This is a genomic window from Mycobacterium sp. NGS35 (genome assembly GCF_059812855.1).
On record NZ_JCALDL010000006.1, the window covers coordinates 55,392 to 110,978 of the forward strand.

60 protein-coding genes (2 of these 60 running past the window's edge) are annotated in these 55,587 nt (G+C 67.2%); 24 read left to right on the top strand and 36 right to left on the bottom strand.

The window, feature by feature from the left end:
* The 4 genes in view from AC5Y4C_RS11940 to AC5Y4C_RS11955 are tightly spaced (at most 31 nt apart) and all read left to right on the top strand, a layout consistent with a single transcriptional unit that may run on beyond the window.
* Window positions 1-381, top strand: the 3' portion of a protein-coding gene (locus AC5Y4C_RS11940) for an acyl-CoA dehydrogenase family protein (protein ID WP_499961524.1). Its footprint begins 753 nt before the window's first position; the window shows 381 of its 1,134 coding nt (coding positions 754-1,134); the start codon falls outside the window, past its left edge; its stop codon occupies window positions 379-381.
* A complete protein-coding gene (locus AC5Y4C_RS11945; RefSeq protein WP_499961522.1) occupies window positions 378-1,331 on the top strand; it encodes an acyl-CoA dehydrogenase family protein in 954 nt (317 codons plus the stop codon). Before AC5Y4C_RS11940 ends, AC5Y4C_RS11945 begins: the two co-directional genes overlap by 4 nt.
* A 31-nt stretch (window positions 1,332-1,362) precedes the next feature.
* Window positions 1,363-2,316, top strand: coding sequence for an acyl-CoA dehydrogenase IpdE2 (ipdE2, locus tag AC5Y4C_RS11950; protein ID WP_499907143.1), 954 nt, complete (start codon window positions 1,363-1,365; stop codon window positions 2,314-2,316).
* On the top strand, window positions 2,313-3,482 hold the full coding sequence (locus AC5Y4C_RS11955; protein ID WP_499961521.1) for a pyridoxal phosphate-dependent aminotransferase: 1,170 nt from the start codon (window positions 2,313-2,315) through the stop codon (window positions 3,480-3,482). Before ipdE2 ends, AC5Y4C_RS11955 begins: the two co-directional genes overlap by 4 nt.
* Before the next feature lie 21 nt (window positions 3,483-3,503).
* Here the strand turns inward: AC5Y4C_RS11955 and AC5Y4C_RS11960 are convergent, their stop codons facing one another.
* From AC5Y4C_RS11960 to hsaA, 7 genes are all read right to left on the bottom strand, one after another.
* Complete coding sequence (locus AC5Y4C_RS11960; protein ID WP_499961519.1) at window positions 3,504-4,361, bottom strand: DUF4344 domain-containing metallopeptidase; 858 nt, start codon at window positions 4,359-4,361, stop codon at window positions 3,504-3,506.
* A gap of 70 nt (window positions 4,362-4,431) precedes the next feature.
* Window positions 4,432-4,860, bottom strand: a complete 429-nt coding sequence (locus AC5Y4C_RS11965) for a hypothetical protein (RefSeq protein ID WP_499961518.1) — start codon at window positions 4,858-4,860, stop codon at window positions 4,432-4,434.
* A 27-nt stretch (window positions 4,861-4,887) separates the two neighbouring features.
* A complete protein-coding gene (locus AC5Y4C_RS11970) occupies window positions 4,888-5,679 on the bottom strand; it encodes a PPOX class F420-dependent oxidoreductase (RefSeq protein ID WP_499961516.1) in 792 nt (263 codons plus the stop codon).
* Between the two features lie 154 nt (window positions 5,680-5,833).
* Window positions 5,834-6,397: a 3-hydroxy-9,10-secoandrosta-1,3,5(10)-triene-9,17-dione monooxygenase reductase subunit gene (gene hsaB, locus AC5Y4C_RS11975; protein WP_499961515.1), complete on the bottom strand. Its 564-nt coding sequence runs from the start codon at window positions 6,395-6,397 to the stop codon at window positions 5,834-5,836.
* Window positions 6,398-6,399: 2 nt separating this feature from the next.
* Window positions 6,400-7,302, bottom strand: a complete 903-nt coding sequence (gene hsaC, locus AC5Y4C_RS11980) for an iron-dependent extradiol dioxygenase HsaC (RefSeq protein WP_499961514.1) — start codon at window positions 7,300-7,302, stop codon at window positions 6,400-6,402.
* 7 nt (window positions 7,303-7,309) lie between these two features.
* Window positions 7,310-8,203 carry a 4,5:9,10-diseco-3-hydroxy-5,9,17-trioxoandrosta-1(10),2-diene-4-oate hydrolase gene (gene hsaD, locus AC5Y4C_RS11985; RefSeq protein ID WP_499907157.1) on the bottom strand — a complete coding sequence of 298 codons (894 nt, stop codon included), beginning with the start codon at window positions 8,201-8,203 and terminating at the stop codon, window positions 7,310-7,312.
* Window positions 8,203-9,399 (bottom strand): 3-hydroxy-9,10-secoandrosta-1,3,5(10)-triene-9,17-dione monooxygenase oxygenase subunit, encoded by a 1,197-nt coding sequence (hsaA, locus tag AC5Y4C_RS11990; protein WP_499907159.1) that lies wholly within the window; start codon window positions 9,397-9,399, stop codon window positions 8,203-8,205. The genes hsaD and hsaA overlap by 1 nt, the downstream gene beginning before the upstream one ends.
* Window positions 9,400-9,536: 137 nt before the next feature.
* Between hsaA and AC5Y4C_RS11995 the strand changes: the two genes are divergently transcribed.
* Entirely contained in the window at window positions 9,537-10,601 is a 1,065-nt protein-coding gene (locus tag AC5Y4C_RS11995) for a 2Fe-2S iron-sulfur cluster-binding protein (protein WP_499961512.1), read from the top strand.
* A 37-nt stretch (window positions 10,602-10,638) separates the two neighbouring features.
* Window positions 10,639-11,172 carry a hypothetical protein gene (locus AC5Y4C_RS12000; protein ID WP_499961511.1) on the top strand — a complete coding sequence of 178 codons (534 nt, stop codon included), beginning with the start codon at window positions 10,639-10,641 and terminating at the stop codon, window positions 11,170-11,172.
* 13 nt (window positions 11,173-11,185) lie between these two features.
* Here the strand turns inward: AC5Y4C_RS12000 and AC5Y4C_RS12005 are convergent, their stop codons facing one another.
* Window positions 11,186-13,309, bottom strand: coding sequence for an acyl-CoA dehydrogenase family protein (locus AC5Y4C_RS12005; protein ID WP_499961509.1), 2,124 nt, complete (start codon window positions 13,307-13,309; stop codon window positions 11,186-11,188).
* 262 nt (window positions 13,310-13,571) lie between these two features.
* Between AC5Y4C_RS12005 and kstR the strand changes: the two genes are divergently transcribed.
* Entirely contained in the window at window positions 13,572-14,177 is a 606-nt protein-coding gene (gene kstR, locus AC5Y4C_RS12010; protein WP_499907489.1) for a cholesterol catabolism transcriptional regulator KstR, read from the top strand.
* Between the two features lie 12 nt (window positions 14,178-14,189).
* Here kstR and AC5Y4C_RS12015 read toward each other — a convergent pair whose 3' ends face one another.
* Window positions 14,190-15,284, bottom strand: coding sequence for an Rv3575c family transcriptional regulator (locus tag AC5Y4C_RS12015; RefSeq protein ID WP_499961507.1), 1,095 nt, complete (start codon window positions 15,282-15,284; stop codon window positions 14,190-14,192).
* A gap of 78 nt (window positions 15,285-15,362) precedes the next feature.
* Between AC5Y4C_RS12015 and AC5Y4C_RS12020 the strand changes: the two genes are divergently transcribed.
* The 7 genes from AC5Y4C_RS12020 to AC5Y4C_RS12050 all read left to right on the top strand — a co-directional run bounded on the left by AC5Y4C_RS12020 (window position 15,363) and on the right by AC5Y4C_RS12050 (window position 22,709).
* Entirely contained in the window at window positions 15,363-16,262 is a 900-nt protein-coding gene (locus tag AC5Y4C_RS12020) for a metal ABC transporter solute-binding protein, Zn/Mn family (RefSeq protein WP_499907170.1), read from the top strand.
* Window positions 16,259-17,047, top strand: a complete 789-nt coding sequence (locus tag AC5Y4C_RS12025; protein WP_499907172.1) for a metal ABC transporter ATP-binding protein — start codon at window positions 16,259-16,261, stop codon at window positions 17,045-17,047. The genes AC5Y4C_RS12020 and AC5Y4C_RS12025 overlap by 4 nt, the downstream gene beginning before the upstream one ends.
* Entirely contained in the window at window positions 17,040-17,906 is an 867-nt protein-coding gene (locus AC5Y4C_RS12030) for a metal ABC transporter permease (RefSeq protein ID WP_499907174.1), read from the top strand. Before AC5Y4C_RS12025 ends, AC5Y4C_RS12030 begins: the two co-directional genes overlap by 8 nt.
* Window positions 17,907-17,916: 10 nt before the next feature.
* Window positions 17,917-18,687, top strand: a complete 771-nt coding sequence (locus AC5Y4C_RS12035) for a LamB/YcsF family protein (RefSeq protein WP_499907176.1) — start codon at window positions 17,917-17,919, stop codon at window positions 18,685-18,687.
* A 186-nt stretch (window positions 18,688-18,873) separates the two neighbouring features.
* Window positions 18,874-20,490, top strand: a complete 1,617-nt coding sequence (locus tag AC5Y4C_RS12040; RefSeq protein ID WP_499907491.1) for an MCE family protein — start codon at window positions 18,874-18,876, stop codon at window positions 20,488-20,490.
* Between the two features lie 46 nt (window positions 20,491-20,536).
* A complete protein-coding gene (locus AC5Y4C_RS12045) occupies window positions 20,537-21,457 on the top strand; it encodes an MBL fold metallo-hydrolase (protein ID WP_499907178.1) in 921 nt (306 codons plus the stop codon).
* Between the two features lie 13 nt (window positions 21,458-21,470).
* Window positions 21,471-22,709 (top strand): SLC13 family permease, encoded by a 1,239-nt coding sequence (locus AC5Y4C_RS12050; protein WP_500008431.1) that lies wholly within the window; start codon window positions 21,471-21,473, stop codon window positions 22,707-22,709.
* A gap of 19 nt (window positions 22,710-22,728) precedes the next feature.
* Here the strand turns inward: AC5Y4C_RS12050 and rlmB are convergent, their stop codons facing one another.
* The 5 genes from rlmB to carD all read right to left on the bottom strand — a co-directional run bounded on the left by rlmB (window position 22,729) and on the right by carD (window position 26,799).
* Window positions 22,729-23,670: a 23S rRNA (guanosine(2251)-2'-O)-methyltransferase RlmB gene (gene rlmB / locus AC5Y4C_RS12055; protein ID WP_499961505.1), complete on the bottom strand. Its 942-nt coding sequence runs from the start codon at window positions 23,668-23,670 to the stop codon at window positions 22,729-22,731.
* The gene (gene cysS / locus AC5Y4C_RS12060) at window positions 23,671-25,068 is read right to left on the bottom strand and encodes a cysteine--tRNA ligase (protein WP_499961751.1); all 1,398 of its coding nucleotides are present in this window, start codon (window positions 25,066-25,068) and stop codon (window positions 23,671-23,673) included.
* A 76-nt stretch (window positions 25,069-25,144) separates the two neighbouring features.
* Window positions 25,145-25,621, bottom strand: a complete 477-nt coding sequence (gene ispF, locus AC5Y4C_RS12065) for a 2-C-methyl-D-erythritol 2,4-cyclodiphosphate synthase (protein ID WP_499961504.1) — start codon at window positions 25,619-25,621, stop codon at window positions 25,145-25,147.
* Window positions 25,618-26,283: a 2-C-methyl-D-erythritol 4-phosphate cytidylyltransferase gene (gene ispD, locus AC5Y4C_RS12070; protein ID WP_499961502.1), complete on the bottom strand. Its 666-nt coding sequence runs from the start codon at window positions 26,281-26,283 to the stop codon at window positions 25,618-25,620. Before ispD ends, ispF begins: the two co-directional genes overlap by 4 nt.
* A gap of 27 nt (window positions 26,284-26,310) precedes the next feature.
* Window positions 26,311-26,799, bottom strand: a complete 489-nt coding sequence (carD, locus tag AC5Y4C_RS12075; RefSeq protein ID WP_011731020.1) for an RNA polymerase-binding transcription factor CarD — start codon at window positions 26,797-26,799, stop codon at window positions 26,311-26,313.
* Window positions 26,800-27,117: 318 nt separating this feature from the next.
* Between carD and AC5Y4C_RS12080 the strand changes: the two genes are divergently transcribed.
* The 3 genes from AC5Y4C_RS12080 to disA are packed head-to-tail and all read left to right on the top strand — an operon-like array spanning window position 27,118 to window position 30,233.
* Window positions 27,118-27,684, top strand: a complete 567-nt coding sequence (locus tag AC5Y4C_RS12080) for a copper chaperone PCu(A)C domain-containing protein (protein WP_499961501.1) — start codon at window positions 27,118-27,120, stop codon at window positions 27,682-27,684.
* A gap of 33 nt (window positions 27,685-27,717) precedes the next feature.
* Window positions 27,718-29,124 carry a DNA repair protein RadA gene (gene radA, locus AC5Y4C_RS12085; RefSeq protein WP_499961499.1) on the top strand — a complete coding sequence of 469 codons (1,407 nt, stop codon included), beginning with the start codon at window positions 27,718-27,720 and terminating at the stop codon, window positions 29,122-29,124.
* Window positions 29,121-30,233, top strand: a complete 1,113-nt coding sequence (disA, locus tag AC5Y4C_RS12090; protein WP_499907193.1) for a DNA integrity scanning diadenylate cyclase DisA — start codon at window positions 29,121-29,123, stop codon at window positions 30,231-30,233. Before radA ends, disA begins: the two co-directional genes overlap by 4 nt.
* Window positions 30,234-30,240: 7 nt before the next feature.
* Here the strand turns inward: disA and AC5Y4C_RS12095 are convergent, their stop codons facing one another.
* Together AC5Y4C_RS12095 and AC5Y4C_RS12100 are read right to left on the bottom strand one after the other, a co-directional pair.
* A complete protein-coding gene (locus tag AC5Y4C_RS12095) occupies window positions 30,241-31,014 on the bottom strand; it encodes a hypothetical protein (RefSeq protein WP_499907195.1) in 774 nt (257 codons plus the stop codon).
* 60 nt (window positions 31,015-31,074) lie between these two features.
* Window positions 31,075-31,707, bottom strand: a complete 633-nt coding sequence (locus AC5Y4C_RS12100; RefSeq protein WP_499907197.1) for a carbonic anhydrase — start codon at window positions 31,705-31,707, stop codon at window positions 31,075-31,077.
* Between the two features lie 37 nt (window positions 31,708-31,744).
* On the opposite strand from AC5Y4C_RS12100, the gene AC5Y4C_RS12105 reads away from it, so the two are divergent.
* Window positions 31,745-32,677, top strand: coding sequence for an iron-sulfur binding domain-containing protein (locus AC5Y4C_RS12105; protein ID WP_499961497.1), 933 nt, complete (start codon window positions 31,745-31,747; stop codon window positions 32,675-32,677).
* Here AC5Y4C_RS12105 and AC5Y4C_RS12110 read toward each other — a convergent pair.
* Window positions 32,626-33,612, bottom strand: a complete 987-nt coding sequence (locus AC5Y4C_RS12110; protein ID WP_499961496.1) for a GlxA family transcriptional regulator — start codon at window positions 33,610-33,612, stop codon at window positions 32,626-32,628. The two genes, AC5Y4C_RS12105 and AC5Y4C_RS12110, sit on opposite strands and share 52 nt — an antisense overlap.
* Before the next feature lie 71 nt (window positions 33,613-33,683).
* Here AC5Y4C_RS12110 and AC5Y4C_RS12115 point away from each other — a divergent pair, with 71 nt between their 5' ends.
* Window positions 33,684-33,938 (top strand): hypothetical protein, encoded by a 255-nt coding sequence (locus AC5Y4C_RS12115; protein ID WP_499961494.1) that lies wholly within the window; start codon window positions 33,684-33,686, stop codon window positions 33,936-33,938.
* Here the strand turns inward: AC5Y4C_RS12115 and AC5Y4C_RS12120 are convergent.
* Window positions 33,912-34,694: an alpha/beta fold hydrolase gene (locus AC5Y4C_RS12120; RefSeq protein WP_499907206.1), complete on the bottom strand. Its 783-nt coding sequence runs from the start codon at window positions 34,692-34,694 to the stop codon at window positions 33,912-33,914. The two genes, AC5Y4C_RS12115 and AC5Y4C_RS12120, sit on opposite strands and share 27 nt — an antisense overlap.
* Here AC5Y4C_RS12120 and mhuD point away from each other — a divergent pair.
* Both mhuD and AC5Y4C_RS12130 read left to right on the top strand, forming a co-directional pair.
* The gene (gene mhuD / locus AC5Y4C_RS12125; RefSeq protein WP_499907209.1) at window positions 34,693-35,010 is read left to right on the top strand and encodes a mycobilin-forming heme oxygenase MhuD; all 318 of its coding nucleotides are present in this window, start codon (window positions 34,693-34,695) and stop codon (window positions 35,008-35,010) included. The genes AC5Y4C_RS12120 and mhuD overlap by 2 nt on opposite strands.
* Window positions 34,994-36,352, top strand: coding sequence for a serine hydrolase (locus tag AC5Y4C_RS12130; protein WP_499907495.1), 1,359 nt, complete (start codon window positions 34,994-34,996; stop codon window positions 36,350-36,352). The genes mhuD and AC5Y4C_RS12130 overlap by 17 nt, the downstream gene beginning before the upstream one ends.
* A gap of 16 nt (window positions 36,353-36,368) precedes the next feature.
* On the opposite strand, the gene AC5Y4C_RS12135 is transcribed toward AC5Y4C_RS12130, so the two are convergent.
* From AC5Y4C_RS12135 to lysS, 7 genes are all read right to left on the bottom strand, one after another.
* Entirely contained in the window at window positions 36,369-36,914 is a 546-nt protein-coding gene (locus tag AC5Y4C_RS12135) for a histidine phosphatase family protein (RefSeq protein WP_499907211.1), read from the bottom strand.
* Window positions 36,911-37,648 carry a CbtA family protein gene (locus AC5Y4C_RS12140; protein ID WP_499961493.1) on the bottom strand — a complete coding sequence of 246 codons (738 nt, stop codon included), beginning with the start codon at window positions 37,646-37,648 and terminating at the stop codon, window positions 36,911-36,913. The genes AC5Y4C_RS12135 and AC5Y4C_RS12140 overlap by 4 nt, the downstream gene beginning before the upstream one ends.
* Before the next feature lie 3 nt (window positions 37,649-37,651).
* Entirely contained in the window at window positions 37,652-37,873 is a 222-nt protein-coding gene (locus AC5Y4C_RS12145) for a CbtB domain-containing protein (RefSeq protein ID WP_499907216.1), read from the bottom strand.
* 163 nt (window positions 37,874-38,036) lie between these two features.
* Window positions 38,037-38,471 carry a YbjQ family protein gene (locus AC5Y4C_RS12150; RefSeq protein ID WP_499961491.1) on the bottom strand — a complete coding sequence of 145 codons (435 nt, stop codon included), beginning with the start codon at window positions 38,469-38,471 and terminating at the stop codon, window positions 38,037-38,039.
* Between the two features lie 75 nt (window positions 38,472-38,546).
* Window positions 38,547-41,069: an ATP-dependent protease ATP-binding subunit ClpC gene (gene clpC1 / locus AC5Y4C_RS12155; protein WP_499907220.1), complete on the bottom strand. Its 2,523-nt coding sequence runs from the start codon at window positions 41,067-41,069 to the stop codon at window positions 38,547-38,549.
* 257 nt (window positions 41,070-41,326) lie between these two features.
* On the bottom strand, window positions 41,327-41,665 hold the full coding sequence (gene lsr2, locus AC5Y4C_RS12160) for a histone-like nucleoid-structuring protein Lsr2 (protein WP_499907222.1): 339 nt from the start codon (window positions 41,663-41,665) through the stop codon (window positions 41,327-41,329).
* 120 nt (window positions 41,666-41,785) lie between these two features.
* Entirely contained in the window at window positions 41,786-43,291 is a 1,506-nt protein-coding gene (gene lysS, locus AC5Y4C_RS12165) for a lysine--tRNA ligase (RefSeq protein ID WP_499907224.1), read from the bottom strand.
* Between the two features lie 155 nt (window positions 43,292-43,446).
* Between lysS and AC5Y4C_RS12170 the strand changes: the two genes are divergently transcribed.
* On the top strand, window positions 43,447-44,682 hold the full coding sequence (locus tag AC5Y4C_RS12170) for an alanine racemase (RefSeq protein ID WP_499961490.1): 1,236 nt from the start codon (window positions 43,447-43,449) through the stop codon (window positions 44,680-44,682).
* Between the two features lie 94 nt (window positions 44,683-44,776).
* Here AC5Y4C_RS12170 and AC5Y4C_RS12175 read toward each other — a convergent pair whose 3' ends face one another.
* The 11 genes from AC5Y4C_RS12175 to ftsH all read right to left on the bottom strand — a co-directional run bounded on the left by AC5Y4C_RS12175 (window position 44,777) and on the right by ftsH (window position 54,209).
* On the bottom strand, window positions 44,777-45,592 hold the full coding sequence (locus AC5Y4C_RS12175; RefSeq protein ID WP_499961489.1) for a type III pantothenate kinase: 816 nt from the start codon (window positions 45,590-45,592) through the stop codon (window positions 44,777-44,779).
* 2 nt (window positions 45,593-45,594) lie between these two features.
* Entirely contained in the window at window positions 45,595-45,999 is a 405-nt protein-coding gene (gene panD, locus AC5Y4C_RS12180; protein ID WP_499907231.1) for an aspartate 1-decarboxylase, read from the bottom strand.
* On the bottom strand, window positions 45,999-46,934 hold the full coding sequence (panC, locus tag AC5Y4C_RS12185; RefSeq protein WP_499961487.1) for a pantoate--beta-alanine ligase: 936 nt from the start codon (window positions 46,932-46,934) through the stop codon (window positions 45,999-46,001). The genes panD and panC overlap by 1 nt, the downstream gene beginning before the upstream one ends.
* A complete protein-coding gene (locus AC5Y4C_RS12190) occupies window positions 46,924-47,886 on the bottom strand; it encodes a Rossmann-like and DUF2520 domain-containing protein (protein ID WP_499961486.1) in 963 nt (320 codons plus the stop codon). The genes panC and AC5Y4C_RS12190 overlap by 11 nt, the downstream gene beginning before the upstream one ends.
* Window positions 47,887-47,964: 78 nt before the next feature.
* Window positions 47,965-49,041, bottom strand: a complete 1,077-nt coding sequence (locus AC5Y4C_RS12195; RefSeq protein WP_499961485.1) for a DUF6779 domain-containing protein — start codon at window positions 49,039-49,041, stop codon at window positions 47,965-47,967.
* A 54-nt stretch (window positions 49,042-49,095) separates the two neighbouring features.
* A complete protein-coding gene (locus AC5Y4C_RS12200) occupies window positions 49,096-49,575 on the bottom strand; it encodes a DUF3180 domain-containing protein (RefSeq protein WP_499907239.1) in 480 nt (159 codons plus the stop codon).
* A gap of 1 nt (window position 49,576) precedes the next feature.
* Window positions 49,577-50,098 (bottom strand): 2-amino-4-hydroxy-6-hydroxymethyldihydropteridine diphosphokinase, encoded by a 522-nt coding sequence (gene folK / locus AC5Y4C_RS12205; protein ID WP_499907241.1) that lies wholly within the window; start codon window positions 50,096-50,098, stop codon window positions 49,577-49,579.
* Window positions 50,095-50,472 carry a dihydroneopterin aldolase gene (folB, locus tag AC5Y4C_RS12210; RefSeq protein WP_499961484.1) on the bottom strand — a complete coding sequence of 126 codons (378 nt, stop codon included), beginning with the start codon at window positions 50,470-50,472 and terminating at the stop codon, window positions 50,095-50,097. The genes folK and folB overlap by 4 nt, the downstream gene beginning before the upstream one ends.
* Complete coding sequence (gene folP, locus AC5Y4C_RS12215; protein ID WP_499961749.1) at window positions 50,465-51,265, bottom strand: dihydropteroate synthase; 801 nt, start codon at window positions 51,263-51,265, stop codon at window positions 50,465-50,467. The genes folB and folP overlap by 8 nt, the downstream gene beginning before the upstream one ends.
* Window positions 51,266-51,285: 20 nt before the next feature.
* Window positions 51,286-51,894 carry a GTP cyclohydrolase I FolE gene (gene folE / locus AC5Y4C_RS12220; protein ID WP_499907243.1) on the bottom strand — a complete coding sequence of 203 codons (609 nt, stop codon included), beginning with the start codon at window positions 51,892-51,894 and terminating at the stop codon, window positions 51,286-51,288.
* 17 nt (window positions 51,895-51,911) lie between these two features.
* Window positions 51,912-54,209 (bottom strand): ATP-dependent zinc metalloprotease FtsH, encoded by a 2,298-nt coding sequence (gene ftsH / locus AC5Y4C_RS12225; protein ID WP_499907246.1) that lies wholly within the window; start codon window positions 54,207-54,209, stop codon window positions 51,912-51,914.
* A gap of 156 nt (window positions 54,210-54,365) precedes the next feature.
* Here ftsH and AC5Y4C_RS12230 point away from each other — a divergent pair, with 156 nt between their 5' ends.
* Window positions 54,366-55,343 carry an alpha/beta fold hydrolase gene (locus tag AC5Y4C_RS12230; protein WP_499961482.1) on the top strand — a complete coding sequence of 326 codons (978 nt, stop codon included), beginning with the start codon at window positions 54,366-54,368 and terminating at the stop codon, window positions 55,341-55,343.
* Window positions 55,343-55,587 carry the 5' portion of an LLM class flavin-dependent oxidoreductase gene (locus tag AC5Y4C_RS12235; RefSeq protein ID WP_499961481.1) on the top strand. Its footprint extends 934 nt past the window's final position, so the window shows 245 of its 1,179 coding nt (coding positions 1-245); the start codon lies at window positions 55,343-55,345; its stop codon lies off the right edge, out of view. Before AC5Y4C_RS12230 ends, AC5Y4C_RS12235 begins: the two co-directional genes overlap by 1 nt.

Sequence of the window (55,587 nt, forward strand, 5' to 3'; positions counted from 1 at the left end):
GCCCGCTTCGTCGCTGCCACCGAACGGCTGGCTCAGCTGTGGAAAGCCCGTGGCGCCAACGAGTTCAGCGAGCGTGTTGCCGACGCGTGGATCAAGGCGCAGGCGTACCGACTGCACACGTTCGGCACCGTGACGCGGCTGGCCGACGGCGGCGAGCTAGGTGCCGAATCCTCGGTGACCAAGGTGTTCTGGAGCGATCTCGACGTCGCGATCCACCAGACCGCGCTCGACATCCGAGGCGCCGACGGCGAGCTCGCCGATCCGTGGAACGAAGGTCTGTTGTTTGCGCTCGGCGGCCCGATCTACGCGGGCACCAACGAGATTCAGCGCAACATCATCGCCGAGCGATTGCTCGGCCTGCCGCGGGAGAAGACCAAGTGAGATTCGCTCTCGACGAACAACAGCGGGACTTCGCCGCAAGCATCGACGCTGCCTTGGGCAGCGCGGACATGCCGTCAGCGGTGCGGGCGTGGGCGGCCGGCGACACCGCGCCCGGCCGGAAGGTGTGGGTCCGGCTCGCCGATCTCGGGGTCACCGCGCTGGCCGTGCCGGAGCGGTTCGGCGGTATCGAGGCACATCCGGTGAACCTCGTCGTCGCGCTCGAAAGGCTGGGCCGTTGGTGCGTACCGGGGCCGGTCACGGAATCCGTTGCGGTGGCGCCGGTTCTGCTGGCCGACGACGACCGCGCCGAACAGCTGGCTGCCGGTGACCTGATCGCGACGGTCGCCTTGCCGCCGCTGGTACCGCGTGCCGTCGACGCCGGGGCGGCCGGTCTGACATTGCTGGCCGCGAACGGCGAGGTGAGCGATGCGTCACCGCAGCAATCGCACGATTCCGTCGACCCGAGCCGCCGGCTCTACGACGTGACGGCAACCGGTGAGCGTCGGCCGGCCGACGTCACCCGGGGGTTCGAGTTCGGTGCGCTGGCCACCGCCGCCCAGCTGGTCGGCGCCGGGCAGGCCATGCTGTCGATGGCGGTGGACTACGCCAAGCAGCGCAGCCAGTTCGGCCGGGTGATCGGCTCGTATCAGGCAATCAAACACAAGCTCGCCGACGTGCACATCGCGCTCGAGATGGCTCGGCCGCTGGTGTACGGCGCCGCACTGTCGGTGGCCGACGGCTCAGCCGAAGCCGGCCGCGACGTCAGCGCCGCGAAGGTCGCGGCCACAGATGCGGCGACGCTGGCGGCGCGCCACGCGCTGCAGACCCACGGGGCGATCGGCTTCACCGCGGAGCACGACCTGTCGCTGTGGTTGTTGAGGGTGCAGGCGCTGCGGTCGGCATGGGGCGACTCGGCATTCCATCGGCGGCGCGTTCTGGAGGCACTGTGACGAGCCGCTTGCGCGCAGAACGGATAGGACTGTGAGCGAAGAACGGGACCTGTTGCGAGAAACGGTGCGTGGGCTCGTCAGCAAGCACGCCTCGCCCGAAGCGGTGCGTGAGGCGATGGCGTCCGAACGCGGATACGACGAGTCACTGTGGAAGCTGTTATGCGAGCAGGTGGGCGCCGCGGCTCTGGTGATTCCCGACGACATCGGCGGCGCTGGTGGGGAACTCGCCGATGCTGCAACGGTTTTGTCCGAGCTGGCCCGCGGACTGGTGCCGACGCCGCTGCTCGGTACCACCCTCGCCGAACTCGCGTTGTTGGCCGCTGACGAGGTCGACGCCGACACCTTGGGCCGTCTGGCCGAGGGCGCTGCGATCGGCGCGGTGGTGTTCGACGCGGACTACGTGATCAACGGCGACATCGCCGACGTTGTGGTGGCCGCGGACGGCGAGCGGCTGGTGCGGTGGACGACGTTCACCGCGGACCCGCTCGACACGATGGATCCCACGCGGCGGCTGGCCCGGCTGACCGCTCAGGACACCGCAGTGTTGGGCACCGATCCGGGTCTCGCGGATACGGCAGCGATCCTGGTGGCGGCCGAGCAGATCGGCGCCGCCGAGCGGTGCCTGGAATTGACGGTCGACTACACCAAGCAGCGGATCCAGTTCGGTCGGCCGATCGGTAGTTTTCAGGCTCTCAAGCACCGGATGGCCGACCTGTACGTCGCCCTGTCGGCCGCGCGAGCCGTCGTGGATGACGCGGTCGCGGACCCGACGCCGACCGCCACCGCACTGGCTCGTGTGGCCGCCACCGAGGCATTCGATGCTGTTGCGGCAGAGGCTATTCAGATGCACGGCGGTATCGCGATCACCTGGGAGCATGACATCCAGCTGTACTTCAAACGGGCGCACGGCAGCAGGCAGTTGCTCGGGCAGCCGCGGGACTACCTGCGGCGGCTGGAGTCCGAGGTGTTGAATAGCCAAGCGTGAGTACTCAGGTCGCGCTGCGCGCCGGTGTGCCGCCGTTCTACGTGATGGACGTCTGGCTGGCCGCCGACGAGCGCCAGCGCACCCACGGTGACCTGGTGAACCTGGCCGCCGGCCAGCCCAGCGCCGGTGCACCCGGCCCAGTGCGCGCGGCCGCCGCGCATGCACTGGAACGCAATCAACTCGGCTATTCCGTCGCATTGGGTATCCCCGAGCTGCGCGCCGCGATTGCCGGCGCGTACCAGACCCGGCACGGCATCTCCGTCGACGCCGACGACGTCGTAGTGACCACTGGGTCGTCGGGAGGCTTTCTGCTGGCGTTCCTGGCTTGCTTCGACGTGGGTGACCGCGTCGTGGTCACCAGCCCAGGCTATCCGTGTTACCGGAATATCTTGTCCGCGTTGGGCTGTGAGGTCGTCGACGTGCCATGTGGCCCGCAGACCCGGTTTCAGCCCACCGCGCAGATGCTCGCCGAGCTGGATCCGCCGGTGCGCGGAGTGGTGGTCGCCAGCCCCGCGAATCCGACCGGCACAGTGATTCCGCCCGGCGAGCTCGCCGCGATCGCAACGTGGTGCGACGAGACCGGGGTGCAGTTGATCAGCGACGAGGTGTACCACGGCTTGGTCTATCCGGGCGCCCCCGAAACCAGCTGCGCATGGCAGACGTCGCGCAACGCTGTTGTGGTGAACAGCTTCTCGAAGTACTTCGCGATGACGGGCTGGCGCATCGGCTGGCTGCTGGTGCCTGCGGCGCTGCGGCGGGCGGTGGACTGCCTGACCGGCAACTTCACGATCTGCCCGCCGGTGCTGTCACAGTTCGGCGCGGCGGCTGCGTTCACGCCGGAATCCGTGGCCGAGGCGGACGCCCGCGTGGACCACTACGCCGTGAACCGGGATCGGCTGCTGAACGGATTGCGGGCGATCGGCCTGGACAAACTGGCGCCCACGGACGGCGCGTTCTACGTGTATGCCGACGTCTCGGACGTGACGACGGACTCGTTGTCGTTCTGCTCGCAGCTGTTGGCGGACACGGGCATTGCGATCGCGCCGGGCATCGACTTCGACACCGTGCGCGGTAACTCGTTCGTGCGCTTGTCCTTCGCCGGTCCAACCGAAGACATCGACGAAGCGCTGCGCCGGATTGCGCCGTGGCTCGCGGCGCAGCGCTGACGCCGGGCGAAACTTGGTGCCCTACTTCATATGTGGGCCGAGCATCTGGTCCCAGGCTGCCGACATCTTGTCGAACTCGTCTTCGCAGCCGTCGGCCCGGTCCTGCGGGAGCAGACCGTCGGTGACGATGTTCTTGTTGTCCGCCGGATCGGATCCGTAGATCCAGCACTCGAAGTTGTACATGCGCGTCATGTCGAACGAATGGGTGTCGTAGAACGGGAAGTCGTTGGCGTCACCGCCGGATTCGTCGTTGTAGCCCTTGAACATTCGCGCGAAATCGGTCGCGATGCGAACACCGTTGGGGTCTGGCTTTCCGTCACTTCCCGGCGCCAGCAGCATGAACGCCGACAGCTGGTCAGCCACATCCTCTTCGCGTCCGGTGAAGGGCAGGTCGTATACGTCGAGGACGGCATGCCCGAGCTCGTGATAGTAGGTGGCCACTTCGGAGTTGACCGCCGATGTCACCGGATCTTGGTCGCCGTCGCCGACGAAGATCCGGTAACTGTGTTCGAGATCTTCGTAGCACAGGGTGATCGTCTTGTCGTCGGAGCTCCAGAACGCGTTCTCGTCGTCGCACTGCTTGCCTACCACTGGAACGTCGAATGGCAGCTTCAAGATGTCGTTGGTGTTCTGGGTGACGTCCTCGAGCAGCTTCGCATCCGTCATGAGCTGTCGGCCGTGGATCGCTTCTGGCGACGACGCATCCTCATATCTGAACGTCATCACACCTGGGCTCGGTGATTCGGCGCTGGTCGCCGACGCTGCGCTGGGCGTCGATCGCGTCGACGCAGCATGCCGTGCGCTGTCGTCGGATCCTGCGCAGCCGGCCGCAAACAGTGCCACGCAAACAGCTGCCGCGCCCCTGATCCCTCGACCCACGCGTGGGGCTCCCTCCGCCGTGCCGCATCGCCAACCAATTCCGTTACATACCATTCCGGCCGTGAATTGACTACGTGTGCTTTCGCGGCGCGCTCCACCCGACGTATGTCAGATACAGCCCGGCAAGTGCCAAGCAGCTGAAGAACACCCGCACCACTGCGTACGCCGTCGGGCTGGTGAGCGCATCAGCGGCTTGGTTGACCGGTTCGGGAACCGCCAGCAGGAGCACGCCGCGGATCGCGAGGAACCAGCCCAGGGCGGAGACGAGGATGGCGGCGGTGCCGCGCCAGTATTGATGAAAGGCGATGATCACCAGGCCGCCCATGAGAAGGAACGCACCGAGGACCCACGGCCACATCGGATTTGCCTGGTAGGCAGCCAGAAGTGTCCGCATGTGAGTCACGCGTGCCGCGACGATCGCGGGCACGATCGTGAAGAACGGCCCGAGCACTCGGGCGAACGCGCGTGTTCGGGCTTGTGTGTCCAGCGTGTGATCCATTGCGTCTCCGTCCACGGGCCCGGGGGGCTAGCTTTCCTCCGCGGTCACCGGAATGAGCTCGAGATGCACTGTGCGGCCGAACTTCTTGCGCATCAGGCGATGCATCAACGGCACGATCACACCGTGCAGGAGCGGATATTTGCGCCGCAGCAGCCGTGCCGCTGTCCGGTATTGTTCGCCATCGAGCAGCCTTACCCGCGCGGGTTGCGTAGGGCCGGTCGCCTTGCCCGAGCTGGTGGACGGACCGAACTCCACCTTCGGGTCGCGTCGCATCCGGCGCACCTTGATCGCGCGATCGAAACTGCGGAAGTATGCGCGGTCACCGTCGACGGCGATGCTGACCGGGCTGCTGCCGGGTGTGCCGTCCTTGCGGAAAGTGGTGAGGCTGATCGTCTTCTGACGGACGAACGGCGCCAGAGTGCGGTCGGTGGCGTAACTGACGACGCCCACTACGTAGCCGAGTTGGCGCAGCCGCAGGACGAACGCGACCGCCAGGGCCACGGACACCGCCGCGAGCAGCCACACCTGAGCGACGGAGCCGCCGAGATCGAGGTCCATCACGTGGTTGACGGTGTGGACGGTGTTGGCGACGAAGAAGCCGGCAACAGCCGTGGCAAGCGCGTCTCCCCAGATCAGCGCCAGAAGCAGCGTGACGCCAAGGCCGATCTGGAATGCACCGGCGTCGTGCAGGAAATGCTCGTGTTCCTCGAAGTCGACGAAGTGGGCGAACGAGCCGGGGTCGACCAGGCACCAGACCCCGATTCCGAAAGTGACCACTCCTACCAGCGCGGTCACTGTGTACACATACCAGCGAGCCATGTTGTCGTCCTTGATCCGATGTTTTCTTCCGCTTTCTAGACGCCGGACGACACCGGTTTGTGACACTCAGCGCCCGGCTCGCGAACGTGAACTCATTGCGAGGCTTCTCGGCGTGTCGCCGCAGTGGCTTCACGCTCGCAACGCGCGAAGCCGGCTACAGCCAGGTGTCGCGGGTGGTGGCGGTCAAAAACGCCTCGAGGTCGTCGCGCCACTGCGCAGGGGTGTTCTTGTCGGGCTCGATGCCGGTGTACTCGCCGCGGTAGAACAGCAGCGGCCTGGGCTTCTTCTTGGGCACTTCCGACAGTGATTGCACCGCACCGAACACCACGAAGTGATCGCCACCCTCATGCACGGAGGCGACAGTGCAGTCGATGTGTGCCAGCGAACCGTCGATGATCGGACAGCCCAAAGGCGAAGGATGCCAGTCGATTCCGGCGAACTTGTCGGGTTCCTTGGAGCCGAATCGGGCCGACACGTTCTTCTGCTTCTCATGCAGGACGTTGACGCAGAACCGCCCGGTGGCCTCGATCGCCTTCCACGACCGCGAGACCTTGGTGGGGCAGAACAACACCAGTGGCGGCTCCAGCGACAGCGCAGCGAACGACTGGCACGCGAACCCGACCGGACGGTCCTCGTACAACGTGGTGATCACCGTGATGCCGGTGCAGAACTGCCCGAGCACACTGCGGAATGTGCGCGGGTCGATCGGCGCGGACAAGCTCAGGCCTTGAAGCCGACGCTGAAGTCGTGGCCCCACAAGCTGACGGCCGTGCTTTCCCGAGCAATCCAGTCGCGGTCGTCGACTTGCCGTCCCTCGCAACCGAATTCGATGTCGAAGCCGCCGGGGGTCTTCATGTAGAACGACAGCATGAGGTCGTTGACGTGGCGGCCGAGGGTCGCCGACATCGGCACTTTGCGGCGAAGCGCGCGATCGAGGCACAGCCCGACGTCGTCGGAGTTCTCTACCTCGACCATCAAATGCACGATGCCGCTGGGCGTCTCGCCGGGCATGAACGCCAGGCTGTGGTGCCGCGGGTTGCAGCCGAAGAAGCGCAACCATGCCGGAGGACCGTCAGCGGGCCTGCCGACGAGTTGCGGGGGCAGCCGCATCGAGTCGCGAAGGTAGAACCCGAGCACGTCGCGGTAGAAGTGCAATGACTCCGCGTCGTCACGGGTGGTCAGCACCACGTGGCCCAGGCCCTGCTCTCCGGTGACGAACTTGTGGCCGTACGGGCTGACGACACGCCGATGCTCCAGTGCGGCACCGTGAAACACCTCGAGGCAGTTGCCCGACGGATCCTGGAATCGGATCATCTCGTCGACCCGGCGGTCGGCGAGTTCGGCGGCCGTCGCCTCCTTATAAGGCACGCCTTCCACGTCGAGGCGGTTGCGAACCTCTTGCAGCTCAAGGGCGTTCGCGGTTTCCCAGCCTGACTCCAGCAGCCGGTCGCGCTCCCCCGGGACGATCACCAGCCGCGCCGGGAAGTCGTCCATCCGCAGATACAGCGCGCCGTCGGTGTGGCCCTTGCCCTCGACCATGCCGAGCATCTTCAGGCCGTAATCCCGCCAGGCCGCGACGTCCGTCGCCTCGATGCGCAGATACGCCAGTGACCGGATGCTCATCCGTACCTCACTCCCCCAGGAAATCGATGGTGAGCTTGTTGAATTCGTCGAATTTCTCCAACTGCGCCCAGTGTCCGCACTGGCCGAATACGTGCAGTTGCGCGCGGGGGATGGTCTTCAGCGCCACCAGCGCACCGTCGAGTGGGTTGACGCGGTCCTCGCGGCCCCAGATCAGCAACACGCGCTGGCGCAACTTGTAGGCCTCGCGCCACATCATGCCGAGCTCGAAATCCGCACCCGAGAACGACTTCCCCATCGCTTTGGTGGCCGCCAGCGATTCGGGTGTGCTGGCCAGCGCGAAGCGTTCGTCGACGAGCTCAGGGGTGATCAGTTTCTGGTCGAACACCATGATTCGCAAGAACTTCTCCAAGTTCTCGCGGGTGGGCTCGACAGAGAACTTCCCGAGCAGCTTGACGCCTTCGGTAGGGTCAGGCGAGAACAGGTTGACGCTCAACCCACCGGGGCCCATCAGCACCAGCCGCCCGGCTCTGTCGGGGTAGTCGAGTGCGAACCGCACCGCGGTGCCCCCGCCCAACGAGTTGCCCACGAGAGCGGCACGCTGTAAGCCGAGATGGTCGAACAGCCCCATCAAAGCTCTAGCGCTGTAACGGTTGTACTGCTCGTGTTCGGTGTGCTTGTCCGACAGGCCGTAGCCGGGCTGATCGACCGCCAGCACGTGGAAGTGCTTGGCCAGCACCGCGATGTTGCGCGAGAAGTTCGACCAGCTCGACGCGCCCGGGCCGCCGCCGTGCAACAGCACGACGGTCTGCTCGTGGCCTACGCCCGCCTCGTGGTAATGCAGGCGCATATCCAAAGAACCCGAGCGCACCTGCGCGTAGCGCGAGGTGGACTCGAACGTGACCTCTTGCTGCTGAGCGGCTTCGGCGGCGAAAGACGTCATCAGACCATCGTGTCCTGCGGCGGCAGGCCGAACTCGTGGTTGCCGAAGATCAGGTACGCGCGTTCTGGATCGTTGGCGGCATGCACCCGGCCGGCGTGGGCGTCACGCCAAAAGCGTTGGATAGGAGCGCTATTGGCCAGGGCCGTGGCGCCGGACGCCTCGAACAGCCGGTCGATGGACGCGATCGCGCGGCCGGTGGCGCGCACCTGGTCGCGGCGGGCGCGGGCGCGCAGCTCGAACGGAATCTCTTTGTCCGCCTGCAACAGTGCGTACTCCTCGCTGACGTTGCCGATCAACTGGCGCCAGGCGGCGTCGATGTCGCTGGCTGCCTCCGCGATGCGCACCTTCGCAAACGGGTCGTCCTTGGCCTTCTCACCCGCGAACGCGGCTCGCACCCGCTTGCCCTGATGCTCCACATGCGCCTCGTACGCGCCGTAGGCCATGCCCACGATCGGGGCCGAAATCGTCGTGGGATGCACTGTGCCCCAAGGCATTTTGTAGACGGGAGCAGTGTTGGTCTGCAGGCCGCCGGCGGTCTTGTCGTTCATTGCCTTATAGGACAGGAACCGATGGCGCGGCACGAACACGTCTTTGACCACCAGCGTGTTGGAGCCGGTGCCCTTCAGGCCGACGACGTGCCACACGTCGTCGATCTGGTACTCGCTGCGCGGAATCAGGAAGCTGCCGAAGTCCACCGGCTTACCGTCCTTGATCACCGGCCCGCCGACGAACGTCCATGTGGCGTGGTCGCAACCTGACGACCAGTTCCAAGCGCCGTTGACCAGATAGCCGCCGTCGACCACCTGCCCCGCACCCATCGGCGCGTACGACGACGAGATGCGGACGTTGCTGTCGTCGCCCCACACCTCTTCTTGGGCCTGCTGGTCGAACAGCGCCAGATGCCAGTTGTGCACGCCGATGATCGACGCACACCAGCCGGTCGAGCCGCACGCACTGGCAAGCCGGCGAACCGCCTCGTAAAACAGCGCGGGGTCGCATTGCAGGCCGCCCCACTGCTGCGGCTGCAGCAACCTGAAGAAGCCGATCTCCTGGAGTTCACTGACGGTAGCGTCCGGAAGGCGGCGCAGCTCCTCGGTTTCCTGGGCGCGCTGCCGCAGCTTGGGCAGTAGTTCGTCGACGGCGTCGAGCACCGCCTGGGCCCCTTCGGTCACCGGGCGCTGTTGAATGGACGTCACTGCTGCCTCCAAGGTCGCGGTTCAGTCGCAAGATTAGAACACGTTACGATTTTAGTCGAGCACCGCATTCCTGCAGCAGGTAGACCCGGGCAAGCACATTTCTGTAACATGTTCTAGTTCCTGCCGGAAGGAGAGTCGTGACCGACGAGCCGCTGGGCAGCCACGTGTTGGAACTGCAGGTGGCCGACGTCGTCGCGGAGACCGACGACGCGCGCTCTCTGGTGTTCAAGGTCCCCGACGGTCCAAACGACCCCGTCATCTCCCCACAGAAGCTGCAGTACGCCCCGGGCCAATTCCTGACTCTGCGGATTCCCAGCGACCGCACCGGCTCGGTCGCGCGCTGCTATTCGCTGTGCACCTCGCCGTTCACCGACGACGCGATGGCCGTCACCGTCAAACGCACCGCCGACGGCTACGCGTCCAACTGGCTGTGCGATCACGCGCACCCCGGGATGCGGCTGCACGTACTCGCCCCGTCGGGAACCTTCGTCCCGCGCACGCTCGACACGGACTTCCTGCTCGTCGCTGCCGGCAGCGGCATCACCCCGATGATGGCGATCTGCAAGTCGGCGCTGGCCGAGGGCAGCGGCAAGGTCGTCCTCGTCTACGCCAACCGCGACGAGAACTCGGTGATCTTCGCCGGTGCGCTGCGAGAACTCGCCGCGAAATACCCCGACCGGCTCACCGTGATGCACTGGCTGGAATCCGTGCAGGGGCTGCCCACCCAAGCCGCCTTGGCTGCGCTCATGGCGCCGTACGCCGCCCACGACGCCTTCATCTGCGGACCCGGCCCGTTTATGGCCGCCGCCGAAGCCGCACTGAGAAGCATCGGCGTGCCCAAGGAGCGGCTGCACATCGAGGTTTTCCGTTCTTTGGACACCGATCCGTTCGCAGCCGTCGTGATCGAGGACGACAGCGACGAGCCGCCTGCCACTGCGATCGTGCACCTCGACGGCCAGCGGCATGAGATTTCCTGGCCGCGTAACGCCAAGCTGCTCGACGTGCTGCTGGACAAGGGCCTCGACGCGCCGTTCTCCTGCCGCGAGGGACATTGCGGAGCGTGTGCGGTGCTCAAGCGCAGCGGCGAGGTCGAGATGGAGGTCAACGACGTGCTCGAGCCATCGGACCTCGACGAAGGGCTGATCCTGGGGTGTCAGGCCCGCCCGCGGTCGGATTCCGTCGAAGTCACCTACGACGAATAGCCCGCGGCTACCATTTCGCATGCTGGGGAGGAGCACCATGAAGGGATTTGCGGTAGCCATCGCAGGCGGACTGCTCGGTGTTGGGCTCGGCGTTCCCGGGCTGGCCTCTGCGGCGTCCGACACCAAGGACACGTCGTTTCCGCTGCCGGACGGCATGCAGTTGGAAGTGCACGTCACCGCGAATTGCCCGCTGGCCGACAAACAGTGCTACTTCACTGTTGCGGCCAACCGCCGGTCAGCCGACGGTATCGAAGGATTTCCGGATGACCTGTGGGCGCGCCAGACCACCACGCTGCGCTCGTCGAACCGGCTGAACAACTCGGAAACCCAAGTGGTAGCGGCAAATACGCGGCAGTACAAGGAGATGGGCCGGCGCGAGATCACGACGATCTACTTCGGCGGCGGCCCGCCGGAGAAGTACCAGATCTCCGGCCAGAGCCAGCCGACCGACTGGCAGACCGGCCAGCCGTTGCTCAATTCCGACTACATCGTGTGCGCGGAGATCCAGGTGGTGTACTCCGGCGTCAACATCACCTCGCCGACCACCTGCGCGCAGACCACCTTCAGCTGACCTCACGCCGCGCTCAGCGCGGCAGCCCCAGCAGCCGCTCGGCGGCCATGGTCAGCAGGATCTGCTCGGTGCCGCCGGCGATGGTCAAGCAACGGGTGTTGAGGAAGTCGTGGACTTCGCGGTTCTCCACGATGCCCGCGCCTTCGGACAGGTCCATTCGGAATTCCGCCAGCTCCTGGCGGTAGCGCACACCGATGAGCTTGCGGGCGCTGGCTTGCGGGCCGGGATCCTTGCCGCCGACGGCCAGTTGGGCGATCCGCTGATCCAACAGCGAGCCCACTTGCGCCGCCACGATCAACGCGCCGAGCCGATCCTGTTCGGCGGGGTCGAGGTCGGCCTGCGACACCGTCGCCAGCAGCTGCTCCATCGGATTGCCGAGCGCGGTGCCGTGTGCCATTGCGACACGTTCGTTGGCCAGCGTGGTGCGCGCCAGCCGCCAGCCGTCGTTGACCTCACCGACCACCATCTCGTCGGGCACGAACACGTCGTCGAAGAACACCTCGTTGAACAGCTCGTCGCCGGTGATTTCGCGCAGCGGCCGGATCGTGATGCCCTCGGATTTCATGTCCACGAGGAAATAGGTGATGCCCTTGTGTTTCGGGGCGTCCGGATCGGTGCGCGCGAGGCACACCCCCCAGTGCGCCTTGTGCGCGGCCGACGTCCACACCTTTTGCCCGGTGAGCCGCCAACCCCCTTCTGCCCGAACGGCTTTCGTGCGCAGCGCGGCAAGGTCCGAGCCGGCGCCGGGTTCACTGAACAGCTGGCACCAGGTCAGCTCGCCGCGCAGGGTCGCGGGCACGAAGCGCTCGATCTGTTCCGGGCTGCCGTGTTCGAGGATCGTCGGAGCGGCCCACCAGCCGATCACCAGATCAGGGCGGTCGACCCCGGCCGCGGCCATCTCCTGGTCGATCAGCAACTGCTCGGCCGGCGAGGCGTCTCTGCCGTACGGCTTGGGCCAGTGCGGCGCCAGCAGACCCGCGTCGGCCAGCGCGGCCTGACGCTTCTCCTTGGGCAGCGCGGCCACCTCCACGACTGCGGCTCTGATCTGCGGCCGAAGGTCCTCGACGGCCGCGAGGTCGATGTGCAATTCGCGGCGGACTCCATCGCGGGTGAGGGCGGCGACCCGGCGCAACCAGCGCGACCGGCCGCCGAGCACTTGCGAAATACCGTGTGCGCGGCGCAGATACAAGTGCGCGTCGTGCTCCCAGGTGATCCCGATGCCGCCGAGCACCTGTATGCAATCCTTCGCGTTGGCCTTGGCGGCGTCGATCCCCACCGCAGCTGCAACGGCCGCGGCCACCGGAAGCTGCCGGTCGTCAGAGTCGGCGGCCCGGGCCGCGTCGGCCGCTGCCACCGACGCCTGCTCGGCCCGCAACAGCATCTCCGCGCAGATGTGCTTGATCGCCTGAAAGCTGCCGATCGGCTTGCCGAACTGTTCGCGGACCTTCGCGTATTCGGTGGCGGTGTCCAGCGCCCAGCGGGCCACCCCGGCGGCCTCGGCGGCGAGCACCGTGGCGGCGAGGTCGTGCGCGCGCCGACCCGGGACGGTCAGCGTCACCGCCGGTGCAGAGTCCAGCACGACGCGCGCCAGCGGGCGCGAGAAGTCCGTGGCCGTCAGCACCTCGACCGTCGCGCCGTCGGCGCTGGTGTCGACCAGCAGCCACTGCTCGCCTGCCGCGGCCACGACGTAGTCGCCGGCCCTGCCGCCCAGCACAACCGGCAGGGTGCCGCTGACACGACCGTCGCCGACGCTCAGGTCGCCGTCGAGGGCGACGCCGGCGCTGCGCTGTCCGGACATCATTTCGGCGAGCACGTGTTCGTCGTCAAGCAGCAGCGTGGCCAGCGCGGTGGTGGCCACCGGCCCGGGCACCAGCGCGTAGGCGGCCTCCTCGAGCATCGCGCACAAGTCCGCGACGCCGGCACCGGCGCCCGACAGTGACTCGGGCACCGCGACCCCGAAGAAGCCGAGTTCGGCCAGCCCGCGGAACGGCTTCTGCCAGGCATCGGGATCGCCTTGCTCGACGGCCCGCGCGGCTGCGACAGCCCCGGATCCGGGTGCCCATGAACGCACCAGCTCTCTGGCGGCGGCCTGGTCGTCCGGCGAGCTGCTTGCCCGAGTTGGAGACGCTGCTGCCACGGTCAGCCTCCTAAGCCGTGAGGTAAAGACACGTGCAGCCTACTAGAACGTGTTCTAATAGTACGGGTGCCGGTTGGCGAACCGGCACGCATCCGAGCAGGACACGAGCGTAGGCGGGCCGATTCCCGGCGAGAAATCCACGGCCGGAATGCGTATCGTTTCTTCTCGTAGACGAAGACAAGGAGCCGCTTACCGCATGTCGACGCCAGCACACGCCAGTTCCGGCTCGTCGAGCGAACCGCGTCAGCCCCAGGTCCTGACGGTGGCCGCCCTGGCCGAATCCGAACTCGGCTCGGAGGCTCAGCGGGAGCGTCGCAAGCGCATCTTGGATGCCACGTTGGCTATCGCCTCTAAGGGCGGTTACGAGGCGGTGCAGATGCGCGCCGTGGCCGAACGAGCCGACGTGGCGGTCGGAACGTTGTATCGGTACTTCCCGTCGAAGGTGCATCTGCTGGTATCTGCGCTGGGGCGGGAGTTCGAGCGGATCGACGCCAAAACGGACCGGATGTCGCTGGGCGGCGGCACGCCGTATCAGCGACTGCACCAGATGATCAGCCGGCTGAACCGGGCGATGCAGCGCAACCCGCTGTTGACCGAGGCGATGACGCGGGCATTCGTATTCGCCGACGCGTCCGCGGCCGGCGAGGTGGACCACGTCGGCAAGCTGATGGACAGCATGTTCGCGCGGGCGATGAGCGACGGCGAGCCGACCGAGGACCAGTACCACATCGCCCGGGTCATCTCGGACGTGTGGCTGTCCAATCTGCTCGCATGGCTGACCCGGCGGGCCTCGGCCACCGACGTGAGCAAGCGGCTGGATCTGGCCGTGCGTCTACTGATCGGCGACGAAGACCACCCCAAGATCTGACCGGTCGAGCGGTCAGGCCGGAGGTCCGGCAGTGCGGCCGCGTACCAGTTCCGTGGGCAGCACCTCGTTGACCGGGAGCCCGCTGCGGGGCGGTGTGTGAAGGAGTTTGCCTGCCAGACGGCCTTTTTCGAGGTTCGGCTGGGCGACGGTGGACAACCCCCGACGCAATGCGTCGGGCACGCCGTCGAAACCGGTGACCGTCAACTGCCCCGGCACGTAGACGCCGCGCGCTCGCAGGTAGTCCATCGCCGACAGCGCCAGCACGTCCGCGGTGCACATCAGTGCGGTGATGCGTGGGTTGGCTTCCAGCGCCACCTCTGCGGCCGCGCCACCCGACGTCGGCAGGTGCTCGTAACTCTCCACCACGGTCAACGAGTCGGGATCGAGGCCGGCGGCCGCCATCGCGTCGCGCACGCCGTGAATGCGTTCCCGCTGCACGTGAAAATGCGCTGAGCGCAACCGCTCTGGCGTCGCCACCGACGCGGCCGCCGTCCTGCGCTCACGGCCCAGCCGCATGGTCAGCAGGCCGATGTCCCGATGCCCAAGGCGCACAACGTAATCCGCGAGTTCCCGCATCGCCGCCCGGTCGTCGATGCACACACCCGACGCACCCGCGACGTCCTTGGGCTGGTCGACGATGACGACAGGCAGGTTGCGTTCGAGCGCCACCTGCAGATAGGGGTCGTCGTCGGCCACCGAGTAGACGACGAAGCCGTCCACACCTGCGCTGAGCACGGCGTGCGACCCTTCGGCGATGCTGCGTGCGGGCCCGACCGCCACCAGCAGCAGTCCCTGGCCCACCTGTTCACAGGACTCCGCCAGCCCGCCGACGAAACTCACCGCCGCGGGATCGCTGAATGCATAGTTCAGCGGCTCGGTGAGCACCAGGCCGACCGCGCCGGCCTTCCGGGTCCGCAGCGAGCGCGCCACCGGATCGGGACCCGGATAGCCGAGTCGCTTCGCGGTTTGCAGCACCCGCTCACGCAGACCGGCCGACAATTGATCCGGTCGGTTGTACGCGTTGGAGACCGTGGTGCGCGAGACGTTGAGCTCGGCGGCCAGAGAATCCAGCGTGGCCCGCCGCCGGTGCCCGCCCGTCCTGGCCATGCTCTCCGACGTTAGCGCATCCATGCATTGAGATGCGCTACATTAATGGAAACGGTTTTCATTTAAGTGAGGCGAGGCATGCGTCGGGTGATGGGGCTGGCCGCGGTCGTGTGGGCTGCGGTCGTGCTTGCCGTCGCCGCGTGCACGCCGTCGTCCGAGCAGTCGCACAAGCTCAGCGTCGTCGCGTCGACCACGGTGTGGGGGTCCGTCGCTGCAGCAGTGGGCGGCGAGCATGTGCAAGTCAGGGCGATCATCGACAACCCCGCCGAAGACCCGCACTCCTATGACGCCAGCCCCGCCGACGCCGCCGCGATCGCCGACGCCGCCCTGGTGGTCTACAACGGAGGCGGCTACGACGCGTTCGTCGCGCCGGTGCTGAAGCAGAACGGCGCGGTGAAGCGCATCGAGGCGTTCACGGTCGGCGGGTATCAGCCGGGAAGTAATCCGCATGTCTTCTACGACCTCGACACCGTCAACCGAGTGGCTGACGCGATCGCCGACCAACTGGGCGCCGCCGATCCCGCTCACGCCGCCGACTTCCGCGCCAACGCCGAAACGTTCACCGACCAGCTGCGCGCCATCTCCGCCACCGAGCGCGATATCGCCGCCGCACACCGCGGTGCCGGCGTGATTGCGACCGAGGACGTCGCCCACTATCTCCAGGTGGCGGCGGGGCTGGTGGACAAGACGCCGGAGGGCTACTACAAAGCGGTGACCGCCGACGCCGATCCTGCGCCCGCCGACATCGCGGCAGTACTGGATCTGGTGAATACCCACGGCGTGCAGGTGGTGTTGTCCAACCCGCAAACCGACACGTCGGTGACGCGCCGGGTGGTAGATGCTGCGAACGCGGCAGGCGTGCCGGTCGTGGAGGTGCGCGAGACACTGCCCGCCGGAACGGATTACGTGTCGTGGCAACGGCACACCGTCGAGCAGTTGAGCGCGGCGCTGCAGCGGATCGACGCACACCGCCAGTGAGCACGCCCCTCGTCCAGCTCAGCGACGCCGGCCTCGCGTTCGGCGACCGCGTACTCTGGGACAGCCTGAATCTGACCGTCGACCGCGGCGAATTCGTCGCCGTGCTGGGGCCCAACGGCTCGGGAAAGACATCACTACTGAAGGTGCTCACGGGCCAGCTAGCGTTGACGACCGGCGCGGTTTCTATTGCGGGGCAGCCTGTTTCGTCGGGGCGCAGCACCGTCGGCTACATTCCGCAACATCGGGGCGCGGAGCGCGGACTGACGATGCGCGGCGCTGATCTAGTGCGCCTGGGGGTCGACGGACACCGCTGGGGATGGACCATTCGCCGAACGATTCGGCGGCAGCACGACTCGGCCGTCGACAGCGCGCTTGCCGCGGTGGGCGCCGAGCATCTGGCCAAGGCGCCGCTTTCCGTGATGTCCGGCGGCGAACTGCAGCGGCTGCGGATCGCTCAGGCGCTGGCCGGAGATCCCCTTCTGTTGCTGTGTGACGAGCCCCTGCTGAACCTTGATCCGGCCAGCGCACAACAGGTCTCGGCATTGATCGACAAGCGGCGGCGCGACGCGGCGACTGCGGTGGTGTTCGTCACCCACGACATCAACCCCGTGCTGCCCTTCGTCGACCGGGTGCTGTATCTGGTCGACGGCAGGTTCCGAGTCGGCACCGTGGACGAGGTGATGACTACCGAGAACCTGTCGAAGCTGTACCGCGCCGATGTCGACGTGCTGCGAATACGCGGGCAATACGTGGTGGTGGGCAACCGGAGCTATTGCCATGAGTGACAACATCGCTCGCGTGCTTGACAAGCTGTTCGACCTCCACGTCACGGCGGACCTGCTGAGCCGCGACTTCGTGCAGCAGGCAATCGTGGCCGGCGCGCTGCTGGCATTGACGGCCGGACTGATCGGGCCGTTCATCGTCATGCGGCAGATGTCGTTCGCGGTGCACGGTTCATCCGAATTGTCTTTGACGGGAGCGGCGTTCGCACTGTTGACAGGCTTCAACGTCGGAGTCGGCGCGCTGCTGGGAAGCTTGATCGCCGCGGTGCTGTTCGGCGTGTTGGGACAGCGTGCGCGAGAACGCGATTCAGCCATCGGCGTGGTGATGGCCTTCGGCTTGGGCCTTGCGGTGTTGTTCATCCACCTCTACCCGGGTCGGGCAGGGACCAGTTTCGCACTGCTGACGGGCCAGATCGTCGGGGTCGGCTATTCCGGTCTGGCCCAATTGGTCGTCGTCGCCGTGGTTCTCGCGATCGTGCTCGTGGTCGCATACCGGCCGCTGTTGTTCGCGACCGTCGACCCGGAGGTGGCCGCGGCGCGCGGTGTCCCGGTGCGCGTGCTGGGCATTGTGTTCGCGGCGCTGGTGGGCGTCGTCGCTGCGCAGGGCGTACAGATCGTCGGCGCCCTGCTGGTCATGTCCCTACTGATCACTCCTGCCGCAGCAGCGGCGCGAGTATGTTCGGCACCGATGCCCACCATTGCGGTGTCGGTGCTGTTCGCCGAGCTTGCTGCGGTGGGCGGCATCGTGCTGTCGCTGGCCCCGGGTGTGCCGATCTCGGTCTTCGTCACGACGATCTCGTTCGCGATTTTCGTGGTGTGTTGGCTCGTCGAACGTCGACATCAGTCACCGGCGCACACCTAGGCTTGCACTTGTGCCGGCCCCCCAGCGAACGGTCGATCTGAACGCCGACCTCGGCGAAGGGTTCGGAGTGTGGCGGCTCGGGGATGACGAGCAGATGCTGCGAGTGGTCACAAGCGCGAACGTGGCTTGCGGATTTCATGCCGGCGATCCGGCCGGGCTCGTCCGGACTTGCCGCGCAGCTGCCGAACAGGGTGTACGGATCGGCGCGCAGGTCAGCTATCGCGACCTGGCGGGCTTCGGCCGCCGCTACATCGACGTCGCCGCACCGGATTTGACCGCCGACGTGATCTACCAGATCGGTGCGCTGCAGGCGATCGCTCATGCGGTGGGATCAAAAGTGTCCTACGTCAAACCCCATGGGGCGCTGTACAACACCGCCGTCACCGACCGGACCCAGGCCCGGGCGATCGCCGAGGCGGTGCATGCGGTCGACGATTCGCTACCGGTGCTGGGCTTGGCGCGGTCCGCACTGTTCGAGGCGGCGTCTGCGCTCGGATTGCGCTGTGTCGCTGAGGCGTTCGCGGATCGCGCCTACCGGCCCGACGGCCAACTCGTATCCCGTCGGTATCCGGGTGCGGTGATCCACGACCCGGACACGGTGGCGCAGCGCGTGTCGACGATGGTGATGCGCGCAGAGGTGACCGCGATCGACGGTTCGGTGATCCCGGTAAACGTGGAATCCATCTGCGTGCATGGTGATTCGCCCGATGCAGTGCAGTTGGCCGTCGCGGTGCGCGAACGACTGATCAGTGACGGCGTCACGCTGCAACCGTTCGTCTGAACCCGAAGGAACGTCGAATCCACGATCACGATAGTTTGTCTGTTGCGGCGTGCGCGTTACCGTCATCGGGTACAGTTCCGACTCATCGCGAGGTCAGACACCGGTGTCCCCCGCACACGGGAAGCGCCCCGTCGCTCGGCGTGAGGCGAGGAGGAACCGATGCGGTGGACGGGCCAAGGCGACCCGATCCTGACGCCGTTCATTCGCCTTCAGCTCGCGATCTTTCTGGCGCTGACGTTGCTGGCGCTCGGCGCTTTGAGCTTCCACTACCTTCACTTGCCACAGCGCGTAGGCATCGGCCAGTACACGCTGTACGTCGATCTGCCGAGATCCGGTGGGCTCTACGAGACCGCCAACGTCACATACCGGGGCGCGATGATCGGGCGGGTGACCGACGTCCAGCCCACCGAGCGGGGGGCGCGCGCAACGCTGAGCATCGACAACCGGTACAAGCTGCCGCTGGACGCCTCCGCGAACGTGCATTCCGTGACGGCTGTCGGCGAGCAGTACGTCGACATCGTCTCCGCCAGCGGCGACTCCAGTAAACACTTCCGGGACGGTCAGACGATCACCAAGACCACGATTCCGTCCGACGTCGGCCCGGCCCTTGACGCCGCCAATCGCGGGCTCGCGGCCCTGCCCAAGGACAAGATCGCCACGTTGCTCGACGAGACGTCACAAGCGGTCGGTGGGCTGGGGCCGGCGCTGCAGCGGCTGGTGGATTCGACCACCGCGATTGCCAGCGACTTCCGTGACAACTTGACTCCGGTCAACGACATCATCGCCAACTCGTCGCCGATCCTGGATTCGCAGGTGAATTCGCGCGACAACATCGAAACCTGGGCGGCCAACCTGAATTCGATCGGCACCCAGGCCGCTGAGCAGGACGCGGCACTGCGCAGCGGTTTGCAGCAGGCCGCCCCCACCGCCGATCAGCTCAACGCGGTGTTCTCCGATGTGCGTGACTCGCTGCCGCAGACACTGGCCAACCTCGAGATCGTCATCGACTTGCTCAAGCGCTACCACAAGGGCGTCGAACAGGCGTTCGTCTACTTCCCACAGAGCGCGAGTCAGCTCGAGGCAGGAACGGTCTTCCCCGGCTACGGCATCATCAACTTCGCGCTCGGCCCGTTGTTCGTGGGCATCGGTGCCTCTGCGTTGACCCTGCAGGCTGTTCCGCCGGGTTTCGGTGCTGCCCTCAACAGTCCGCCGCCGTGCCTGACTGGCTTTTTGCCGCCGTCGCAGTGGCGCGCGCCTGCCGACACCTCGCCAGCGCCGCTGCCGACCGGGATCTACTGCAAGATCCCGAAGGACTACCAGGGTCTCGCGGTTCGCGGCGCGCGTAATTATCCGTGCGCCGACGTGCCGGGTAAACGGGCCGCATCGCCGCAGGAGTGCCGCAGCAACGAGCCGTATGTGCCGATGGGCACCAACCCGTGGTACGGCGATCCGAACCAGATCCTGACCTGCCCGGCACCGGCGGCGCGCTGTGACCAGCCGGTGGAGCCCGGTCGGGTGATCCCGGCGCCCAGCGTCAACAACGGCTTGAACCCGTTGCCCGCCAACATGATTCGTCCGCCGATGCCGGTCAGTGATCCGTTGTCGCGGCCCGGGCAGGGCAGTGTGGCGTGCAGCGGTCAGCAGCCGAACCCGTGCACCTATACGCCGGGGCAGCTTCCCACGGCGATCTACAACCCGCAGAGCGGCGAGGTCGTCGCACCCGACGGCTCGCGCTACAGCGTGAAGGATTCCGCCAACGTCGCCGACGACGCCTGGAAGGACATGCTCACCCCGGCCGGCTGATCCGCCGCCCGCAACAGCGTCGCGGGATTCGCCGTAGGGTTGAGCCATGCGCCTCAAGCTCGGCCGCCCGTTCGTCGAGGACTTCACCAAGCGGTTCGACGTGCCGCCCGCCGAGGCCGACGCTCCTCTTTCGGTGACGTGGTTGGGCGTGGCGACACTTCTCGTCAGCGACGGCACTTCGGCGCTGATGACCGACGGGTTCTTCTCGCGGCCGAGCCTGTCGACCGTGGTGTTGCGGCGGGTGGAACCGTCGCTGGAGCGGATCATCGGCTGCCTGGAACGGACCCGTGTCCGCAAACTGGATGCGGTGATTCCGGTGCACACCCACTACGACCATGCGCTGGACTCCGCGGTGGTGGCCGCACGCACCGACGCCGAGCTCGTCGGCGGTGAGTCGGCAGCCAACATCGGCCGCGGCTACGGCTTACCCGACGACCGCATCGTCGTCGCGATCTCAGGTGAGCCGATCACCCTGGGTGCCTACGAAGTGACGCTGATCGAGTCGAAACACTCACCGCCCGACCGGTTTCCGGGTGTGATCACCGAGCCTGTGGTGCCCCCAGTCAAGGCGTCGGCCTACAAATGTGGTGAGGCATGGTCCGTGCTGATTCGTCACCGGCCAACGGATCGGCGGCTGCTGGTTCAGGGCAGCGCCGGGTTCGTCGAGGGCGCGCTGGCCGGACAGCGCGCCGATGTGGTCTATCTGGGCGTGGGACAGCTCGGGGTACTGCCCGAGCAGTACCTGGTCGACTACTGGAACGAAGTGGTGCGTGCCGTCGGCGCCCGTCGGGTGGTGATGATCCACTGGGACGACTTCTTCCGCCCGCTCACCGAGCCGATCCGCGCGCTGCCGTATGCGGCCGACGATCTGGATGCCACCATCCGGGTGCTGTCGCGGCTCGCTGCGGCAGACGACGTGGCATTGCACCTGCCGGTGTTGTGGCAGCCTGAAGACCCTTGGGCCTGAGGCGGATTGGCGATTGCTACTTTCGCTGGCGCTGCTGGCCGTGGTGCTGACGTTCGCGTTGCTGCGCCCGAAGGGCTGGACCGAGGACGTCGTGGCGGTGCCCGCGGCTTTGCTGTTGATTGCGGTCGGGGCACTTTCGCTGCGCGATGCGGTCGACGAGGTGGCCCGGCTTCTTCCCGTTGTCGGATTCCTTGCCGCGGTGCTGGTGCTGGCGCGGCTGTGCGACGACGAGGGTGTGTTCCGGGCGGCCGGCATGGTGATGGCACGCGGCAGTGCGGGACAGCCCCGGCGGCTGCTGCGGCAGGTGTTCGTGATCGCGTCGCTGACCACCGCCGTGCTGAGTTTGGACGCGACGATCGTGCTGCTGACGCCGGTAGTGCTGGCCACTGCCCGCATGCTGCGGCTGCCGGCCCGACCGCACAGCTACGCCAGCGCTCATCTGGCCAACACCGCGTCGCTGCTGTTGCCGGTGTCGAACTTGACCAACCTGTTGGCGTTCACGGCGGCCGGGGTGTCGTTCACCCGGTTCACCGCTTTGATGACGGCGCCGTGGCTGGTAGCGATTGCCGCGGAATACCTCGTCGTTCGGCGGTTTTTCGCGGGCGACTTGTCCGCGCCGGCGGCCGCCCACGAGCTTCCCGACCGCCCGCAACCGCCGGTGTTCGCGCTGGCGGTGCTGGGTGTGACGCTGACGGGGTTCGCGGCGGCGTCACTGGTGGGAGTGTCGCCGGCATGGGTGGCGTGTGCGGGCGCGGCCGTGCTTGCAGTGCGGGGGCTGATCCGGCGGACGGGCACGCTGCCGGAGGTGGTGCGTGCAGCCAATGTGCCGTTCCTGGCTTTCGTGCTGGCGCTCGGGGTCGTGGTGCGGGCCGCGATGGTCAACGGGCTCGACACTGCGACACGAGATCTGCTGCCCAACGGCAATGGGCTGCCTGCGCTGCTCGCGTTGGCGGCGATCGCCGCGGTGCTGTCCAATCTCGTGAACAACCTGCCGGCAGTCCTGCTGCTGCTGCCTCTTGTCGGCGGCGGCGGCGCGGCGTCGGTGCTCGCGGTGCTGATCGGCACGAATGTCGGCTCCAACCTGACCTACATCGGCTCGCTGTCCAACCTGCTGTGGAGAAATGTACTGCGCGACAACGCCGCCGAAGACGGCATCGGGCGCTTCGTCCGCCTCGGTTTGTGCACGGTGCCGATCACTTTGGTGTTGGCGGTGCTGGCGCTGTGGGCAGGGTTACACATCCTCGGGACGTGACGGTTGCACCCTTGAGAGGCTATCGGCGGCGGCGCTGGCGTGCGACCTCGGCCAGCACCACACCGGCGGCGACTGCGGCGTTCAGCGATTCGGTGGGGCCGGCCATCGGAATCGACACCACCGCGTCGCAGTGTTCGCGGACCAACCGCGACAACCCCTTACCCTCCGAGCCGACGACGATCACTATGTCGCCAGCGGCATCCAAGTCGTCGATCGTCGTGTCACCGTCAGCATCCAACCCCACGACGAATAGCCCGGTGGTAGCCCAATCACGAAGTGTCCGATTGAGATTCGACGCCCGAGCGATCGGCACGCGCGCCGCCGCGCCGGCGCTGGTGCGCCACGCCACCGCGGTGACGGCCGCGCTGCGCCGCTGCGGGATCACCACACCGTGGCCGCCGAAGGCTGCGACTGACCGGACGATCGCCCCGAGGTTGCGGGGATCGGAGATGTTGTCGAGCGCCAAGAGAAGTGCGGGCGATGACGCGTCGCGAACCGCAGTCAGTAGGTCGTCGGGATGAGCGTACTGGTACGGCGGCACCTGCAACGCGATGCCCTGATGCAGCCCGTTGGCGCTGAGGCGGTCCAGATCGGTGCGCGGCACTTCCAGAATCGGAATGCCGGAATCCGCTGCGCGCCGCACCGATTCGGTCAACCGCTCGTCGGCGTCGGTGCCCAGCGCCACATACAACGCGGTCGCCGGTACTCCGGCCCGCAAGCATTCCAGCACCGGGTTGCGGCCGAGGACAATCTCGGTGTCGTCGGTCTTCTTTCCGGTGCGACGCGACTTTTCTTTGGCGGCCGCACGTTTGGCCGCCGGGTGGTTCGGTCGCAGGTGAGCCGGCGGAGTGGCGCCCCGCCCCTCGAGACCGCGGCGGCGCACACCGCCGGAGCCGACGGTGGGGCCCTTCTTGGTGCCGGCTTTTCGTACCGCGCCGCGGCGCCGGGAGTTTCCGGGCATCTACTTCTTGTCACCGTCGGTCAGGGTCCACTGCGGCCCGTCGGCAGTGTCGGTGACCTCGATGCCGGCCTGCTTCAGCCGGTCACGGATCTCGTCGGCCAGTGCCCAGTTCCGCTGGGCCCGTGCCGCCTCACGGCGCTCGAGTTCGGCCTGCACCAAGACGTCGACGGCTGCCAGCGCGGCCGACGTCTCGTCGCGGGTTTCCCATCGCTCGTCGAGCGGGTCGCAGCCCAGAACCGCCATCATCGCGCGTATTTCGCCGGCCCGGGCCAGCGCGGTCTCGTGATCGCCCGACTCGAGGGCCCGGTTGCCTTCGGCACGAGCATTGTGAATCTCGGCCAGCGCGATCGGCACCGACAAATCGTCGTCGAGTGCCGCCCCGAACCCCGCTGTCCACTTGCCCGGCACGACCGCACCGACGCGGGTGCGGACCCGGTGCAGGAAATCCTCGATGCCCGTGTAGGCCTTGACGGCGTCCTGCAGCGCCGTCTCGGAGAACTCGAGCATCGACCGGTAGTGCGCGCTGCCCAGGTAATACCGCAACTCGACGGGCCGAACACGTTGCAGCACAGCCGGAATGGACAACACATTGCCAAGCGACTTACTCATCTTCTCGCCGCCCATGGTGACCCAGCCGTTGTGCAGCCAGTACCGGGCGAAGCCGTCGCCGGCCGCGCACGCCTGCGCGATCTCGTTCTCGTGGTGCGGGAACACCAGATCCATCCCGCCGCAGTGGATGTCGAAATCCGAGCCAAGGTATTCGTGTGCCATGGCGACGCATTCGGAGTGCCATCCGGGACGCCCACGGCCCCACGGTGTCGGCCAGGACGGCTCACCCGGCTTGGCCGCCTTCCAAAGCGTGAAGTCGCGCTGATCGCGTTTACCGGCGCCGACGCCCTCGCCCTGGTGAACGTCGTCGATCCGGTGGCCGGAAAGCCTGCCGTAGTCGGGGAAGCTCAGCACGTCGAAGTACACGTCGGCGTCCCGTTCTGAGCGGTAGGCATGGCCGCGTTCGATCAGCCGCTCGATCAACTCGACGATCTGCGTGATGTGGCCGGTGGCCCGAGGCTCCGCCGACGGGGGCAGCACGCCCAGCGCGTCGTAGGCGGCGGTGAAGGCTCGCTCATGCGTGGCCGCCCACTCCCACCAGGGCCGGCCGGCATCGGCGGCCTTGATCAGGATCTTGTCGTCGATGTCGGTGACGTTGCGGATGAATGCGACGTCGTAGCCGTGTGCCATCAGCCACCGGCGTAGCACGTCGAGCGCCACGGCGCTTCGGACGTGCCCGATGTGGGGAAGGCCTTGCACGGTGGCGCCGCACAAGTAGATCGACACGTGCCCGTCGCGCAGCGGCACGAAATCGCGGACGGCACCGGCGTAGGTGTCGTACAGCCGCATGGCGGGAGGTCGAGCCGATGGGGCGGCCGACCCGACAGCCTGAGCGCGATCGGTCACGACGTGCCAGCTTACCGGCCTATTCGTCGGCGATGACCAACGCTGTCGCGATCGCGGCCAAACCTTCACCGCGACCGGTCAAGCCGAGCCCGTCGGTGGTCGTCGCCGACACCGACACCGGCGCGCCCAAGAGATCCGACAGCAGCTCCTGCGCGCGCTGCCGGTGTGGACCGACCTTAGGCCGATTCCCGATCACCTGCACCGCGGCGTTGACAGGCCGAAAACCCGCGCTGGCCAGCTCACCTCGCACATGCCCCAGCATCTGGGCGCCTGTCACTTCGGCCCAGCGCGGATCGTCGACACCGAAGACAGCGCCGATGTCACCCAGGCCCGCGGCCGACAGCAGCGCGTCGCACAACGCATGCACGGCGACGTCACCGTCGGAATGGCCGCTGCACCCGTCGGCGTCGTCGAACAGCAATCCCAGCAGCCAGCACGGCCGGCCCGCTTCAACGGGATGCACGTCGGTGCCCAGACCCACCCGCAAGCCGGTCACGCCTGTCTCCCCACCACTGCTTCCGCCAACAGCAGATCCAATGCGGTGGTGATCTTGAAAGCCAGCGGATCGCCGTCGACGACGTGAACCCGCGCCCCGATGTTTTCGGCCATCGACGCGTCGTCGGTGAAATCGGCCGTCTCGGCGCGTTCGTACGCGCGCAGCAGCAGTGCGGTGTGAAAGCCCTGCGGCGTCTGCACTGCCCGCAGCCCGGCCCGAGCCGGCGTCGCGATCACGTCTCCGTTGGCGTCGACGGCCTTGATGGTGTCGGCCACTGGAAGGCCGGGAACCACTGCCTGACAGCCGTCCCGCAGGGCGTCGACGACTCGTGCGATCAACGCAGGCGGGGTCAGCGCGCGGGCAGCGTCGTGAACCAGCACAAATTCCGGCTCGCCGACCGCAGCCAGCGCACGTCGCACCGATTCTGTGCGGTCCGGCCCACCGGCGACCACCGTCGCGTCGGCGCCGAGGATCAGCTTCGCCTCGTCGGTGCGATCGGCGGGCGCTGCGACGACGACCGCGTCGACCACTTGCGAGTTTCGCAGGCCGTCGAGGGTCCGTTCGAGCAGCGTCCTCCCCGCGAGGTGAACGAATGCCTTGGGTCTGCCCGCTCCAAGCCGCTCGCCAGAGCCTGCGGCCGGGACGACCGCAACCGTGGTCATCGGTGCCGCCTAGTGGGCGACATGCCGTCAGGAGGCGGCGGCCAGAACCTCGTCGAGGATGGTTTCGGCCTTCGCGTCGTCGGTGTTCTCCGCCAGCGCAAGCTCGCCGACGAGAATCTGGCGGGCCTTGGCCAGCATCCGCTTCTCACCCGCCGACAGGCCGCGCTCCTGGTCGCGGCGCCACAGGTCGCGTACGACCTCGGCGACCTTGTTCACGTCGCCGGAAGCGAGCTTCTCCAGGTTGGCCTTGTAGCGACGCGACCAGTTGGTCGGCTCTTCGGTGTGCGGTGCCCGCAGCACCTGGAAGACCTTGTCCAGACCTTCCTGACCGACCACGTCGCGCACACCCACATACTCGGCATTATCCGCGGGTACTCGAACTGTCAGGTCACCCTGGGCAACCTTCAAGACGAGATATTCTTTCTGCTCGCCTTTGATGGTCCGGGTTTCGATCGCTTCGATCAACGCAGCACCGTGGTGTGGATAGACAACGGTGTCTCCGACCTTGAAAATCATCTGTTTCGAGCCCCTTTCGCCACTCCATGCTAACACGGGCCTGTGACACGGGTTGAACAACGGTGCAGGTCAGGGCCACCTTGGCTGAACATTGGGGGTTGACAGACCGGCGAATACATGCTTGCCGACGGCTGTCGCGACAGCCAGTGACCTGCACCGCAGGTAGCCGTCTCGAGTGGCGCCGACCACCCGCTGGCACCGATTTGTGGCCCGCCCGCTTCGCAGTCGAAAACCGACCTACTACTGTGCATAGTCGAACAGTGGCGGCCAGGTGCCCGGCCGAAATCCGTGCCAGTTCATGCCGACCAGGAGGCATCAGTGAACCTCTCCACCACCCGCGGATCCGTGTTCGGCTTCGCCGCTGCGACGCTGATCGCCACGACGCTGACCGGCTGCGGTGCGGGCCAGCAGTCCCAGACTGCCACCCAGGAACCTGCGGTCAACGGCGCCAGCGCGAGCGTCGGGGACATCGCATTGCGCGACGTGCGCATCCGCGCCGACCAGAACAGTGCTGCGGTGCAGCCCGGAGAGACCGTCGATCTGCTGTTCGTCGCCGGAAACCAGTCGGCTACCGAGAGCGACCGACTGGTCAGCATCACCTCCGATGTCGGGTCGGTGAAGCTCAGCCCGTCCGACCCAGAGGTACCGGCCAGCCGCTCGCTGATCGTCGGCAAGCCGGAGGGTCCGGAGGCCGAGGAGCTGCAGGCTGCGACCAAGGCGATCACAGCGACCGCGACCGTGACGCTCGACAAGCCGGTCAGCAATGGCCTCACTTACGAATTCGTGTTCAAGTTCCAGCGCAGCGGCGAGGCGAAGGTGGCGGTGCCAGTGACCGCTGGCGAGAGGACGCCGCGCCAGCAAGGCCCGGCCGGAGAAGGTCACTAGCGATCTGTCGGACCCGCCCGATACCTTCTCGGCGTGGCCAAGACGCGCACCCAATACCGCTGTTCAGAGTGCCGGCACGACTTCGCCAAGTGGGTGGGCCGGTGTCCTGAGTGCGGCACGTGGGGCACGGTCGACGAGGTGGCCACGCTGGCCGGTGGGCGCGCGCAGCGCTCGACGAGCCCCGGCTCACCCGCGGTGCCGATCACGTCGATCGCCGCGGACATCACCCGCCACCGTCCCACCGGGGTCGACGAGCTCGACCGGGTCCTGGGCGGGGGCGTGGTGCCGGGATCGGTGACGCTGCTCGCCGGTGAACCGGGGGTCGGCAAGTCCACGCTGCTGCTGAGAGTCGTCCACCAATGGGCCAGCGGCGGCCAGCGAGCGCTGTACGTCTCCGGCGAGGAATCGGCCGGGCAGATCAGAATGCGCGCCGAGCGCACCGGCTGCAGCCACGACCAGGTGTATCTGGCCGCGGAGTCGGACGTCGACAACGTGCTTGCGCACATCGACGCTGTGCGCCCGAGCCTCGTGGTGGTCGACTCGGTGCAGACCATGTCCGCTACCGACGCCGACGGCGTCACCGGCGGCGTGACCCAGGTGCGGGCTGTCACCACCGCGCTGATGGCGGTGGCCAAGCGCAGCGGCGTGGCGGTCGTCCTCGTCGGCCACGTCACGAAAGATGGCGCGATCGCGGGTCCTCGAACGCTGGAGCACCTGGTCGACGTCGTGCTGCATTTCGAAGGTGACCGGCAGTCGATGCTGCGGATGGTGCGCGGTGTGAAGAACCGGTTCGGCGGGGCCGACGAGGTGGGCTGCTTCCAGTTGCACGAAGGCGGCATCGAGTGCGTCGCCGACCCGTCCGGCTTGTTCCTCGACCAGCGTCCGGAACCGGTGCCGGGCACCGCGGTCACGGTCACGCTCGACGGCAAACGCCCGCTGATCGGCGAGGTGCAGGCGCTGCTCGTGCAATCGAGCGGCACCACGCCCCGGCGGGCGGTCAGCGGCATCGACCCGTCGCGTGCCGCAATGATCAGCGCCGTGCTGGCTAAGCGGAGCAAGATGCCGACGCTGCTGCTCGCCGACATCTACCTGTCCACCGTCGGCGGCATGCGCCTCACGGACCCGTCGTCCGACCTGGCCGTTGCCCTGGCCATGGCTTCGGCGTGCCGCAACCGCCCGCTGCCGTCCTCGGTGGTGGTGATCGGCGAGGTCGGTCTCGCCGGTGACCTGCGGCGAGTCACCGGCATGGAACGCCGCCTCGCCGAGGCCGCTCGGCTGGGTTTCACCACGGCGCTGGTGCCGCACGGTGTCACAGCGGCGCCCGAGGGAATGTGCGCGCTGCCGGCGAAAACCATCAACGGCGCGCTTGCGTTGCTGGGTGAGATTACGGTCAAGGAACCAGCACAGACACCGAAGGACGACAGGCCGCATTGGCTATGACCACGCCGGACCGCAGCAACAACACCAAGGCGCCGTTGGTGCACCCGGCGCTTCGCGAGACGCTGCGCCGGCTAGCGCCCGGCACGCCGCTGCGCGACGGGCTCGAACGAATCCTGCGGGGCCGCACCGGTGCACTTATCGTGCTGGGCTACGACGAGCGGGTCGAGTCGATCTGTGACGGTGGCTTTTCACTGGACGTGCGTTTCGCGCCCACCCGGCTGCGGGAGCTGTCGAAGATGGACGGCGCGTTGGTGCTGTCCTCCGACGGCAGCCGCATCGTTCGGGCCAATGTGCAGCTGGTTCCCGACCCGTCGATCCCCACCGACGAATCGGGAACCCGGCACCGCTCTGCGGAGCGCACCGCGATTCAGACAGGCTATCCCGTTGTCTCCGTTAGCCATTCGATGAGCATCGTGACGGTGTACGTCGCAGGTGAGCGGCATGTGATGGCCGATTCGGCGACCATCCTGTCGAGGGCCAACCAAGCGGTGGCCACCCTGGAGCGCTACAAGTCGCGCCTCGACGAGGTGAGCCGCCAACTGTCCACCGCCGAGATCGAGGATTTCGTCACGCTGCGCGACGTGATGACCGTCGTCCAGAGGCTGGAAATGGTCCGGCGCATCAGCCTCGAGATCGACGAGCACGTCGTCGAGCTCGGCACCGACGGCCGCCAACTCAAACTGCAGCTCGAGGAACTCGTCGGCGGCAACGACTTGGCCCGCGAGCTGATCGTGCGCGACTACCACGCCAACCCCGAGCCACCGACGGCCGAACAGGTGGCCTCCACGCTCGACGAGCTCGACCAGCTTTCTGATACCGAGCTGCTGGACTTGACCGCTCTGTCGAAGGTTTTCGGCTATCCATCCACGGCGGAGGCGCAGGACTCACCGATGAGCCCACGCGGATACCGGGCAATGGCCGGAATCCCGCGGCTGCAGTTCGCACACATCGACCTGCTGGTGCGCGCGTTCGGGTCGCTACAAGGGCTGCTCGCCGCCAGCGCCGGCGACCTTCAGAAAGTCGAGGGCATCGGCGCGATGTGGGCGCGGCACATCCGCGAAGGCCTTTCGCAGCTGGCCGAGTCGACGATCGCCGACAGGCTCGGCTGAACCCCGCTCAGCCGGCCGGCGGCGCCTGGACCGGCCCGGGCTGCCCGGGAACGGGTTGGCCCTGGGCGGGAGGTTCGTTCTGCGCGGGTGCGGGCGCGATGATGAACGGCACCGGAGCCGAGCGCAGATTGCCCAGCTGCACGACGAGGTTGTAGGTGCCTGGCCCGATCGGCTGACGCGGCAGCGGGCACTGCGGCGCCGAACCCATGCCGGTCCACGTCACTTCGGTGGTCACCTGCTCGCCCGGGCTGAATTTCTTGACCAAAGTCTCGTTCGACGGCGCGCAGTCCAGGTTGGACCACAGCCGCTGGTTGTCCAACGAGTAGACGTAGGCGGCCAGCACAGCGGCGCCGACGTCACGCTGGCATGCCACCAACCCGATGTTGGTGACCACCATCGTGAACTTCGGCTGCTCGCCGAAGACGTACTGCGGCTGGCTGGTGATGCCCTTGACGGCCAGCGTCGAATCCGGGCAGTCGTCACCGTCCTTCAGCACCGGCGGCGGCATGACAGCCGCTGTGGGCGTCGGATTTTGGACCGGCGGCGGAGGCAGCGGCGTGATCGGCGACTTCACCTCCGGCTGCGGATTGGGCGCTTGGGAGGCGGGCACGTCTGAGGGCTTGGCCGCCGGTTTGGTGTCCGGGCCGGAGCCGTTGCTCAGCACAGTGAACACGACGGCGACGAGGATGCCGATCACGACGACCGCGATGCCGCCAGCGAGAGCGCGGCGTCGCCAGTAAATCTGCGCCGGCAGCGGGCCCTGCGGTTCGAGATCCAGCACGTTCTCACGGTAAGGCCAGGTCACCGCGAGCCGTCCGACGTGACTCGGCGTGTCGCCCGGCTAACTTCCCGCGGGGTACTCGCCGATCTCGCCGACGCTGTGGCGCAGCACCACCCGACCATCGGCGAGGTGATACGTCACACCGACGATCGCCAGGTCGCCGGTCGGGATCCGCTCCAGGATCGTGGTCGACCGGCTCAGCAGCTGCGCGGCGGTCTCGCGCACGTGGTGTGCCTCGAACTCGTCTACCTGCTGCAGACCTTCCCGGCGGCCGGTCAGCACCGACGGCGTGACCCGTTCGACGAGGTCGCGGACGTATCCGCGCGGAATCACGCCTTCGTCGAGAGCATTGAGAGTCGCCTTCACTGCGCCGCAGCTGTCGTGACCGAGCACGACGATCAGCGGCACCTCGAGGACCGACACGGCGTACTCGATCGAGCCCAACACAGCTGAGTCCAGGACGTGGCCCGCGGTCCGGACCACGAACATGTCACCAAGTCCCTGGTCGAAGATGATCTCGGCGGCCACCCGGCTGTCGGAGCAGCCGAACACCACCGCAGTCGGTCGCTGGCCTTCAGCCAGGCTGGCGCGATGCTCGACGCTTTGGCTGGGGTGCGCGGGCTTACCGGCGACAAAGCGCTCGTTACCCTCCTTGAGTGACTTCCAGGCGGACGCGGGATTCGTGGTCGGCATGCGTGACATTGTGCCCTGCGACCGTCCGGAACGGCAGATGACCGTCGACAGTGTCGAGTTGATCGGCTGGTATGAGGTGGCTCACCGCGATCTGCCGTGGCGACGGCCGGGCGTGAGCCCCTGGCAGATTCTGGTCAGCGAGGTCATGCTGCAGCAGACCCCGGTGGCGCGGGTGCAGCCGGTCTGGGAAGCGTGGGTGCGACGGTGGCCCACGCCGTCTGCGACGGCGGCGGCCAGTGCAGCCGATGTGCTGCGGGCGTGGGGCAAGCTGGGCTATCCGCGCCGTGCGAAGCGGCTGCACGAGTGCGCGACGGTGATTGCCCGCGACCACGACGACGTGGTGCCCGACGACGTCGAAACCCTGCGCACGCTGCCGGGAATCGGCGAATACACCGCCCGTGCCGTCGCGTGTTTCGCCTACGGACACCGAGTTCCGGTGGTCGACACCAATGTCCGCCGGGTGTTCGCCCGTGTGGTCCACGGCATCGCCGACGCTGCCGCGAGCAGTCGCGATCTCGCCGACGTTGCCGCGATACTGCCTGAGAATGCCAGTGCGCCAACCTTTTCCGTGGCGTTGATGGAGCTTGGTGCAACGATCTGCACCGCCCGCGCACCGCGCTGCGGCGTGTGCCCGCTCAGCGGCTGCGCGTGGCGAGCGGCGGGCCGACCGCCTGCCGAGGCGCCGGTGCGTCGTCCCCAGGCCTACGCCGGCACCGACCGGCAGGTGCGTGGCAGGTTGCTGGATGTCTTGCGCGCCAACGACTTTCCGGTGTCACGCGGACAGCTGGACCTCGCGTGGCCGACGGATCCGGCGCAGCGCGATCGTGCTCTGGCGTCTTTGTTGGCCGACGGGCTGGTGGAGCAGACGGCCGACGGTCGTTACGCGCTTGCCGGCGAGGGCACCAAAAGCCTTGCTGCTCAAGCGGATTTCTCGCACGAGGCATCCGGACAGGCGAACCTGCGCCGGTAATCCGACGGGGTGAGCCCGACCAGCCGGCGGAAATGGTGGCGCAGCAGGGTCGCGGTGCCGAAGCCGCACCGCTCGGCAATGCGGTCGATGTCAAGATCGGTCTCCTCCAGCAGCTGCCTGGCGTAGAGCACCCGCTGTTCGGTCACCCAGTGCATCGGCGTTGTGCCGGTCTCCTCCACGAACTTTCGCGCGAACGTGCGCGCCGACATGTTGGCGCGGCGTGCCATCGAAGCCACGGAGTGCGGCTTGTCGAGATTTGCGAGGATCCAGTCCAGCTGCGGCGCGAACCCCGGCGAGCAGCTGGTTGGCACCGGCTGCGAGATGAACTGGCGCTGACCGCCGTCGCGCTGCGGGGGCACCACCATCCGGCGCGCGATGATGTTGGTGATCTTGCTGCCGAGTTCCCGACGGACCAGGTGCAGACACGCGTCGATACCCGCGGCCGTGCCGGCACTGGTGATCAAGTTGCCGTCGTCGACGAACAGCACGTCGCGGTCGACATGCGCGGTCGGATAGGTGAGCGCCAGCTCGTCGGCGTGCATCCAATGCGTCGTACATCGGCGCCCGTCCAGCAGCCCGGCCGCACCGGCGACGAACGCGCCCGAACAGACGGTCAGAATCGTCGAACCCGATTTGGCGGCGGCGCGCAACGCGGCCAGCGCCTCGCGCGGGTATGGCTCTGGTCCTTCCGCGGGGTGCACCGCGGGCACCGCAACGAGGTCGACGCCGATGAGCCCGTCCAAGCCGTGATCGGGAATGACTTTCGCGCCGACTGACGTTTCCAGTGGCTGCCCGGGCTGCGGCCCGCACACCCGGAAATCGAAGTTGGGCACTCCGTCGGATTCGCGGTCGACACCGAATACCTCGCAGATGACCCCGAACTCGAAGATCGACAGCTTCTCGAGAATCAACACCGCGACCGATCTCAATGCCATGGCAGTATTTTAGCGCGATACGTCAGTGCTGCCACTGTTGGCGGAATGTTGAGTAGCGCAGAGTTACTGCCATGACCGCTGTGCTCACGTTCTCGATCCTGATGGCGCCGTTCGTCATTGCGGTGGTTCTGGGCTGGGCGGCGCACCGCTCGAGCGAGTTGCGCGTCGGCATGGAGCAGTTCCGGGTGTCGGCGCCGATGCGCGGCCGGTTGTCGGGCGACAGCTCCGACGCTTACCGCATGCAGCACGAGCTCGATGCCATCCGCACTCGCTTTGAACGGCAGCCGTCGTGGCCGGCGTCAGGGGCGCTCGGCGAGCGTCGTTAGAAACGCCGTGACGGCGTCGCGGAACTCCCGTGGCGCCTCGTCGTGCACCAGGTGGCCCGCGTGGGGAACGCGGAGATAGTCTGCGCGCTCGGCCATCTCACGCATCCGCAGCATCTGTCCCGGCGGCGTCACGGAGTCGCCGGCCTCGATCAGCAGCACCGGCGCCTGTACGGCCCGCCACGACTGCCAGTAGTCGCGCGTTCCCCACTCCGCGGCGATCTCGATCCAGCGCTCGACGTGGCCGTGCAGCCGCCACCCGGTCGATGTGCGGTCGAACGCGTCGAGGAAGTACTGGCCGGCCACCGGCCCGAACTCGTCCAGCACGTCTTGTGCGGAGCCGAACTCGACCGGCAGTGCGTGCAGCCACGGCTCCCACGGCCCGGTGGTGCGGCCGCGAAAGTCCGGAGCCATGTCCTCGATCACCAGCGCAGCCACCAGCTCGGGGCGCTCGGCGGCCAGGCACCAGCCGTGCAGCCCACCCATCGAGTGGCCCACTAGCGTGACCGATTCGCCCACGGACGCCACCGCATCTCCGAGCTCGGCGACGAACCGCTCGGTGCTGATCGGATGCGGGTCGACGACGTCGCGGCCGCGATGCCACGGCGCGTCGTAGGTGTAGACGCGGCCCAGTTCGGTGAGCCACGGGACCTGGCGCCGCCACGTGTTGCCCCGGCCCATCAGGCCGTGCAGCAACACCAGTGGCCGCCCGTGGCCGCCGCGGAAGGTCAGCATGGCCGCACGGTAGCCTGAGCCCATGGCCGTGGTGAAGATCAATGCAATCGAGGTGCCGCCGGACGCCGGCCCCGAACTCGAGAAGCGATTCGCCAATCGGGCGCACGCCGTCGACAATCAGCCCGGATTTCTCGGCTTTCAGCTGCTGCGGCCGGTGAAAGGCGAGAACCGCTATTTCGTGGTGACGCAGTGGGAGTCTGAAGAGGCGTTTCAGGCCTGGGCCACCGGGCCTGCGGTGCATGCCCACGCCGGTGAACGGGCCAACCCGGTGGCGACGGGCGCGTCTCTGCTGGAGTTCGAGGTTGTGTTGGACGTTGCGGGGTCTGGCACCAAGTCGTAGCGCGAGCCGGGCGGCAGCGTCGCTGGCCGCGGTGGCCGTCGCCCTGGTATGCAGCTGTTCGACGCCGTCCGCGTCGTCCGGCGTCACCAGCAGTACTGCCGGCGTGCCGATCAACATGAACACCCCGCCGGGGTTCCGCGCCAAGCAGACCGTCGACATGCTCAACTCCAACTGGCCGATCGGACCGGTCGGAGTGGCAACGCTGGCCGCCCCGGACATGGTCAACAGCGTGCGCGACACCATGGAGAACCTCTGGTGGGAAAGGCCGTTCACCGTGTCGGGGGTGGACTACAAAGCCGGGCGCGTCAAGCTTCATCTGGTCAACTCGTTCGGCGCCGGCCAGGACATCGACATCCACACCGACGAGCACGGAATGGTCGACCAGTTCCACGCCGAACTGCAGCAGCCCAAGATCAACGACTGGGCCGACGTCGACGCCGAGTTGGCCAAGTCCCGGGCGCGCTACTCCTACCAGGTGTCCAAGGTCGTCGATGGTCGCTGCGAGAAGGTTGCCGGCACGAACACTGGCCAATCTTTGCCGCTGGCATCGATTTTCAAGCTCTATGTGCTGCACGCAGTCGCAGACGCTGTGAGCGCCGGCAAGCTGTCATGGGACGACACGCTGACGATTACGTTGCGCGCCAAGGCCGTTGGCTCGTCGGGTCTGGAAAAGCTGGCACCGGGCGCGCAGGTTTCGGTGCGCACCGCGGCGGAGAAGATGATCGCCAACAGCGACAACATGGCAACCGATCTGCTGATCGACAAGGTGGGTACCGCCGCGGTGGAACGGGCGCTGGTCGCGGCGGGTCATCACGACCCGGGCAGCATGACCCCGTTTCCCACCATGCACGAGTTGTTCTCGGTCGGCTGGGGTGAGCCCGATCTGCGTGAGCAGTGGCGCAGCGCTGTCGACACCGGCCAGCCGCAGGCCCGAGCGCAGCTGCTGGCGCAGACGAATGCCCGCCCGTATCAGCCGGACCCGGAGCGCACACATTCGCCCGCCTCGGCTTACGGCGCGGAGTGGTACGGCAGTGCCGAAGACATCTGCCGGGTGCATGCAGCGCTACAGACGCACGCCGTCGGGGCCGCCGCACCGGTGCGTGACATCCTCTCGGCGATCCCCGGAATCGACCTGGATCGGCGGCAGTGGCCCTACATCGCGGCGAAGGCCGGAAATCTGCCTGGAGACTTGACTTTCAGCTGGTACGCCGAAGACGACCACGCCCGGGCGTGGGTGGTCAGTTTCCAGTTGAACTGGCCACGGTTCCACGGTCCCAGCGCCGGAGCGTGGCTGATATCGATCGCCAAGCAGGTGTTCGCGATGCTGCCGCGACAGCCGTGAAATCGGTGGACTTCCGCTAGAGCAGGCGCAGCGTCCAGCCTTGGCCCCGGAAGTTGATCTCCGTGCGGCTGACCGGCCCGATATTGATGCGCCAGAACGACTTCGGCGGCGCATCGAGAGCCAACAGGATTGCCGCCCGTATCACGGCGGGATGAGTTACCGCGACAACCCGCGACGGAGTCAGCGAGCCCAGCCAACCGGCTACCCGCGACAGCAGATCGGTCACCGACTCGCCGCCGTGCGGCGCACTGGCCGGATCGGCCTGCCATAGCGCCAGCTGGTCGGCCGGCACATCGGTGAGCGTCTTGCCGCGCCAGCGGCCGTAATCCAGGTCGGCGAGCCGCGGATCGAGGCTGGGGTCCAAGCCGAGCAATTGCGCGGTCTGCCGACACCGCCGCTCCGGCCCCGACCAGACATCGAATTGCGTTGCGAGACATGGAGCTAACGGCTCTGTCTGCCGGCGGCCGAGCTCGTTGACCGGCTCGTCGACCGGAAATCGCCCGGCTGCCGTCGCATCGGTCATCGCGTGCGACACCAAGGTCAGCCGAACGACTTGGCTCACCGTGCGGGGCTCGGCGTCCGTTCCATCTTCGGCTGTTCGGTCAGCATTCGGGCGCTCAGCGACGCGAACACCACACCGATGGTGAGCCACATGACCAGCTGGGTGCCCATGGAGTGAAGCCGGAAGTCGTACAACGCGTCAGCCGGGAAATCGCTTGGCGTTTCGGCGATGTCGGGCATCACCGTCATCACGCCGGCCATCACGGCCAGATACGCGCAGACGGCGATCAGCGTCGCGCTCCACTGGCCGTACCGCGGCAGCAGGCGCCGCCCCAGCCACACCGCGCCGATCGCGCACAGCGCCGACAGCACCACCATCAGCAGGTACAAGCCGGAGCGCTCGCGGATGGTCTCCTCCAGACTGGTGGCCGGCGGATTCGGCGGATACTTCAACCAAGGCACCAACCCGGCCACACCAAAAGCGCACGCCGCCAACGTCATTGACAACGCGCGCGGGCCCAGGTCACCGACACGGCCATACGTCACCAGGAACGCGACGGCAAACAGCGCGCCCATCGCCACTGCGAATGCGACGACCCCGAAACCCATTCCGATGTTCTGTTGCACCGCACGGGTGAACAACTCCCCGCCCTGGTCGTGGCCGACCATGTGCGCGTCTTCGAAGGCAATAGCCCGCCCGATGGAAGGCTCGACGAACGCGCGGGCGAACAGGTAAGCCATCACACCCGCGATAGCGCCCGCGACGAGGCCGCGGGCTATGAGCTGCTTTTCCACGCCTTAATGGCAGGGGAAGCCGAGCAGATGGCGTGCGTCGTGCAAAAATTCGTGCACGTGGCTGTCGCTGCCGAAGATCGAAACCGCGCCCTGGTCGAAGCCGACGAAATAGACCACCAGCAGAGCCAGAAACACCGTGCCTGCCAGCCACAGAGCGGCTCTGGCAGCGGACAGGTCAATGGCCCGCACCTTGGTGGGTGCCGGGCGAGCGTCGGTTGATGCCATGTCACATTCCTTTCGGGATCGAGCGTCCCGTGAGCGGACGAGGTGACGGACGTCGGGTCTGACTGTAAACAGTGGCGCGACCGTTCTGGAGTCTCACCAGATTCCTCAGCCCATCAAGTACAAAGGGCAGCTTAGGGGCGAGGGTGCCAGGGGTCAACGACGCCTACCGCGGGCCGTAGGGCTGCGGCTGCTGCCCGGCCGGCGGTCCCGGAGTGTGCGCTTGCTGCGGCTGTGGGCCGCCGTAACCCAGCTGGCTCGCCGTGTACTTCGCAGCGTCGGTGACAGGCACGGCTTGGACGGCGGTGCCGTACGCGCAGATCTCGGTCCAGGTGTCGCCAAGCTCGGTGGTGTCGAACCGCATGCCGATGATCGCGTTGCCGCCGCGAGTGCGGGCCTCGGCCATCAGCCGGTTCATCGCCTCGTTGCGGCTGTCCGCCAGGTTCTTCGTCATGCCTTGCAGCTCGCCGCCGAACATGGACTTGAAGCCTGCGCCGATCTGAGAGAACGCATTACGCGACCTGACGGTGAGCCCGAACACCTCGCCGCACACCCGCTGGATCTCCCAGCCGGGAAGGTCGTTGGTGGTGACAATCAGCACGCGCGGAGCGTATCGCGCGACACGCGATTTCGGCGCGCAAACCGTAGCTGAGCGTAGGTTTGCGCGCCGAATTCGCTACTCCGCTCCGGCCTGCGCCAGGTCCGGCTCGGCGTCCTTTGCCGGCTTGCGAGTGCCGGTGAAGGTGAACACCGCGTCTTCGCCGGAGCCTTCGCCATCCCAGTTGTCCACGTCGACCGTGACGAGCTGGCCGGGTCCGACCTCCTCGAAGAGGATCTTCTCCGACAGCTGGTCCTCGATCTCCCGCTGGATCGTGCGACGCAGCGGCCGCGCGCCCAGCACCGGGTCGAAGCCGCGCTTGGCCAGCAGCGCCTTCGCCTTCGGCGTGAGCTCCAGCGCCATGTCCTTGCTCTTCAGCTGCTTCTCGACACGGCCGATCATCAGGTCGACCATCCGGATGATCTCGTCTTGAGTCAGCTGGTGGAAGACGATGACGTCGTCGATGCGGTTGAGGAACTCCGGGCGGAAGTGCTTCTTGAGCTCGTCGTTGACGCGCTGCTTCATCCGCTCGTAGTTGTTCTCGCCGCCACCCTGGCTGAAGCCCAGGCTGACCGCCTTGCTGATGTCGGCGGTGCCCAGGTTCGACGTGAAGATCAGCACGGTGTTCTTGAAGTCGACCGTGCGACCCTGGCCGTCGGTGAGCCGGCCGTCTTCGAGGACCTGCAACAGGCTGTTGTAGATCTCCTGGTGCGCCTTCTCGATCTCGTCGAAGAGCACCACCGAGAACGGCTTGCGCCGCACCTTCTCGGTGAGCTGGCCGCCCTCTTCGTAGCCGACGTAGCCCGGAGGGGCGCCGAACAACCGCGACGCGGTGAACCGGTCGTGGAACTCGCCCATGTCGATCTGGATCAGCGCGTCGTCGTCGCCGAACAGGAATTCGGCCAGCGCCTTCGACAGCTCGGTCTTACCGACACCGGACGGGCCGGCGAAGATGAACGAGCCCGACGGACGCTTGGGGTCCTTCAAGCCGGCGCGGGTGCGGCGGATCGCTTTGGAAACAGCACGAACGGCATCCTCCTGCCCGATGATCCGCTTGTGCAGCTCCTCCTCCATGCGCAGCAGCCGAGTGGTCTCCTCCTCGGTCAGCTTGTACACGGGGATACCGGTCCAATTGCCCAGCACCTCGGCGATCTGCTCGTCGTCGACCTCCGCGACGACATCCAAATCGCCTGAGCGCCACTGCTTTTCACGCTCAGCACGTTGTGCCACGAGTTGCTTCTCGCGGTCGCGCAGTGCGGCCGCCTTCTCGAAGTCCTGCGCGTCGATCGCGGACTCCTTCTCGCGGCGCGCCTCGGCGATCTTCTCGTCGAATTCGCGCAGGTCTGGCGGCGCGGTCATCCGCCGGATCCGCATCCGGGCACCGGCCTCGTCGATCAAGTCGATGGCCTTGTCCGGCAGGAACCGGTCGTTGATGTAGCGGTCGGCCAGCGTGGCGGCGGCCACCATCGCGCTGTCGGTGATCGAGACGCGGTGGTGCGCCTCGTAGCGGTCACGCAGACCTTTCAGGATCTCGATGGTGTGCTCCACCGTCGGCTCGCCCACCTGCACCGGCTGGAAGCGGCGCTCCAGGGCGGCGTCCTTCTCGATGTACTTGCGGTACTCGTCGAGCGTGGTCGCGCCGATGGTCTGCAGCTCACCGCGGGCCAGCTTCGGCTTCAGAATGCTGGCGGCATCGATTGCACCCTCGGCGGCACCGGCCCCGACGAGCGTGTGCAGCTCGTCGATGAACAGGATGATGTCGCCGCGCGTGTTGATCTCCTTGAGCACCTTCTTCAGGCGCTCCTCGAAATCACCGCGGTAGCGCGAGCCGGCCACCAGAGAGCCCAGATCCAACGTGTAGAGCTGCTTGTCCTTCAGCGTCTCGGGGACCTCGCCGTGCACGATCGCCTGCGCAAGACCCTCGACGACGGCAGTCTTGCCGACGCCGGGCTCGCCGATCAGCACCGGGTTGTTCTTGGTGCGGCGGGAAAGCACCTGCATCACCCGCTCGATTTCCTTCTCGCGACCGATGACCGGGTCGAGCTTGCCCTCCATGGCGGCCGCGGTCAGATTGCGGCCGAACTGGTCGAGGACCAGGGATGTCGACGGGTTGCCGGACTCGCCGCCGCGGCCACCGGTGCCGGCCTCCGCGGTCTCCTTGCCCTGGTAGCCGCTCAGCAGCTGGATGACCTGCTGACGCACCCGTGTGAGCTCAGCGCCGAGCTTCACCAGCACCTGGGCGGCGACGCCCTCGCCTTCGCGGATCAACCCGAGCAGGATGTGCTCGGTGCCGATGTAGTTGTGGCCGAGTTGCAGCGCCTCACGCAGCGACAGCTCCAGCACCTTCTTGGCGCGCGGCGTGAACGGGATGTGGCCCGACGGCGCTTGCTGACCCTGGCCGATGATTTCCTCGACCTGGCTGCGGACGCCCTCCAGCGAGATGCCGAGCGACTCCAGCGACTTCGCGGCGACGCCCTCACCCTCGTGGATCAGCCCGAGAAGGATGTGCTCGGTCCCGATGTAGTTGTGGTTGAGCATCCTGGCCTCTTCTTGAGCCAGGACGACAACGCGGCGTGCGCGATCCGTAAATCTTTCGAACATCGGTGGTTACCTGCTCTCCCTCACCAGTGAGTACGCGGATCGATTGAGTGATCCCGAATACCCGCTGTCCACTCTAATGGCCTGTGGCCCGGGCCGCCCCACCCATGGGAGCCAGCCGATTGCGGTGCGTCTCTCGTTACAGGAGGTAGAACGCTGCGGCGCGCTGATTCGTTTCCTCCCCGCGTCCCACCCTATTCGCCCCTAGCGAAAGAGCCGACGCGGTGTCGGCGGAAGAGAGGGTCAGGTGACGGCCGAAATTACGTGGCCGCGTGGAACGCGTCGATGATGTCGGCCGGGATGCGGCCGCGGGTCGACACGTTGTGGCCGTTGCGGCGGGCCCATTCCCGGATCGCTGCGCTCTGCTCGCGGTCGATCGACGCGCGGCCACGACCGGAGCCGGACCGGCCCCGACGACGTCCGCCCACTCGGCGGCCCTTTTCCACCCAAACCTTCAGATCGTCGCGCAGCTTCTTGGCATTCTTCGATGACAGATCTATCTCGTAGGTCACGCCATCGAGGCCGAATTCTACGGTTTCGTCAGCAGGTGCTTCGCCGTCGAAATCATCAACCAACGTAACGGTTACTTTCTTGGCCATTATCTACATTGCTCCTTACTGAACATTGCGGCCTCGCGGTGCTGCGGAAGTCTACTCCGGCATACTAATCTGCCATGAATCGGTGTCGTCAGCCAACGCCGACTTCGTTACCGCAGAGGTTCAGTTCTGATGCCGGCGAACAATCGGGAATAATACCGTCTCCCGAATTCCGAGCCCGGTCAATGCCATCATGAGCCGGTCGATGCCCATTCCGGTGCCGGTGGTCGGAGGCATGGCATACTCCATCGCCGCCAGGAAATCCTCGTCGAGCACCATCGCCTCGTCGTCACCCGCGGCCGCGTCGCGAGCCTGCGCCTCGAACCGCTGACGTTGCACCACCGGATCTACCAATTCCGAATAGCCAGTTGCCAACTCGACGCCACGAACGTACAAATCCCACTTCTCGGTGACCCCCGCCACACTGCGGTGCTGCCGGGTGAGCGGGGTGGTTTCCACCGGGTAGTCACGCACGAACGTCGGCGCATACAAGTTGTTTCCGACGGAATGCTCCCACAATTCTTCGACGAGCTTGCCGTGCCCAAACGGCCGATCAGTCGGGATCTCGATGCCCAGTCTTGTCGCGATGCCGACAAGATCCGGTACGGGCGTCTCGGGGGTAATGACCTCACCCAGCGCTTCAGACAACGACGGGTACATTTCGACGGACGCCCATTGTCCGTCGATGTCATACAGAGTGCCGTCGGCGAGCGTCAACTGCCGCGTGCCGAACACTTCGTCGGCAACTTCCTGAATAACTTCGCGGATCATCACGGCCGAATCGTCGTACGTGCCATAAGCCTGGTAAGTCTCCAGCATCGAGAATTCCGGCGAATGTGTGGAATCTGCGCCCTCGTTTCGAAAGACCCGGGACAGCTCGAAGACCCGCTCGAAGCCGCCGACCACGCAGCGCTTGAGAAACAACTCCGGGGCAATACGCAGGTACAACTCGGCGTCCATCGCGTTCGAGTGGGTGACGAACGGTCGGGCGGCGGCTCCGCCGGCCAGCGTCTGCAGCATCGGCGTCTCGACTTCGAGGAAGTCGCGCCGGTGCAGCGCGTTGCGCAGGGCACGGACTACGGCGACACGCTGACGCGCCACGGCCCGCGCTTCGGGCCGCATGATGAGGTCGACGTAGCGCTGCCGCACACGTGACTCTTCACTCATCTCCTTGTGCGCCACCGGCAGGGGCCGCAGCGCCTTGGCCGCCATCTGCCAGGAGTCGGCCAGCACCGACAGCTCGCCCCGGCGTGAACTGATCACTTCGCCGTGGACGAACACGATGTCACCGAGGTCGACTTCCGACTTCCACCGGTCCAGAGCTTCTTGCCCGACGCTGGCCAGGCTGACCATGGCCTGCAGCTGCGTTCCGTCGCCTTGCTGCAGCGTGGCGAAGCACAGCTTGCCCGAGTTGCGGGCAAACACCACACGGCCCGCGACGCCGACGATCTCGCCGGTGGTCGCATCTGCGGGCAGATCGGGATACTTGTCGCGGATCTGGCGCAGGGTGTGCGTGACCGGCACGTTGACCGGATACGGATCGTGGCCCTCCTCGAGCAGCCGCTCGCGCTTGGCCTGCCGGATCCGGAACTGCTCCGGTAGGTCGGCTTCGCGGGGCTCTGGACTCACGACCAGCGAGCTTAGGTCATCGACCCGTTACGGAATGGGCGGGCTGGCGTCGGTCCGAGAGCGTCACACAGGAGGCAGGGCCATGGTCGAATCGTGGTCATGAGCCATCAGCCTGCGACCGTGCCGGGCGACCACCTGACGTCTCGGTAAGCGACATGGACATCGACGCGGCCGCGGTGTCGGCGCTGTCCGGTGAGTCCGTGGATTGGCGGTTCAAGGGATTGCCGCCGTCGTGGGCCGGCCGCACCGTGGGGCAGGTCTGCGCCGACCGCCCGGTGCTGTTTCACGACGGCCCGGTGGGGCCGGTGTGCGTGCTCGGCGCGGACGGGTTGGCTCACAATGTTGCGGCGATGGCGGAGTGGTGCCGCCGCGCGGCGGTGGCGATCGCCCCGCACGGCAAGACGCATATGGCGCCGCAGCTGTTCGCCCGTCAGCTCGGTGCCGGCGCGTGCGCGATCACAGTGGCGACGATCAGCCAGGTGCGGGTGTGCCGTGCGTTCGGTGTCCGCAATGTGATCCTGGCGAACCAATTGGTCGATGTCGGTGGATTACGTTGGCTGGCAGACGAATTGGCACGCGACGCGGAATTCGGCTTCGTGTGTTGGGTGGATTCGGTGCCCGGGGTGCGGGCCATGGCGGCCGTATTGGCGACGTGCGTGACGCGGCCTGTGGAGGTCTGCGTGGAGATCGGAATGCCGGGCGGACGCACCGGATGCCGCAGCGCCGGCGAAGTAGACGAGGTCGCCCACGCGGTGATCGCATGCCCGCAGCTGCGGCTGGTCGGCGTCTCGGGATACGAAGCGGCGGTCGGCCATGACGTCAGTCCGCAGGCGCTGGCGCGGGTAGGCGACTTCCTCGCCGAGATGCGCGCCGCGGTGCTGCGGCTGACCTTCGAAACCGACGAGGTGCTGGTAACCGCCGGCGGCAGCACCTATTTCGACTTGGTCGCCGAGGCGCTGACGGACTGGCCGAGCGGACTCACGGTACGCACGGTGATCAGAAGCGGCGCGTACCTGACGCACGATCACGGGCTGTACCGGCGCACCTCGCCGCTGACTCGCGGCGGTCAGTGCGGTCTTGTGCCCGCGATAAGCGTTTGGGCGCAGGTAATTTCGACGCCGGAGCCCGACTTGGCAGTGCTGGCCATGGGCCGCCGCGACGTGTCGTTCGACCAAGAGCTGCCGGTGCCGCTCGCGCTTGCCGACAGCCACGTCACCCGGCTCAACGACCAGCACGCGTATCTGCGGCTCGGGGGCGGCGGTCGTGTGCAGGTGGGCGACTGGCTGGAGTTCGGAATATCGCATCCCTGCACGGTTTTCGACAAGTGGCAGCTGATCCCTGTGGTCGACGCCGACGGCCGGGTGGTCGAGTTGATCCGGACGTTCTTCTGACGCTCACCTCGGTGCCGCGAGTGTGCACTGTGGTACGCCCAGCACCGGCGCGTCGATGCACAGACACGCACGCTCGCGAAAACCGGGGTGAGGGTCAGCGGGCTTGGCGCAGCTTGCCGCGCTGACTGTCGCGGTTGCGCTCGAAGACCAACCGCAGCCCCTCGAGCGTGAGATGGCGGTCGTAGTGCTGCACCGTGTGCATCGCGGGCAGCAGGAGCGGCGCGATGTGACCGGTCGCCACCACGGTGACGCCGTCGCCCGCGAAGCCGTCGACGTCCTCGCGGATCCGCTGCACGAGCCCGTCGACCAGCCCCGCGAACCCGAACACCGCTCCGGCCTGCATGCACTCCACCGTGTTCTTGCCGACGACGCTGCGCGGACGGGTCAGCTCCACGCGACGCAACGCCGCCGAGCGCGACGCCGCTGCGTCCGACGACACCTCCACGCCGGGAGCGATTGCGCCACCTAGGAATTCGCCCTTCGCCGAGACCACGTCGACGCAGATCGACGAGCCGAAGTCGACGACGATCGCGGCGGTGCCGTACTTCTGATAGGCGGCAAGGCAGTTGACGATCCGGTCGGCGCCGACTTCCTTGGGGTTGTCGACGAGCAGCGGAATGCCCGTGCGCACACCGGGTTCGATCAGCACGTGCGGCACCTGCGGCCAATATTGGTCGAGCATCTCGCGCAGCTCGTGCAACACCGACGGCACCGTCGACAACCCCACCGCACCGGTCAGCTGTTCCGAATCGTCACCGATCAGCCCGTCGAGCGTCAACGCCATCTCGTCGGAAGTGGCCTCCGATTCAGTGCGAATTCGCCAGTGCTGCGCCACCTTTGCGTGCCCACCCGAACCGGTGATCAGGCCGACCACGGTGTGGGTGTTGCGGACGTCGATGGCGAGGAGCATGGCTACCGCGGCGACACCAAGTCGAAGTCCTCGGGCACGAAAGCCGGATCACTGCCGAGGTCCACCTGCTTGTTGGCGGAGTCGACGAACACGATCCGCGGCCGGTATTCGCGGGCCTCGGCGTCGGTCATGGTCGCGTAGGCGATCAGGATCACGATGTCACCGGGATGCACTAGATGGGCTGCCGCGCCGTTGATCCCGATCACACCGCTGCCGCGCTCACCGGTGATCGCATAGGTGACCAGCCGCGCGCCGTTGGTCACGTCGACGATCGTCACCTGCTCGCCTTCGAGCAGATCGGCGGCGTCCATCAGGTCGGCGTCGATAGTGACCGATCCGACGTAGTGCAGGTCGGCCTGGGTCACGGTGGCCCGATGGATCTTCGACTTCAGCATGGTCCGTAACATCAGTTCCTCCAGGGCAATTCGTGGTGGTCGTCCGGACCATCCGGGGAATGCCCGTCGGTGCCACCGATGTCGATTGCGATGTTGTCGATGAGTCTGGTGTCGCCGAGCCGCGCGGCTACCAGCAGCCGGCCCGGGCCGCGGGACGGAGCGGGTTCCAGTGCGGGCCCGCGCACTTCGAGGTAGTCGACCTCGAGGGCAGGCACCTCGGCCAGCACCGCGCGGGCCGCGTCCAGCGCCGCCTCCACTCCACCGGATGCCGCATACATCCCGGCCAGCAGCGCCGACGAAAGAGCACCGGCCAGTTCGCGATCCGCCGCGGACAGATAGCGGTTGCGCGACGACAGCGCCAGCCCGTCGGCCTCGCGTACGATCGGCACACCCACGATCCGCACGTCGATGTTCAGGTCGGCGACCATCTGCCGGATCAGCACCAGCTGCTGGTAGTCCTTCTCGCCGAAGAACGCCCGGTCTGGCGCGACCGCCTGCAGCAGCTTGAGCACCGCGGTGAGCACACCGGCGAAATGCGTTGGGCGCGAAGCACCTTCGAGCTCAGCACCCAGCGGGCCGGGCTGCACCGACGTACGCGCGCCGTCGGGATACATGGCCTCGACGCTGGGCGCGAACACCACCTCGACGCCCTCGGCTCGCAACAGCTCCAAATCCGCGTCCAGAGTGCGCGGGTAGCGGTCGAGGTCTTCGCCGACCCCGAATTGCAACGGGTTGACGAAGATCGACACCACCACCACCGAGCCCGGCACCCGCTTGGCGGCCCGCACCAACGCGAGATGGCCGTCGTGCAGCGCACCCATGGTGGGTACCAGCATCACCCGCCGTCCGGTCTGCCGCAACGCACGGGTTACCTCACCCACGGCCTTGGGCGTCTCGTAGACGTTGAGCTGACCGGGGTGGAACTTCTTCGCCAGGTTAGTTGTCACCGCACCCTGCCCGATCGCCTGAATTGCTCAGTGCCGCAAAGACTTCCTCAGGGGCATGCGCGCGTTGCGCGGTGCACAGCGAGTTGCTGCGGTACGCCTCGGCGAGCAGAGGGTCGACCTCGGCCAGGGCACGCAGATGCGCGGCGACGGCGGCGGCGTCGCCGCGCGCCACCGGGCCGGTGAGCGCAGCCTGGCCCCGCTGCAGCGTGTTCTCCACTGCCGCACGGGTCAGCGGACCGATCACGCGTTCGGCAATGCCCCCGGGTGCGTCGTCGACGAGTTGCTGACCCAACAGTTCCTGGCCCCACAGCGCAGCACGCAACGCTTCCAACGCATCGGCGACCACCGTGACGACGTGATTGCTCGCATGCGCCAGCGCGGCGTGGTACAGCGTGCGGGCGTCCTCACGCACCCGGAACGGTTCGCCGCCGATCTCGAGGACCAGCGATTGACCGATCGCATAGCCGGTGTCGTCGGCCGCGGTGATGCCGAAGCAGGTGTCCGGCAGCCGGGCGAGGTCTTCGTCGGACCCGGTGAACGTCATTGCGGGATGAACAGCCAACGGCAGGCAACCTTGCTCGGTGAGAGGCGCCAGCACGCCGATTCCGTTGGCGCCCGAGGTGTGCACGACGATGGTGCCTGGCCGCACGGCGCGCGTGGCCGCCAGCCCGGACACCACACTGGTGAGTTCGGCGTCGGGCACCGCCAACAGCAGCAATTCGCCACGCCCGGCCACTTCGTGCACGGGCAGCACGGCGCTGTCGGGCAGCCGACGGGCGGCCCGCTCCCGCGACGCGTGCGACACCGCGCTGCAGGCGACGACCACGTGACCGGCCCGCTCCAGCGCCGCGCCCAGCGCGCTGCCGACCCGGCCGGCGGAGATGACGCCTACCGAAAGTCGAGCCGGACGCAATGGGTCGTGGGGCCAGCCGTCAGCGGGGGGCTGCTCCATCGCAGGGAACCTCGCAAAGTTTCCGAAAGTCGTTCCGGTCCTGCCAGGCGGGTACCGGACGGTCCCCCACAGGGTATCTCAGTCGTCGCGGCGCCTGCGACGGCCGCCCCCGGTGGGGCTGGCGCCGGCCTGCAGCCGCGCCAGCAGTTCTGCGACGGACTGGCCCTGGCCCTCGCCGTGGTGGCCGCCGCTGCGCGGAGCATCGTCGGACCCGCCGTGCCGAGCCGACGGCTGCTGCGGTTCTGGCTGCGACGCCGTTGTGGCGTGCCGCGCCGACGGGGTGCCGCCGTCTGTGCTCCCAAGGTGCCGGCCAACGGCAGGCTCCGCCGGAGTCGAGGGCGGCACCGGAGCTGCTGAGACGCCGTTGCCGGCCGTCCAGCGACTGCCCGGCGTGCCGGGCGGCAGCCACTGCCCTTCGGCACCCACCGGTCGCCAGGCGTCCGCGCGCGTGCCGTGCCTGCCCGCCGTCGTGGGCGCCACGGGTTCGGCCGGCACCCATGCAGGCGCGCCGGGCTCGGCAGCGACTTGCTGCTCCTCGGGTTCTGCCGGTTCCTCCGGGACGTCGATGATCGCGTTCTCGCTACCGTCCTCAGGGTCTTGGTGCGGCGATGCGACGAATCTCGGGATGTTCTTCCCAGGATCGGTGACCTCTGTGTCGCGCTGCCAGTCGCTGTAAGCCTTCACGGTGGTGCGTTCCGGCTCCTCCAGAGCCGGCCGATGCGACAGGTCCGCGTCGAACAGCAGCTCCAGGTTGGCGCGCAGGGCGGCAAGCTCGGCCCGCAGCGCGGCGACTTCGTCGGCGGCCTGTGCGCGTAGTTCGGAGGCGAGTTCGCGGCGCAACTGTGACTCGACTTCCAGCTCGTACTCACGCCTGGCGGAGATCTCGCGGTCCAGCTGAAGGTCGTAGACCAGCTTGAGGTCGCGAGCCTTGGCCCGGTCCAGATCGCTTTGCCTGCGGTAGATCACCGACACGAACGCCGCGATCGCGGCCGCCCACAGCGAAAGGATCACGGCCAGCTTCAGCAGTTCGACGCGGTCGGTGAACACCAGCGCGGAACTGGCCGCAATGGCCAGGACAAGCAACGCCGTCAGAAGCAGCCAACCCGGCCTGCGGCCGCTGCGCCGGGACCGGGCGCCGCGGCTCAGATCGGTCATGGGCGGAACTGTACCCGCCGAGGTCACGTCGCGTGTCGAGGAAGCCCGGCGATTCTAATCGCCGGTTGCGCCGGCGTTGTCGGGCGGCTCTTCGGGCTTCTCGCAGCAATGCTGCAGCCACAGCGCCGCGACAATCAGCGCCAGCGCGCACGCGGCCGCCACTACCGCGCCCGGGGTGTCTTGCGAGGCCACACGAAGCCAGCCGCGGTTGGGCAGCAAGTACCCGAGCATGCCCAGCCACCAACCGAACACGAGGGCGCCCACCCATGCCGACGCCTTGGCGATCCAGACGGTGCGCGCGACGGCCAGCGGATGCAGTCTGCCGGGGCCGGCGCCGATTTCGGCGTCGTTGATCTTGGCTCTCACGTAGCGGCCCCATGCGGCCTCCACGCCGGCAACGCCGAGCAGCGACAGCCCGGTCCAGACAGTGATCGGCGGAAAGCCTCGTGGGTAGACGGCCGTGGTGACGAGGTAGCCGAGAACGGCGACGAGTGCCACCGCAACCGTCAGGTCACGCCTGCGGGTAGGTCCCATGTCACACCGTCGACCGCAGCGTCAGATCCGTCGGCATGACGCCGGCCTTGTCGACGGGCTCGATGTCCTCGAGCAGCCGCGAAACCGGTGTCGGCACCTCGGCGACCGTCAGCGTCGCATCCGGCTCGACGTCGAGCCACGGGACCAGAACGAAGGCGCGAAGATGCGCCAGCGGATGCGGCAGCGTGAGGTCGGGTTCGCGGACCACGAGTTCGGTGCCGTCCGATCGGCAGCTGATCACGTCGACGTCCAAGGTGCGCGGTCCCCACCGCCGGCCACGAACCCGGTCGGCGGACCGCTCGAGCTGCTGGCCCAGCCGCAGCCATCCGCGCCCGTCCAGGTCAGGATTGTCCGCGATGACGACGGCGTTGAGGAACGGCCCCTGTTCGACACCGCCCCACGGCACGGTCTCGTATACCGGCGACACCGCCACCAGCGAGTCACCCAGCGCGTCGACCACCGACTGCAACCGGCCCACCCGGTCGCCGAGATTGGAGCCGATGGACAGCACCGCCCGTGTCACAGCTTCTCCTCGCGCTGCCGGAAGCGATGGACGACGACCGCGACATCCTTGAAATTCAACGGAATGGGCGCGTGCGGTTTGTGCAGCGTCACCTCGACCGCGCGCACTCGCTCGTCGGCGATGACGCCGTCGGCGATCTCCGCGGCGACGGCTTCGATCAGATTCTTGGCGCGGCCGCCGACGATCGCCGCCGCCTGCTCGGCCAGCTCGCCATAGTCGTAGGTATCGCTGAGATCGTCGCTGGCGCCGGCTTCCGACAGATCCAGCCACACAGTGATGTCGACGACGAAATCCTGCCCGTCGCGCCGCTCGTGCTCGAAGACGCCGTGCCGCCCGCGAACGGTCAAGCCCCGCAACTCGATTCGATCAGACACCGCCGCCCGCCCATGCTTCGACCACCTTGAGCGCGTCGACGGTGGCTCGCACATCGTGTACGCGAACGCCCCAAACGCCCTGCAGCGCAGCCAATGCGGAGATCACCGCAGTCGCTGTCTCACGCCCGGCCGGCGGCCGCAGGCCGGCGTCGTCGGCAAGCAGCGAACCGAGGAAACGCTTGCGCGACGCGCCCACGAGCACGGGGATGCCGGTCGCGACGAGCTCGGGCAGCGCGTGCAGGAGCGCCCAATTGTGCTGTGCGGTCTTGGCGAAACCGAGTCCGGGGTCGATGATCAACCGTGCCGGGTCGACGCCCGCGGCCGTCGCGGCGTCGACGCTGGCAAGCAGCTCGGCCTTGACGTCGGCGACGACGTCGTCGTAGTCCGGCACGCGGTGCGGGTGTTCAGCGCTCACAGAGCGCCAGTGCATCAAGATCCAGAAGACGCCGGCCTCGGCCACCAAGGGGCCCATGTCCGGGTCGGCCCGGCCACCGGAGACGTCGTTGACGATGCGCGCTCCGTGCTGCAGTGCCGCCGCGGCCACCTCTGCCCGCATGGTGTCGATGCTCACCGTAATGCCTTGGGCAACAAGCGATTCGATGACGGGGACGACACGTTCGGTTTCGACCCGCGGTTGCACCCGCACCGCGCCGGGCCGGGTGGACTCACCTCCGACGTCGATGATCGCGGCCCCTTCGGCGGCTAGCGTCAGCCCGTGCTCGACGGCGCGATCGCGGTCGAGGAACAGTCCCCCGTCGGAGAACGAGTCGTCGGTGACGTTGACGACCCCCATCACCTGCACGCGAGTCGCGGTCACTTCCGCAGAATCAAGTCCAGCGCCTCGGCCCGTGACGCGGCGCTGCACTTGAACTGTCCGCGCACCGCGGAAGTGGTGGTCACCGCACCGGGTTTACGCACGCCGCGCATCGCCATGCAAAGGTGCTCGGCTTCCACGACCACGATCACACCGCGCGGGTTGAGCTTGCGCATCAGCGCGTCGGCGATCTGCCCGGTGAGCCGCTCTTGAACCTGCGGGCGTTTGGCGTACAGGTCCACCACCCGGGCGATCTTCGACAGCCCCGTGATCCGGCCGTCCTCACCCGGGATGTAGCCGACGTGGGCGACGCCGTGAAACGACACCAGGTGGTGCTCGCAGGTGGAGTACATCGGGATCTCTTTGACCAGAACCAGTTCGTCGTGCTGCTCGTCAAAGGTTGTTTCCAGCACGCTGTCCGGATCGGTGTAGAGGCCGGCGAACATTTCGTGGTACGCCCGTGCCACCCGGGCCGGAGTGTCGCGAAGACCGTGGCGGTCAGGGTCTTCACCGATCGCGAGAAGCAGCTCGCGGATCGCGGCTTCGGCTCGCTCCCGGTCGAACACCGGCGTGTTGCTGCTCGAAACACGCGCATTCGGCTGGGCCATCAACGCCTCCGTCCTTATCAGCCGTTGCTGGACGGGCCGGCGCGACCGGGGTCGTCGCCATGCTGCCCGTCAGGTGTACCGCCCTCTGATTGTGGCTGGCCGCGCTGCGGATTCTGTTGCTGCGAATAGGGTCCGTAGTTCTGCGGCGGCGGATACCAATAGTTCTGCTGCGGCGGCGGCCAGCCTGGCGCACGCCAGCCGGCGGGTGCACCGTAGTCGGGTTGGGTGGCCGCCGAGTGCGGGTAGCCCGCGCTCGCCGGGGACGGCTGGGGCTGGGCCGGATATCCGTTGCCGCCGTTGCCATTCCCCGACGCGTCACGTGCCGCCTCGGCCTGCTGGCTGGCCTGCGCGATGGCCTTCTTGAAAGCCGGCTCAGGAACGGGTTTGGGCCACGGCTCGCCGCGCTCCATCGCCAGCTCGCCCGGCGTCTTGATGGGCGGCTTGTCCGACGGAATGCGGCCGCCGAAGTCGTCGAACATGGTCAGCCGCGGCCGCTTCTTCACGTCGGCGAAGATGGCCTCCAAGTCGGCCCGGTGCAGGGTCTCTTTCTCCAACAGCTCGCCGGCCAGGATGTCGAGGACGTCGCGGTACTCGGTGAGGATCTCCCACGCCTCGGTGTGTGCGGCCTCGATGAGTTTGCGGATCTCGTCGTCGATGTCACGGGCGACCTCATGGGAGTAGTCCGGCTGAGTGCCCATGGTGCGGCCGAGGAACGGGTCGCCGTGCTCGGTGCCGTATCGCACTGCGCCCAGCTTGGCGCTCATCCCGTATTCGGTGACCATCGCGCGCGCGATCTTGGTGGCCTGCTCGATGTCGGACACCGCGCCCGTCGTCGGCTCGCGGAACACCAGCTCCTCGGCGGCGCGTCCGCCCATCGCGAACACCAGCCGCGAAATCATCTCCGAGCGCGTCATCAAGCCCTTGTCGTCCTCGGGCACGGCGAGCGCATGCCCGCCGGTGCGGCCGCGGGCCAGGATCGTCACCTTGTAAATCGGGTCGATGTCTGGCATCGCCCACGCCGCCAGCGTATGACCGCCCTCGTGGTAGGCCGTGATCTTCTTCTCCAGCTCGCTGATCACCCGGCTCTTGCGACGCGGCCCGCCGATCACCCGGTCCACCGCCTCCTCGAGCGCGGCGGCGGTGATCACCGTGCCGTTCTCGCGGGCGGTCAGCAGCGCAGCCTCGTTGATCACGTTGGCCAGATCCGCACCGGACATGCCGACGGTGCGTTTGGCGAGCCCGTCCAGGTCGGCGTCGGGTGCCATGGGCTTGCCGGCCGCGTGCACACGCAGAATCGCCTTGCGACCGTTGAGGTCCGGGTTGGTGACGGGGATCTGGCGGTCGAAGCGCCCGGGCCGCAGCAGCGCCGGATCGAGGATGTCCGGCCGGTTGGTGGCAGCGATCAGGATGACGCCGGTCCGGTCCCCGAACCCGTCCATCTCGACCAGCAGCTGGTTGAGCGTCTGCTCGCGTTCGTCGTGACCGCCGCCCAGGCCTGCGCCGCGCTGGCGGCCGACAGCGTCGATCTCGTCGACGAAGATGATGCATGGGCTGTTCTGCTTGGCCTGTTCGAACAGGTCGCGAACCCGGGAGGCGCCGACGCCGACGAACATCTCGACGAAGTCGGAGCCGGAAATCGTGAAGAACGGCACACCGGCCTCGCCTGCGACGGCGCGGGCCAGCAAGGTCTTGCCGGTGCCGGGCGGCCCGTACAGCAGCACGCCCTTGGGGATCTTGGCGCCCAGCGCCTGATACCTGCTGGGGTTCTGCAGGAAGTCCTTGATCTCGTAGAGCTCCTCGACGGCCTCGTCGACGCCGGCCACGTCGGCAAACGTGGTCTTGGGCATGTCCTTGGTGAGCAGCTTGGCCCTGGACTTGCCGAACCCGAAGCCCATCCGGCTGCCGCCCTGCATGCGGGAGAACATCACGAACAGGCCGACGAGAAGAAGCAAGGGCAGCAGGTAGATCAGCAGCGAGCCGAGCATGCTGCCCTGGTTCACCACGGTGTTGACCTTGGCGTTCTTGCTGTTGAGCTGGTCGAACAGCGTCGCGGCGTAGCCGGTGGGGAACTTGGTGATGATCTTGTCGGCGCCGCCGGTGGCTTGATTGCCGTTCTTCAGCGTGAGGCGCAGCTGCTGTTCGCGGTCGTCGATCTGGGCGTTCTTGACGTTGTCGGAGTGGATCTGGGCGACCGCCACCGAGGTGTCGACGGGCTTGTAACCGCGGGTGTCGTCGCTGAAGTAGAAGAACGACCAGCCCAGCAGCAGCACCACGGCGATCACCGTGAGCGTGCGGATCACGTTTTTGCGGTTCATCGTCTGTATCGGCCGGCGATTGGGTGCGTGGGCCAGGTCCTTCCGAAGCGTCTCGAGAGTTAGTTCAGGCTACCGCTAGACCAACGAATGAATGTTCCCGACGGGTTCTGCGGCTGGCGTGCACCACGGACCCTTCACCGCGCGGGCTTCCTGTGCTTGGGTGAACCCGTGGTCATCTCAACCCAGCGGTTAGTTGAGACGAACGGGGTAGCGCTGCGGGTGGTGGAGGCAGGAGAAGCCGACGCCCCGCTGGTGGTGTTGGCTCACGGCTTTCCCGAACTCGCCTATTCCTGGCGGCACCAGATTCCGGCACTCGTCAACGCCGGCTATCGCGTGCTCGCACCGGATCAACGGGGTTACGGCGGCTCGTCGCGGCCCGAGGCAATCGAGGACTACAACATCGTCGCGCTGTGCGGAGACATCGCGGGCCTGCTCGACGAGGCCGGCGCCGAACGCGCCGTGATCGTGGGCCACGACTGGGGCGCGATGGTGGCGTGGACGTTTCCGCTGCTGCACCCGGACCGAGTGGCCGGCGTGGTCGGGCTGAGCGTGCCGCCGGTGCCGCGCTCGAAGAAGCCGCCCGTCGAGACCTGGCGAGAAATGTTCGGCGAGAACTTCTTCTACATCCTCTACTTCCAAGAGCCGGGCGTCGCTGATGCGAACCTGAGCCGCGACGTCAAAGAGACCATGCTGCGGGTGTTCGGCGGGCCGCGATCCCCCGATGACACCGACGCAGCCGCACGCATGCTGGCGCCAGGTCCTGAAGGCTGGGTGGAGCGGCTGCCCAAACCGACCGCACTGGCCGACTGGATGACTCAGGATGAATTCGACCACTATGTCGAGGAATTCCGCCGTACCGGATTCACCGGCGGACTCAACTGGTACCGCAACTTCGACCGCAACTGGCACTTGACCGCCGATCCCCCTGCGAGCACCATCACCGTGCCGTCGCTGTTCATCACCGGCGCAAAGGATCCTGTCCGCTTCTTCACCCGGTCCGACCGCGCGCGTGAGGTCGTGACCGGCGACTACCAAGAGATCGTGCTCGATGGCGCGGGTCACTGGATACAGCAGGAGCGGCCGGCCGAAATCAACGACGCGCTGCTGAAGTTCTTGTCCGGATTGGAGTTGTGATGCAGGGCCCGCTCAACTTCGGTGTGTTCATCACGCCGTTCCATCCTATCGGCCAATCACCAACCGTCGCACTGGAATACGACATGGAACGGGTGGTGGCGCTGGATCGGCTGGGCTTCGACGAGGTCTGGTTCGGCGAGCACCATTCGGGCGGATACGAACTCATCTCCTGCCCGGAGGTTTTCATCGCCGCCGCCGCCGAACGCACCAAGCACATCAAACTCGGAACCGGCGTGGTCTCGCT

Bases quoted from the DNA above. Each gene is read 5' to 3' on its own strand.
- AC5Y4C_RS12115 (WP_499961494.1), top strand. From the start codon at position 33,684: ATGACCGCTGTGCTCACGTTCTCGATCCTGATGGCGCCGTTCGTCATT.
- AC5Y4C_RS12015 (WP_499961507.1), bottom strand. From the start codon at position 15,284: ATGGCCAGGACGGGCGGGCACCGGCGGCGGGCCACGCTGGATTCTCTG.
- AC5Y4C_RS12190 (WP_499961486.1), bottom strand. From the start codon at position 47,886: ATGGAGCAGCCCCCCGCTGACGGCTGGCCCCACGACCCATTGCGTCCG.
- AC5Y4C_RS12020 (WP_499907170.1), top strand. From the start codon at position 15,363: ATGCGTCGGGTGATGGGGCTGGCCGCGGTCGTGTGGGCTGCGGTCGTG.
- AC5Y4C_RS11965 (WP_499961518.1), bottom strand. From the start codon at position 4,860: ATGGATCACACGCTGGACACACAAGCCCGAACACGCGCGTTCGCCCGA.
- AC5Y4C_RS12045 (WP_499907178.1), top strand. From the start codon at position 20,537: ATGCGCCTCAAGCTCGGCCGCCCGTTCGTCGAGGACTTCACCAAGCGG.
- AC5Y4C_RS12100 (WP_499907197.1), bottom strand. From the start codon at position 31,707: ATGCCGACCACGAATCCCGCGTCCGCCTGGAAGTCACTCAAGGAGGGT.
- AC5Y4C_RS12175 (WP_499961489.1), bottom strand. From the start codon at position 45,592: ATGCTCCTCGCCATCGACGTCCGCAACACCCACACCGTGGTCGGCCTG.
- AC5Y4C_RS12000 (WP_499961511.1), top strand. From the start codon at position 10,639: ATGAAGGGATTTGCGGTAGCCATCGCAGGCGGACTGCTCGGTGTTGGG.
- lsr2 (WP_499907222.1), bottom strand. From the start codon at position 41,665: ATGGCCAAGAAAGTAACCGTTACGTTGGTTGATGATTTCGACGGCGAA.
- carD (WP_011731020.1), bottom strand. From the start codon at position 26,799: ATGATTTTCAAGGTCGGAGACACCGTTGTCTATCCACACCACGGTGCT.
- mhuD (WP_499907209.1), top strand. From the start codon at position 34,693: ATGGCCGTGGTGAAGATCAATGCAATCGAGGTGCCGCCGGACGCCGGC.
- AC5Y4C_RS12145 (WP_499907216.1), bottom strand. From the start codon at position 37,873: ATGGCATCAACCGACGCTCGCCCGGCACCCACCAAGGTGCGGGCCATT.
- panD (WP_499907231.1), bottom strand. From the start codon at position 45,999: ATGTTACGGACCATGCTGAAGTCGAAGATCCATCGGGCCACCGTGACC.
- AC5Y4C_RS12110 (WP_499961496.1), bottom strand. From the start codon at position 33,612: ATGGCATTGAGATCGGTCGCGGTGTTGATTCTCGAGAAGCTGTCGATC.
- AC5Y4C_RS11970 (WP_499961516.1), bottom strand. From the start codon at position 5,679: ATGGCTCGCTGGTATGTGTACACAGTGACCGCGCTGGTAGGAGTGGTC.
- cysS (WP_499961751.1), bottom strand. From the start codon at position 25,068: ATGCGGCTGTACGACACCTACGCCGGTGCCGTCCGCGATTTCGTGCCG.
- hsaC (WP_499961514.1), bottom strand. From the start codon at position 7,302: ATGAGCATCCGGTCACTGGCGTATCTGCGCATCGAGGCGACGGACGTC.
- folE (WP_499907243.1), bottom strand. From the start codon at position 51,894: ATGGCCCAGCCGAATGCGCGTGTTTCGAGCAGCAACACGCCGGTGTTC.
- AC5Y4C_RS12195 (WP_499961485.1), bottom strand. From the start codon at position 49,041: ATGACCGATCTGAGCCGCGGCGCCCGGTCCCGGCGCAGCGGCCGCAGG.
- disA (WP_499907193.1), top strand. From the start codon at position 29,121: ATGACCACGCCGGACCGCAGCAACAACACCAAGGCGCCGTTGGTGCAC.
- AC5Y4C_RS12105 (WP_499961497.1), top strand. From the start codon at position 31,745: ATGACCGTCGACAGTGTCGAGTTGATCGGCTGGTATGAGGTGGCTCAC.
- ispD (WP_499961502.1), bottom strand. From the start codon at position 26,283: ATGACCACGGTTGCGGTCGTCCCGGCCGCAGGCTCTGGCGAGCGGCTT.
- AC5Y4C_RS12200 (WP_499907239.1), bottom strand. From the start codon at position 49,575: ATGGGACCTACCCGCAGGCGTGACCTGACGGTTGCGGTGGCACTCGTC.
- clpC1 (WP_499907220.1), bottom strand. From the start codon at position 41,069: ATGTTCGAAAGATTTACGGATCGCGCACGCCGCGTTGTCGTCCTGGCT.
- AC5Y4C_RS12120 (WP_499907206.1), bottom strand. From the start codon at position 34,694: ATGGGCTCAGGCTACCGTGCGGCCATGCTGACCTTCCGCGGCGGCCAC.
- hsaD (WP_499907157.1), bottom strand. From the start codon at position 8,203: ATGACGTCTTTCGCCGCCGAAGCCGCTCAGCAGCAAGAGGTCACGTTC.
- folP (WP_499961749.1), bottom strand. From the start codon at position 51,265: ATGGGGGTCGTCAACGTCACCGACGACTCGTTCTCCGACGGGGGACTG.
- rlmB (WP_499961505.1), bottom strand. From the start codon at position 23,670: ATGCCCGGAAACTCCCGGCGCCGCGGCGCGGTACGAAAAGCCGGCACC.
- ftsH (WP_499907246.1), bottom strand. From the start codon at position 54,209: ATGAACCGCAAAAACGTGATCCGCACGCTCACGGTGATCGCCGTGGTG.
- AC5Y4C_RS12030 (WP_499907174.1), top strand. From the start codon at position 17,040: ATGAGTGACAACATCGCTCGCGTGCTTGACAAGCTGTTCGACCTCCAC.
- AC5Y4C_RS12170 (WP_499961490.1), top strand. From the start codon at position 43,447: ATGGACATCGACGCGGCCGCGGTGTCGGCGCTGTCCGGTGAGTCCGTG.